Source organism: Pseudomonas sp. PICF6 (assembly GCF_009831705.1).
Lineage (GTDB): Bacteria > Pseudomonadota > Gammaproteobacteria > Pseudomonadales > Pseudomonadaceae > Aquipseudomonas > Aquipseudomonas rhizophila.
The window spans coordinates 116,106-172,949 of sequence record NZ_WUUD01000020.1; the positions used below are offsets into that span (position 1 = coordinate 116,106).

Annotated in this window: 53 protein-coding genes, 1 tRNA gene and 1 pseudogene (1 of these 55 cut by a window edge); 19 read left to right on the forward strand and 36 right to left on the reverse strand. The window is 59.2% G+C overall.

The window, feature by feature from the left end; genetic code table 11:
* The first annotated feature begins 384 nt into the window (after nucleotides 1-384).
* Complete coding sequence (locus tag GSM73_RS13745) at nucleotides 385-3,195, forward strand: winged helix-turn-helix domain-containing protein (RefSeq protein ID WP_160892947.1); 2,811 nt, start codon at nucleotides 385-387, stop codon at nucleotides 3,193-3,195.
* Here the strand turns inward: GSM73_RS13745 and GSM73_RS13750 are convergent.
* Nucleotides 3,142-4,620, reverse strand: a complete 1,479-nt coding sequence (locus GSM73_RS13750) for a winged helix-turn-helix domain-containing protein (protein WP_160892949.1) — start codon at nucleotides 4,618-4,620, stop codon at nucleotides 3,142-3,144. The two genes, GSM73_RS13745 and GSM73_RS13750, sit on opposite strands and share 54 nt — an antisense overlap.
* Before the next feature lie 183 nt (nucleotides 4,621-4,803).
* Nucleotides 4,804-5,754, reverse strand: coding sequence for a GlxA family transcriptional regulator (locus GSM73_RS13755; protein WP_160892951.1), 951 nt, complete (start codon nucleotides 5,752-5,754; stop codon nucleotides 4,804-4,806).
* Nucleotides 5,755-6,074: 320 nt separating this feature from the next.
* Between GSM73_RS13755 and GSM73_RS13760 the strand changes: the two genes are divergently transcribed.
* Both GSM73_RS13760 and GSM73_RS13765 read left to right on the forward strand, forming a co-directional pair.
* A complete protein-coding gene (locus tag GSM73_RS13760) occupies nucleotides 6,075-6,797 on the forward strand; it encodes a pirin family protein (RefSeq protein WP_047229360.1) in 723 nt (240 codons plus the stop codon).
* Nucleotides 6,798-7,240: 443 nt separating this feature from the next.
* Nucleotides 7,241-7,642 carry a hypothetical protein gene (locus GSM73_RS13765; RefSeq protein WP_160892953.1) on the forward strand — a complete coding sequence of 134 codons (402 nt, stop codon included), beginning with the start codon at nucleotides 7,241-7,243 and terminating at the stop codon, nucleotides 7,640-7,642.
* 19 nt (nucleotides 7,643-7,661) lie between these two features.
* Here the strand turns inward: GSM73_RS13765 and GSM73_RS13770 are convergent, their stop codons facing one another.
* Nucleotides 7,662-8,705, reverse strand: coding sequence for a GlxA family transcriptional regulator (locus tag GSM73_RS13770; RefSeq protein ID WP_160892955.1), 1,044 nt, complete (start codon nucleotides 8,703-8,705; stop codon nucleotides 7,662-7,664).
* 279 nt (nucleotides 8,706-8,984) lie between these two features.
* Here GSM73_RS13770 and GSM73_RS28225 point away from each other — a divergent pair.
* Nucleotides 8,985-10,067 (forward strand): annotated as a pseudogene (locus GSM73_RS28225) (cache domain-containing protein); the annotation flags it as partial.
* A gap of 93 nt (nucleotides 10,068-10,160) precedes the next feature.
* Nucleotides 10,161-10,928, forward strand: a complete 768-nt coding sequence (locus tag GSM73_RS28230) for a methyl-accepting chemotaxis protein (protein WP_372241386.1) — start codon at nucleotides 10,161-10,163, stop codon at nucleotides 10,926-10,928.
* Nucleotides 10,929-11,054: 126 nt separating this feature from the next.
* On the opposite strand, the gene GSM73_RS26430 is transcribed toward GSM73_RS28230, so the two are convergent.
* A complete protein-coding gene (locus GSM73_RS26430; protein ID WP_178129673.1) occupies nucleotides 11,055-11,276 on the reverse strand; it encodes a hypothetical protein in 222 nt (73 codons plus the stop codon).
* Nucleotides 11,277-11,317: 41 nt separating this feature from the next.
* Here GSM73_RS26430 and GSM73_RS13780 point away from each other — a divergent pair, with 41 nt between their 5' ends.
* The 3 genes from GSM73_RS13780 to GSM73_RS13790 all read left to right on the forward strand — a co-directional run bounded on the left by GSM73_RS13780 (nucleotide 11,318) and on the right by GSM73_RS13790 (nucleotide 14,338).
* Complete coding sequence (locus tag GSM73_RS13780) at nucleotides 11,318-11,989, forward strand: bifunctional 2-polyprenyl-6-hydroxyphenol methylase/3-demethylubiquinol 3-O-methyltransferase UbiG (protein ID WP_160892957.1); 672 nt, start codon at nucleotides 11,318-11,320, stop codon at nucleotides 11,987-11,989.
* Between the two features lie 130 nt (nucleotides 11,990-12,119).
* Entirely contained in the window at nucleotides 12,120-12,383 is a 264-nt protein-coding gene (locus GSM73_RS13785; RefSeq protein WP_047229356.1) for a hypothetical protein, read from the forward strand.
* Between the two features lie 377 nt (nucleotides 12,384-12,760).
* Nucleotides 12,761-14,338 carry a lactate dehydrogenase gene (locus GSM73_RS13790; protein ID WP_256676902.1) on the forward strand — a complete coding sequence of 526 codons (1,578 nt, stop codon included), beginning with the start codon at nucleotides 12,761-12,763 and terminating at the stop codon, nucleotides 14,336-14,338.
* Here GSM73_RS13790 and GSM73_RS13795 read toward each other — a convergent pair.
* From GSM73_RS13795 to urtA, 9 genes are all read right to left on the reverse strand, one after another.
* Entirely contained in the window at nucleotides 14,283-15,389 is a 1,107-nt protein-coding gene (locus GSM73_RS13795; RefSeq protein WP_256676903.1) for an AAA family ATPase, read from the reverse strand. The genes GSM73_RS13790 and GSM73_RS13795 overlap by 56 nt on opposite strands.
* Nucleotides 15,390-15,392: 3 nt before the next feature.
* The gene (locus tag GSM73_RS13800; protein WP_047229353.1) at nucleotides 15,393-16,436 is read right to left on the reverse strand and encodes an aliphatic amidase; all 1,044 of its coding nucleotides are present in this window, start codon (nucleotides 16,434-16,436) and stop codon (nucleotides 15,393-15,395) included.
* 14 nt (nucleotides 16,437-16,450) lie between these two features.
* A complete protein-coding gene (locus GSM73_RS13805) occupies nucleotides 16,451-16,798 on the reverse strand; it encodes an FmdB family zinc ribbon protein (protein WP_047229352.1) in 348 nt (115 codons plus the stop codon).
* Between the two features lie 36 nt (nucleotides 16,799-16,834).
* Nucleotides 16,835-18,064, reverse strand: coding sequence for a formamidase (gene fmdA / locus GSM73_RS13810; RefSeq protein ID WP_047229351.1), 1,230 nt, complete (start codon nucleotides 18,062-18,064; stop codon nucleotides 16,835-16,837).
* A 155-nt stretch (nucleotides 18,065-18,219) separates the two neighbouring features.
* The gene (urtE, locus tag GSM73_RS13815) at nucleotides 18,220-18,909 is read right to left on the reverse strand and encodes an urea ABC transporter ATP-binding subunit UrtE (RefSeq protein WP_139050668.1); all 690 of its coding nucleotides are present in this window, start codon (nucleotides 18,907-18,909) and stop codon (nucleotides 18,220-18,222) included.
* A 10-nt stretch (nucleotides 18,910-18,919) separates the two neighbouring features.
* Nucleotides 18,920-19,678, reverse strand: coding sequence for an urea ABC transporter ATP-binding protein UrtD (gene urtD / locus GSM73_RS13820; protein WP_139050669.1), 759 nt, complete (start codon nucleotides 19,676-19,678; stop codon nucleotides 18,920-18,922).
* On the reverse strand, nucleotides 19,675-20,862 hold the full coding sequence (urtC, locus tag GSM73_RS13825) for an urea ABC transporter permease subunit UrtC (protein ID WP_047229348.1): 1,188 nt from the start codon (nucleotides 20,860-20,862) through the stop codon (nucleotides 19,675-19,677). Before urtC ends, urtD begins: the two co-directional genes overlap by 4 nt.
* 10 nt (nucleotides 20,863-20,872) lie before the next feature.
* Nucleotides 20,873-21,790, reverse strand: a complete 918-nt coding sequence (urtB, locus tag GSM73_RS13830) for an urea ABC transporter permease subunit UrtB (protein WP_047229347.1) — start codon at nucleotides 21,788-21,790, stop codon at nucleotides 20,873-20,875.
* Nucleotides 21,791-21,900: 110 nt separating this feature from the next.
* Nucleotides 21,901-23,145 (reverse strand): urea ABC transporter substrate-binding protein, encoded by a 1,245-nt coding sequence (urtA, locus tag GSM73_RS13835; RefSeq protein WP_047229346.1) that lies wholly within the window; start codon nucleotides 23,143-23,145, stop codon nucleotides 21,901-21,903.
* Nucleotides 23,146-23,465: 320 nt separating this feature from the next.
* On the opposite strand from urtA, the gene GSM73_RS13840 reads away from it, so the two are divergent.
* Both GSM73_RS13840 and GSM73_RS13845 read left to right on the forward strand, forming a co-directional pair.
* Entirely contained in the window at nucleotides 23,466-26,858 is a 3,393-nt protein-coding gene (locus GSM73_RS13840; RefSeq protein ID WP_160892959.1) for an ATP-binding protein, read from the forward strand.
* On the forward strand, nucleotides 26,833-27,525 hold the full coding sequence (locus GSM73_RS13845; protein ID WP_047229344.1) for a response regulator: 693 nt from the start codon (nucleotides 26,833-26,835) through the stop codon (nucleotides 27,523-27,525). Before GSM73_RS13840 ends, GSM73_RS13845 begins: the two co-directional genes overlap by 26 nt.
* 145 nt (nucleotides 27,526-27,670) lie before the next feature.
* Here the strand turns inward: GSM73_RS13845 and GSM73_RS13850 are convergent, their stop codons facing one another.
* The 4 genes from GSM73_RS13850 to GSM73_RS13865 all read right to left on the reverse strand — a co-directional run bounded on the left by GSM73_RS13850 (nucleotide 27,671) and on the right by GSM73_RS13865 (nucleotide 33,576).
* On the reverse strand, nucleotides 27,671-29,293 hold the full coding sequence (locus GSM73_RS13850; RefSeq protein ID WP_160892961.1) for an acyl-CoA synthetase: 1,623 nt from the start codon (nucleotides 29,291-29,293) through the stop codon (nucleotides 27,671-27,673).
* 123 nt (nucleotides 29,294-29,416) lie between these two features.
* Nucleotides 29,417-30,973 carry an aminomethyl-transferring glycine dehydrogenase subunit GcvPB gene (gene gcvPB, locus GSM73_RS13855; protein ID WP_076385518.1) on the reverse strand — a complete coding sequence of 519 codons (1,557 nt, stop codon included), beginning with the start codon at nucleotides 30,971-30,973 and terminating at the stop codon, nucleotides 29,417-29,419.
* Nucleotides 30,970-32,373 (reverse strand): aminomethyl-transferring glycine dehydrogenase subunit GcvPA, encoded by a 1,404-nt coding sequence (gcvPA, locus tag GSM73_RS13860; protein ID WP_047229341.1) that lies wholly within the window; start codon nucleotides 32,371-32,373, stop codon nucleotides 30,970-30,972. The genes gcvPB and gcvPA overlap by 4 nt, the downstream gene beginning before the upstream one ends.
* Nucleotides 32,374-32,409: 36 nt before the next feature.
* On the reverse strand, nucleotides 32,410-33,576 hold the full coding sequence (locus GSM73_RS13865) for an ATP-NAD kinase family protein (RefSeq protein ID WP_160892963.1): 1,167 nt from the start codon (nucleotides 33,574-33,576) through the stop codon (nucleotides 32,410-32,412).
* Between the two features lie 161 nt (nucleotides 33,577-33,737).
* On the opposite strand from GSM73_RS13865, the gene GSM73_RS13870 reads away from it, so the two are divergent.
* The 6 genes from GSM73_RS13870 to GSM73_RS13895 all read left to right on the forward strand — a co-directional run bounded on the left by GSM73_RS13870 (nucleotide 33,738) and on the right by GSM73_RS13895 (nucleotide 39,232).
* The gene (locus GSM73_RS13870) at nucleotides 33,738-34,343 is read left to right on the forward strand and encodes a TetR/AcrR family transcriptional regulator (RefSeq protein ID WP_160892965.1); all 606 of its coding nucleotides are present in this window, start codon (nucleotides 33,738-33,740) and stop codon (nucleotides 34,341-34,343) included.
* A gap of 198 nt (nucleotides 34,344-34,541) precedes the next feature.
* Nucleotides 34,542-34,781, forward strand: a complete 240-nt coding sequence (locus GSM73_RS13875; RefSeq protein WP_047229338.1) for a hypothetical protein — start codon at nucleotides 34,542-34,544, stop codon at nucleotides 34,779-34,781.
* 418 nt (nucleotides 34,782-35,199) lie between these two features.
* Complete coding sequence (locus GSM73_RS13880; protein WP_047229337.1) at nucleotides 35,200-36,306, forward strand: hypothetical protein; 1,107 nt, start codon at nucleotides 35,200-35,202, stop codon at nucleotides 36,304-36,306.
* 91 nt (nucleotides 36,307-36,397) lie between these two features.
* Nucleotides 36,398-38,089, forward strand: coding sequence for a triacylglycerol lipase (locus GSM73_RS13885; protein ID WP_218575704.1), 1,692 nt, complete (start codon nucleotides 36,398-36,400; stop codon nucleotides 38,087-38,089).
* 225 nt (nucleotides 38,090-38,314) lie between these two features.
* A complete protein-coding gene (locus tag GSM73_RS13890; protein ID WP_047229335.1) occupies nucleotides 38,315-38,650 on the forward strand; it encodes a hypothetical protein in 336 nt (111 codons plus the stop codon).
* Between the two features lie 45 nt (nucleotides 38,651-38,695).
* Nucleotides 38,696-39,232 carry a hypothetical protein gene (locus tag GSM73_RS13895; RefSeq protein ID WP_047229334.1) on the forward strand — a complete coding sequence of 179 codons (537 nt, stop codon included), beginning with the start codon at nucleotides 38,696-38,698 and terminating at the stop codon, nucleotides 39,230-39,232.
* A 539-nt stretch (nucleotides 39,233-39,771) separates the two neighbouring features.
* Here the strand turns inward: GSM73_RS13895 and GSM73_RS13900 are convergent.
* The 9 genes from GSM73_RS13900 to thrS form a co-directional block, all read right to left on the reverse strand.
* A tRNA-Pro gene (locus GSM73_RS13900) sits at nucleotides 39,772-39,848 on the reverse strand.
* 89 nt (nucleotides 39,849-39,937) lie between these two features.
* Nucleotides 39,938-40,294, reverse strand: coding sequence for a MerR family transcriptional regulator (locus tag GSM73_RS13905; RefSeq protein WP_003179985.1), 357 nt, complete (start codon nucleotides 40,292-40,294; stop codon nucleotides 39,938-39,940).
* Nucleotides 40,275-40,577 (reverse strand): integration host factor subunit alpha, encoded by a 303-nt coding sequence (gene ihfA / locus GSM73_RS13910; protein ID WP_002553164.1) that lies wholly within the window; start codon nucleotides 40,575-40,577, stop codon nucleotides 40,275-40,277. Before ihfA ends, GSM73_RS13905 begins: the two co-directional genes overlap by 20 nt.
* Before the next feature lie 3 nt (nucleotides 40,578-40,580).
* A complete protein-coding gene (gene pheT, locus GSM73_RS13915) occupies nucleotides 40,581-42,959 on the reverse strand; it encodes a phenylalanine--tRNA ligase subunit beta (protein ID WP_160892969.1) in 2,379 nt (792 codons plus the stop codon).
* A 36-nt stretch (nucleotides 42,960-42,995) separates the two neighbouring features.
* Nucleotides 42,996-44,012, reverse strand: a complete 1,017-nt coding sequence (pheS, locus tag GSM73_RS13920; RefSeq protein ID WP_047229332.1) for a phenylalanine--tRNA ligase subunit alpha — start codon at nucleotides 44,010-44,012, stop codon at nucleotides 42,996-42,998.
* A gap of 109 nt (nucleotides 44,013-44,121) precedes the next feature.
* A complete protein-coding gene (gene rplT / locus GSM73_RS13925) occupies nucleotides 44,122-44,478 on the reverse strand; it encodes a 50S ribosomal protein L20 (protein ID WP_002553161.1) in 357 nt (118 codons plus the stop codon).
* Nucleotides 44,479-44,508: 30 nt separating this feature from the next.
* Nucleotides 44,509-44,703 carry a 50S ribosomal protein L35 gene (gene rpmI, locus GSM73_RS13930; protein WP_002553160.1) on the reverse strand — a complete coding sequence of 65 codons (195 nt, stop codon included), beginning with the start codon at nucleotides 44,701-44,703 and terminating at the stop codon, nucleotides 44,509-44,511.
* A gap of 60 nt (nucleotides 44,704-44,763) precedes the next feature.
* Entirely contained in the window at nucleotides 44,764-45,315 is a 552-nt protein-coding gene (gene infC, locus GSM73_RS13935) for a translation initiation factor IF-3 (RefSeq protein WP_169432615.1), read from the reverse strand.
* Nucleotides 45,315-47,237, reverse strand: coding sequence for a threonine--tRNA ligase (thrS, locus tag GSM73_RS13940; protein WP_003203626.1), 1,923 nt, complete (start codon nucleotides 47,235-47,237; stop codon nucleotides 45,315-45,317). The genes infC and thrS overlap by 1 nt, the downstream gene beginning before the upstream one ends.
* Nucleotides 47,238-47,610: 373 nt before the next feature.
* Between thrS and GSM73_RS13945 the strand changes: the two genes are divergently transcribed.
* Together GSM73_RS13945 and GSM73_RS13950 are read left to right on the forward strand one after the other, a co-directional pair.
* The gene (locus GSM73_RS13945; RefSeq protein ID WP_047229331.1) at nucleotides 47,611-47,913 is read left to right on the forward strand and encodes a hypothetical protein; all 303 of its coding nucleotides are present in this window, start codon (nucleotides 47,611-47,613) and stop codon (nucleotides 47,911-47,913) included.
* Between the two features lie 289 nt (nucleotides 47,914-48,202).
* Complete coding sequence (locus GSM73_RS13950) at nucleotides 48,203-48,415, forward strand: cold-shock protein (RefSeq protein ID WP_047229330.1); 213 nt, start codon at nucleotides 48,203-48,205, stop codon at nucleotides 48,413-48,415.
* Nucleotides 48,416-48,481: 66 nt separating this feature from the next.
* On the opposite strand, the gene GSM73_RS13955 is transcribed toward GSM73_RS13950, so the two are convergent.
* Both GSM73_RS13955 and GSM73_RS13960 read right to left on the reverse strand, forming a co-directional pair.
* Nucleotides 48,482-48,796 (reverse strand): I78 family peptidase inhibitor, encoded by a 315-nt coding sequence (locus GSM73_RS13955; RefSeq protein ID WP_047229329.1) that lies wholly within the window; start codon nucleotides 48,794-48,796, stop codon nucleotides 48,482-48,484.
* 163 nt (nucleotides 48,797-48,959) lie between these two features.
* Nucleotides 48,960-49,265: a hypothetical protein gene (locus tag GSM73_RS13960; protein WP_139050680.1), complete on the reverse strand. Its 306-nt coding sequence runs from the start codon at nucleotides 49,263-49,265 to the stop codon at nucleotides 48,960-48,962.
* A 131-nt stretch (nucleotides 49,266-49,396) separates the two neighbouring features.
* On the opposite strand from GSM73_RS13960, the gene GSM73_RS13965 reads away from it, so the two are divergent.
* Nucleotides 49,397-49,594, forward strand: a complete 198-nt coding sequence (locus GSM73_RS13965) for a hypothetical protein (protein ID WP_047229327.1) — start codon at nucleotides 49,397-49,399, stop codon at nucleotides 49,592-49,594.
* Between the two features lie 44 nt (nucleotides 49,595-49,638).
* Here the strand turns inward: GSM73_RS13965 and GSM73_RS13970 are convergent, their stop codons facing one another.
* The 8 genes from GSM73_RS13970 to GSM73_RS14005 all read right to left on the reverse strand — a co-directional run.
* Complete coding sequence (locus GSM73_RS13970) at nucleotides 49,639-50,667, reverse strand: nucleoside hydrolase (protein WP_076385524.1); 1,029 nt, start codon at nucleotides 50,665-50,667, stop codon at nucleotides 49,639-49,641.
* A 29-nt stretch (nucleotides 50,668-50,696) separates the two neighbouring features.
* A complete protein-coding gene (rbsD, locus tag GSM73_RS13975) occupies nucleotides 50,697-51,101 on the reverse strand; it encodes a D-ribose pyranase (RefSeq protein ID WP_076385526.1) in 405 nt (134 codons plus the stop codon).
* Complete coding sequence (rbsK, locus tag GSM73_RS13980) at nucleotides 51,098-52,012, reverse strand: ribokinase (protein WP_047229324.1); 915 nt, start codon at nucleotides 52,010-52,012, stop codon at nucleotides 51,098-51,100. The genes rbsD and rbsK overlap by 4 nt, the downstream gene beginning before the upstream one ends.
* Nucleotides 52,013-52,035: 23 nt before the next feature.
* Entirely contained in the window at nucleotides 52,036-53,055 is a 1,020-nt protein-coding gene (locus tag GSM73_RS13985) for a LacI family DNA-binding transcriptional regulator (RefSeq protein WP_076385530.1), read from the reverse strand.
* A 3-nt stretch (nucleotides 53,056-53,058) separates the two neighbouring features.
* A complete protein-coding gene (locus GSM73_RS13990; RefSeq protein ID WP_047229322.1) occupies nucleotides 53,059-54,036 on the reverse strand; it encodes an ABC transporter permease in 978 nt (325 codons plus the stop codon).
* Entirely contained in the window at nucleotides 54,033-55,586 is a 1,554-nt protein-coding gene (locus GSM73_RS13995; RefSeq protein WP_139050683.1) for a sugar ABC transporter ATP-binding protein, read from the reverse strand. The genes GSM73_RS13990 and GSM73_RS13995 overlap by 4 nt, the downstream gene beginning before the upstream one ends.
* 58 nt (nucleotides 55,587-55,644) lie before the next feature.
* Nucleotides 55,645-56,601, reverse strand: coding sequence for a sugar ABC transporter substrate-binding protein (locus GSM73_RS14000; protein ID WP_160892971.1), 957 nt, complete (start codon nucleotides 56,599-56,601; stop codon nucleotides 55,645-55,647).
* A 168-nt stretch (nucleotides 56,602-56,769) separates the two neighbouring features.
* Nucleotides 56,770-56,844, reverse strand: partial view of a hypothetical protein gene (locus tag GSM73_RS14005; protein WP_047229319.1) — the end only. It continues 372 nt past the right edge of the window; 75 of the gene's 447 nt are visible here — the last part of the coding sequence; its start codon lies off the right edge, out of view; its stop codon occupies nucleotides 56,770-56,772.

Here is a 56,844-nt window from a genome sequence, read left to right on the forward strand (position 1 = left end):
TCATGACGTGACTCCTTGAGGTGGGTGGATTGCTCAATGGTCCGGTCAGAGGGGGCATTTGCGTGAGTTAAACGTTGTTAATTTTTTGGAACCGGCGTGTTAAGCCGCGATGAAGACGGCTTTTTTGTGGCGAGGGGATTTATCCCCGCTGGACTGCAAAGCAGTCCCGAGACTGACACCTGGGTGTGTCAGATTCATGGGGGGTTGGGCTTTTGGGGCCGCTTCGCGACCCAACGGGGATAAATCCCCTCGCCACCAGGTTCTAGCAACCAGAGGGTTGTGTGTTTGCCAGTGAGAAGGCTCTTCACCGTTGCGCTTGAAACAAAACCTGAGGAATATGCTCGGGAAAAGCCCTTGCACCGGGACCAGAACATTGAGAGCAACATGAGCCAATACCTCAACCTGCCTGTCGAACAGACGGTGCATTTCGGCCCTTACCGCGTCCATCCTCGCCAGCGTCTGGTGCTGGAGGCCGGGCAGCCGTTGCGCCTGGGACGCCGGGCAGTGGAGATCCTGCTGGTATTGCTCGAACACGCTGGAAACGTGGTGAGCAAGCACGAACTGATGGCCCGTGTCTGGCCCAAGAGCGTGGTGGAAGACACCAACCTGCGGGTGCACGTGGCGGCGCTGCGCAAGGCCCTGGGAGACGGCCAGTCCGGGCAGCGTTACATCATCACTGTGGCGCAGCGCGGTTACAGTTTCGTCGCACCGGTGTCCCTGGAGCCGGTCGAGCAACTGGCGCGCATCCCGCACCCTTCCCTGGCCCACAACCTGCCGCCGCGCCGCACCCGGCTGATCGGACGCCAGGGCCTGGTGGAAAACCTGGTGGCCCAGCTACCGAGAAAACGTTTCATCACCCTGGTGGGGGCCGGCGGGATCGGCAAGACCACCGTCGCCTTGCGTGTCGCTGAGCGGTTGATCGGTCACTACCGCGACGGTGCCTACCTGCTGGACCTGGCGTCGCTCAACGATCCGTGCATGATTGCCCCAAACCTGTGTGCGCTGCTGGACCTGCCACTGCATGAAGGCGACCCGCTGGATGCCATCACCCGGCGACTCAAAGAGCGACACCTGCTGCTGGTCATCGATAACTGCGAGCACCTGATCGATGCCATCGCCCAGCTCAGTGAAACCCTGCTGCGCGGTGCGCCTCACTTGCACATCCTGGCCACCAGCCGCGAAGGCCTGCGGGCCGAAGGTGAGCACGTGCAGCATCTGGATTCCCTGGCGTTCCCACCCCGGGAGATGCCCATCAAGGGGTATCCGGCCCTGGAGTTCCCGGCGCTGCAGTTGTTCGCCGAACGGGCAATGGCCAGTCATGACAGCTTCGAGCTGACGGATCAGGACATACCGCTGGTGGTCGACATCTGCCGTCGGCTGGACGGTATCCCCCTGGCCATCGAACTGGCCGCCGGTCAGATCGGGGTATTCGGACTGGAGGCCCTTCACCGGCAACTGCAAGACAGCGTCGCCCTGCTCCACAACGACACCAATGTCGCCGCACCACGCCAGCAAACCCTGCGGGCCACGCTGGACTGGAGTTTTGCGCTGCTTACCGACTGCGAGCAAACCTGCCTGCGACGGCTGGCGGTGTTCATGGGCAGCTTCAATCTGGCGTCGGCCGCAGCGGTGATCGTGGGTCAACATATCGCGCCGGACCAGGTGCTGATGTCGGTCAGCCAACTGGTCGCCAAATCGCTGCTCAACGTCGAGGTCGGCGATGAAGAGGTGCGTTATCGCCTGCTGGACACGACCCGCAGCTATGCCCTGGAAAAACTGACTGAAGCCGGGGAACTGGCTGCCAGCCACCAGCGTCACGCCGAGCGCTGCCTGACGCTGATGGAGCATGCCGAAAAAGACTGGGAAACGACCCCCACGCGGCAGTGGATCGCCCGCTACGCCCTCTATCGCGACGACATCCGTGCCGCGCTCGACCGGGGGCTGGGCCCGCAGGGATCGCATGCGGTAGCGATCAGCCTGACTGCCCGCACCCTGCCCCTCTGGCAGGAGTTGTCGCTGCTCAGGGAGCACGGGCTTTACGTGAGCAAGGCGCGGGCGTTATTGCGCCAAAGCCCCGTGCCGTGCCCACGACTGACCCTGGCCCTGGAACTGGCCCATGCCAGTTTCAATTACCATACCCAAGGCGGCACGCCTGCCACTGTCGAAGCCTTCACCACGGCCCGGGGCCTGGCGCAACAATGCCAGGACCTGGCTGGCGAGCTGCGAGCCGTGTCGGGGCTCATGACCGTCAACCTCAGCTGCGGCAACTACCAAGAGGCCTTGGAGCAAAGCCTGGATTTCGACCGACTGGGCATGCACGGCGACCCGACCCTGTCCTTGAGCACCCAACGCCTGCGGGTGCTGGCGCAGCATTTCACCGGCGACCAGACGGCCGCCCGGCGTGATGCCGAACAAGTGATCCAGCGCCTGGCCCAGAGCGGCCACCTCAGCCGTTTCTCCCACGGCTTCGGCGTGCAATACGATCAGAGCGTGGCGACACTGACCGTGCTGGCGCGCATTCTCTGGCTGCAAGGCTTTGCCGAAAAAGCCCGGCGCACCGCCGACCTTGCGCTGCAGATTGCCTTGCAGATCAACCACGGCATCTCGATCTGCTACACCCTGGCGCTGAGCGGTTGTGTGATTGCGCACTACAACGGCGATCATTCACGCGCCCGGGAAAGGCTCGAACTGTTGAAGCACCAGGCGAAAAAACATTCGGTCATGTTGTTCCATGACTGGGCCAGCCACTATGCCCGCGCTTTCGATGACGAAACCCTGGAAGCGAGTTCGACCCACGCCGGACTGATCCAGGACATCGTTGTCACCCTGCGCATCGATTGCGTCAACCAGGCACAGGTCGAGCGCGCCCGCAACGGTGCGGCAGGCTGGTGTTCGGCGGAGATCCTGCGGGCCGATGCCGAAGCCCTGCTGGCGCAAAACGACCCCGCCCTTGAGCGCTGCGCCAAAGAGCAACTGCTGAGCGCCCTGACGGTGGCCCGGCGGCAAAATGCCTTGGCTTGGGAATTGCGCAGCGCCATGTCCCTGGCCCGGCTGTGGCAACGCCGGGGCATGGACCGTGCCGCCCAGGATCTGCTCGGGCCGGTCTATCGTCGTTTCAGCGAAGGGTTCGACACCCCCGACCTACAGCAAGCTGGCGCGCTCCTGCAAAAACTGGCCCGACGGCTGGGGCCTTGAACGACGCACCTCCCAAGCTTCTTGCAACGCGTGGCGCCGACTGAAAACAGCCCACTGACCACTGCGGCGCAATTTTTCCAGGGCATAGGCGCGCGTGGTGTGGAGCAAGTGGAACCGAACCCCGTCCACGCGCTGCTCGACCATGACCAGCGATTGGTTCGCCAGCCGTGACAGCAGACCAGGCAATTGCCCGGCTTCCAGCTCGGCACAACTGATGACGGCCAGCGCAGCCTTGAGCGTAAACGGCCCATCGAACACGGCCAGACGCTGGAACACCGCTTGCTCATCGTCACTCAAACGCTCGAAACTCCAATCCAGCATGGCCTCCAGGCTTCGATGGCGCGCCACAGCCGTGCGGCGCCCATGGTTCAAGAGTGACAGCCCACAATCCAACTGTTCCAAGACCCCCGCCACGCCCAACACACCCACCTGGGCCGCTGCCAGTTCCAGCGCCAGCGGTAACCCGTCCAGGCGTTGGCATATCTGGACAATGACCGCCAGCTCGCGGTCATTGGGCTCGAAACCCTGCTGCCGGGCAGCGACCTGATCGATCAACAACTGCACGGCCGGACACGCCAATATCTGGTGCGCCGGCTCACCGGGCGAGGCCACTGTCAGCCCCGGCAATTGTACGACGCGCTCATCCGTCAGACTCAAGGGCTCGCGGCTGCTGAACAACAGCGAGACCTGCGGGGCCGATGCGCCCAACGCCCGGGCCAGGTCCCGGCAGGCGTCGAGCAGATGGTCGCCGCCATCGAGCACCAGCAAAACCCGCCAGGATTTCAGTTGCTGGCCCAAGGCGCCATGTCCCAGGCCCAGGGTGCGGGAAACCTGCCTCGTCACCTGCGACGGGTCGCTGATGGCGGACAGGTCCACAAACCAGGCACCGTGGTCAAAGTGTTCCAGCAACAGTTCGGCCACCCGCAGCACCACGGTGGTCTTGCCGACCCCACCCGGTCCGGTCACGGTGGTCAGGCGCTGACGGGGCACCTCGCTGAGCAACCGGCCCAGCACTTTATCGCGACCGATCACCGGGCTCAGGCGCGCGGGCAGGTTGTGGCGCTCGATCGGCTGCTCGACGTCAGCATCCACGACCACGGGCGCGGCAAAGCAATAGCCCTGCCGGGGATGATTGAGGATGTAGCGCGCCCCCTGCGCCGCGTCACCGAAAGCCCGCCGCAGCGCCGCGATGTGCACCCGCAGGTTGATGTCTTCCACCACGCTGTCAGGCCAGACGCGCGCGATAAGCGCTTGCTTGCTGACGAAGTGACCGGCGTTCTCCAGCAACACTTGAAGAATGTCCAGGGCGCGACCGCCCAATACCAGAGGCTCGCCGTCACGCGTGACAAGTCGCTGCTGGCGATAAAAGCTAAACGGGCCGAAGCACACCGCCGGCTCGGTGTCGGGTCTGGCGAAACTGTTCATGGGCGATCCAGCGCCGGATAACCATCGCGGGCATGACACTACGGCAATCCGAACGCGTCTGCCCTGGCTCCTGCGCATCCTTTCCAGAGGGTTCGCGGTTATCTTGGCAGCCATCGCCCAGAGGACAATGCTGGCACAGGGCGCATCACGGACATTGCGGTGCCCTGGACGGACACCGACGGCTCAACTGAACTGCTGGCGGTATTGCACGGGGGTCAGGCCAAGCTTTTCGCTGAACAGCGAGCGCATGTGCCGCACACTGCCGAAGCCACTGCGAAACGCCACGGTCTTGAGGGGCAAATCCGTGGATTCCAGCAACTGGCGGGCGCGGTCGATGCGCGCACCTTGCAGGAACTCCATGGGCGTCATCTTCACTTCGCGAACGAACATCCGGGCGAAATGGCGCGAACTCATGGCGGCGATCGCGGCCATGCGTTCGATGGTGAACGGTTCCTCCAGGTGCTCCATCACATGATGCTGCACCCGGGTAATAGCAGACTCTTGAGCCGCCACCGCCGCCACCAGCGGGCTGAACTGCGCCTGGCCGCCCTGGCGCTTCATCACCACCAGCAACACCTTGGCCACATCCAGCGCGACTTTACGACCGTGGTCCTGAGCGACGATGGACAGCGCCAGGTCGATACCGGCGGTCACACCACCGGAGGTAAACAAGCGTCGATCCTGCAGGAAGATTTTGTCGGTCTCCACCCGTGCCTTGGGGAAACGCTGGATCAGACGTTCGGTGTAGTGCCAATGGGTGGTGACGCGATAGCCGTCAAGCAGCCCCGCCTCTCCCAGCACAAATACGCCGGTGCAAATGGAGCCGTAGCGCGTGGCCCGCGGCGCTGCCGCGCGCAACCAGGTGTGCAATCCCGGATGCTGGTCGTTATAGGCGCCCGGGCCACCCGGCACCAGCAACACGTCATAGGCCGCCCAAGCCTGGTCGATGTGGATATCGGCCTCTACCGCCACGCCATTGGACGCTCGCAACGCGCCGCGCTCGGTTCCCAGGGTCAGCAATTGATAACGAAGATCGGGTTCAAGGTAACGATTGGCGATGGAAAACACTTCAAGAGGCCCGGCCATGTCGAGCAATAAAAAATCCGGGAACAGCACCATTGCAACGGTTTTCATCGAAAATACGCCAAAATATTCAGGACCTGCAGATGCCACTTGTGGGAGCGAGCCAGCTCACGATAGCGCACTGGCAACCAACAAAGGGCCAAGCTGAAGCGGCTCTACGCACACAGGTTCGCTCCCACAGGGTTGTGTAGCCTGCAAAACCAACATTATGTCGAAGCCACGTGCCTGCGGGTAGGCACTGCTTATTGTCCACTTAAAACGGACAGTATTTCGTTTTCCACCTGCTTATTGAACAATTCAATAACCATTAACCTTCTTCTGAACCTGGCGAACGCCCAACGCCGCCGCCCATACACATCAGGAGAGCTACCATGCTGACCCTTCGCAAAGCTTCAGACCGCGGCATCGCCCGCCACGGTTGGCTGACCTCGTTCCATACCTTTTCCTTTGCCAGCTACCGCAACGTCAATGAACAAGGCTTCTCCGACCTGCTGGTCATCAACGACGACCGGGTCGCAGCGGCCAAGGGCTTCGGCCAGCATCCTCATCGGGACATGGAGATTTTTTCCTATGTACTTGAAGGCGCGCTGGAGCATAAGGACACCTTGGGTACCGGCTCCGTCATTCGCCCCGGTGATGTGCAACTGATGAGCGCCGGCAGCGGCGTGGCCCATAGCGAGTTCAACCACAGCGCCGAGGAGCTGGTGCACTTCCTGCAGATCTGGATCGTGCCCAACGTCAGTGGCGCCACACCGCGCTATCAACAGGAGCACTTCAGCGCCGAACAGAAACGGGGTCGCCTGCAATTGATCATTTCCCCGGACGGCGCCAACGGCTCGCTCCAGGTGCGCCAGGACGCACGGGTCTATGCCGGGCTGTTCGACGGCAAGGAAAACGCTACCTTGACATTGGCGCCTGATCGTTATGCCTACGTGCATGTGGCCCGCGGCAGCATCGAGCTCAATGGGGTGCCGTTACAGGAAGGTGATGGCGTACGGGTGCGCGAGGAACAGCTGCTGACGTTGAGCAACGGTCAGGATGCCGAGGTCCTGGTGTTTGATCTGCGGCCACAGGAATTGCCGCAGATGCCATGAGGGCAGGTCCTGTTCGCGATAGCGGTTTCCCATCCAGCATTCTTGTTGAATGGAACACCTATATCGCGGGCAGGTTCTCCTTCCGCCGCTTCTCATTGCCCACCGCCATACCACCTCAGTAGCTCCATTCATATAGGGCCGCAGGCTCAGTTTGAAATGTTTAATCAAAACATTGATGAGCCACATAACGATGAAACAAGTACCGAAGCGTTGCGACATATCATTTGGCCATCTTTCATGCTGCTCAGGGGTATATAGCGAAAGCATCTTTAGAAAATTAAACTGCATGAGCTGAGTGAAACAAATAGTGCGAAGCGACAGTTCTTTCCGACCGGTGGTGCACTGTCCTTATTAAAACTACAATATCGTCTTAACGTTACTGGCTATCGAAATGATTTCAATTGGCCATCAATTATCCTCACTCAGTTAATCATGGAAGAAGTATGAAAACGGTTATGTCTCTCGCTGTGCTTTCCGTTGCCTGCTACGCAACAGCAGACGTTCAAAAAATTCAATATGCCTACGACGATTCGAAGGCCGAATACTCCATCGTCTCGTTTACCGAGAGCGGTTCGACCCTCCAGGTTACCGTCCAAAGAGCGGGTCCCTACTTCACCAACTACACAAAACTGGCACTCGACTGCGTTGACCACAATGTTCGGCACATGGGCATGTACAACAGCCTCGAAAGGCTGGAAAAAGCTCAGTTCGACCCGATGCAGGAGCGCATCGTCGCAGGCTCGATCGCCGATGAAGTGCGCAAAGTACTTTGCCGCGGCACAAGCATGACCGCCTCACAGGCCGACGAAGTACCTGCCAAGGTAAAAGCTGACGATAAAATCTGATCTTAACGTCGCTAGCCTGCTATCCCCGAACGCCCTGTTTTCGCTCAAACGTTGAACGATAACTGCCGGGCGGAACGCCGAAGAAATCCCGAAAACGACGCTGAAAGTGCGGCGAGCTGACAAAGCCCGTCGCCACGGCGATTTCTGTGACGGATCGATTGGTCTGCTGGATAAGTTGGCGCGCACGGGTCAGGCGCAGTTCCAGGTAATAACGTGTCGGGGTTGCGCCGAGGAAACTGCAGAAGCGCCGTTCCAACTGCCGCTTGGAAATCTTCACGCAGGCCGCCAGCTCATCGATGGTCAACGGCTCCTCGATGTTTTGCCACATCAACTCCAACGCCAGCTTGAGACTTTCTGGCAGCGTCGGATCGGTTTCGACGAAGACCGGCGGCAGATCCGACGCGTCGCCCGACTCATCACACCGCAGGATCTCCTCGATCGCCCCCACCAGTGCCTCGCCTCCCGTCTGGCGGATCAACTGAAGCATCATGCGCAGCGAGCTGTTGGCACCTGCGCAACTGACCCGCTGCCGGTCCACCACATAAGCGCGGCTGGAAACTTTCACATGGGGATAAACCTCCGCCATCATGGCGCGACTTTCCGGGTGAACCGCGCACTCGAAACCATCGAGCAAACTGGCATCGGCGACGAAAAAAACGCCGTTCCACAACCCGCCCAGTATTGCCCCGGACGCGGCGTTGGCGCGCAGCTTGCGTCGCAGCAGCGGCATGCCCTGCAACTTCACGCGAAAGCCACCGGCGACGATCAGGACGTCCTGGTTTTCCGGCAACTGCGCCAACTCGATATCGGCAGAGATGACGATCCCCAAGTCACTGGTCACCTGACTCCCCGAGGCCCCAACCGTCAGCACCTCATACAGAGGCCTGTCGCTCATCAGGTTGGCCGTCACCAGCGCATCCACCGCACCGGTAAAGGACATCATCGAGAAGTTGTCCATCAATACGAACGCGACACGAACCGGAGCCTGGTCAGCACCTGAGGATCCGAGCGGCCGGTAAGCCATGTTTTTGTTTTTAAGTACGCTCTCGAATGCGCTTGGCATAGGGCCTCGTCAATACATGAAGGCATCAGGACTTGCATCACGCTCGCGCTTTAAGCAGCAGAGCAATTGGCACATCTTCCAGATTAACCACGACGGCTGCAATCGACTCGCGACACCGCAGGGTCATCGCCCCCTCCTCGACCTCAAGTACCGTCGATTCTGGTCGATATCGTGTAGGTACGCATGGGCGCTTCCCCCGTTCCAGAAACTCGCAACGCGCACCGCTACTGTTTCCTGTTTCCGCCGTTTCAACACCTATAAATATCCGCGGGAGAAGTCATGAATATCAAACAGAAGCTGACATGGGCGTTCGCGGCCATCGCCTGCCTGCCAGTTATCCTGGTGGCGGTGCTGGTCGTGTTGAACCTGCGCGACGCCGCACAAACCAACTTCCTGGACAGCAGCGGCCGTGAAATCCGCCAGATCGACAACGGCATGAAGCAGTTCTTCGATGGCATCAGCCAGAACGTCGAGTTCTTCGCCAAGGACCCACGGATTATCGCGGCCAAAGATCTGAAAAATTATTCCGGTGCCGACGCTGCACAAATTCCGCTGCCTGAGAACAACAAACAGCTGCTGGACATATTCGACAGATTCGCCAAAAGCCATCCGACCACCGCCTATCTTTCTCTGGGGCTGGCCGACGGCGGTTACGCCAGCTGGCCTGACGACCCCAAAATTTCCAATTACGACCCCCGCGTACGCCCCTGGTACAAGGCCGCCATCGCTTCGCCGGGCACCACCGTGCGCACAGACGCCTATTACTGGGCACCGGACGACGTGTCGCTGATCGGCATCGTCCATACGGTCTCCGACGCCGCCGGCAAGCTGGTGGGTGTGGTGGGCCTGGATGTGTCGCTCAAGCAACTGACCGAACTGGTCAAGAACATCAAGCTGGGCGACAGCGGTTACCTGATGCTGGTCGAAGCCAATGGCAACGTCCTGGTCGACCCCAGCGATGCCAAGCACAACTTCAAGCCCATGGCAGAAATTGGCCCCAACTATGCCGAACTGGCCAAAAGCGGTGATGGCGTGACTCAGATCGAGATCGATGGCGTGCCCTACATGGCCAACGTCGTCAGTTCCAAAGGCCTGGGCTGGCGCTTCATCGGCCTGATCAAACGCGACGAAGTCATGGCCGAAGCCGCGAGCCTGACCTGGTTGATCGCCATCATCGCCGCCGCGCTGGCAGTGGTGTTCGCCATCGTCGGCGCCAGTTTCGCCAGCGTGATCGTGCGACCGATTCGCGGTGTCGCCAATGGCCTGCAGGAAATCGCCGAAGGTGAAGGCGACCTCACCCGCAAGCTCTCGGTGCAAGGCAAGGACGAAACCGCCACCCTGGCCAGTTGGTTCAACCAGTTCCTGGGCATGATCGCCCAACTGGTGCAGCGCATCGGCAGCGCCTCCTCCGACCTGCAAAGCGCCGCCGCCGATACCAGCGAAGTGGCGCAAAACATGAACGAAGCCGCCGGACGTCAACGCCAGGCCGTTGAACTGGTAAGCACCGCGTTCAACGAAATGGTCGCCACCGCCAATGAGGTCGCCCGCTCTTGCAGCCAGGCGGCCTCCAGCGCGGACGAAGGTTATCGCGACGTGCACGACGGCCAGCATCACATCGGCGAAGCCACGGGCAGCGTGCTGAAACTGAGCGAGGATCTGCAAAAGTCGACCCAGACCATGCAGGCGCTGGAGCAGGACAGCAAGAACATCAACACCATCCTCGACACCATTCGCTCGATTGCCGAACAGACTAACCTGCTGGCCCTCAACGCCGCCATCGAGGCCGCGCGGGCCGGCGATCAAGGTCGTGGGTTCGCCGTGGTGGCCGATGAAGTCCGCGCCCTGGCCCGACGTACCGCCGACTCCACCGGCGAGATCGACAGCCTGCTGGGCAACCTCGCGCGCCGGACCCAGGAAGTCACCCTGCAGATGCAAGGCAGTCTGCAGGGCTCCAAAACCAGCGTTGAACGCATCCAGCAGGCCCGCGACAGCTTCGACAAGATCCGTATCTCGGTGGACTCGATTCGCGACCAGAACACCCAGATCGCCACGGCGGCCGAGGAACAGCACCAGGTGGCCGAGGACATCAACCGGCACATCTCGCAAATCCATACCGATGCACAACTGGTGGAAGAATATGCCCACTCGGCGCAGACGGGCTCGGGGCGCTTGACGGATATTTCCGGGCAGCTCAAAGGGTTGGTGGGGCGGTTCAAGTTCTAGTTGTAGAGCCTGAGACAGCCCCCCAAATGTGGGAGCGAGCCTGCTCGCGATGGCGGTGGCTCAGCTTGCATTGATGTTGAATGCACTGACGCTATCGCGAGCAGGTTCGCTCCCACACTTGCTGTGTCACCGAGTCATTGCGGCCCTGTTGTCACCGATGCGGTTTGCCCGCCAAACATAGCCCAGGCGCTTGGCCAGCGGCATGACCCGAACAGCATGGATGCCCGACTCCTTCAGGGCCTCGTAGGCCGCTTCCAGCCACCCCTCCGGTGAACCCCGCCAGCCTGCGTCCTGAGCCTTGCCACGTACCTGACCGGTATCTCTGGCAGGCAAAGCCTCCATTAGCATTTGTCCTATCCTTGCATTAACCACCCACCCGGAGAGTCGAAATGCCCACCTGCGAATCCGCCCTCCTCCAAAGCTGGCACCACAACGCCCAATCCTGGATCGAAGCCATCCGCACTGGCACCCTCGAAAGCCGTCTCAAGGTCACCAACCAGGCCATCATACTGGCGGTGCTAGGCCGCCAACCCGAGCGTGTGCTCGACCTGGGTTGCGGTGAGGGTTGGTTGTTGCGTGCCCTGACTGAACGAGGTATCGAGGCGGTCGGTGTGGATGGCGATGCGACGCTGGTTGAGGCCGCGCGGGCCGCCGGTTCTTCGCGGGTATATTTGGCCAGCTACGAAGAGCTGGCGCAGGCCAAGGTGGACATCGGCAGCGACTACAACGTGATCTGCGCCAACTTCGCTCTGCTGCATCAAGACATCGTCCCTTTGCTCGCAGCCATGAACGCCCTGCTCGCCCCTGGCGGTACGCTGGTGATTCAGACGCTGCACCCGTGGGTCATGGCAGCGGACGACTACCAGGATGGTTGGCGGGAAGAGACTTTCACCGGTTTCAAGGGACAGTGGCAACCCATGCCGTGGTACTTGCGAACCTTATCCAGTTGGCTCAACGCACTGGACATGGCCGGCTTTCGGCTCGCCGGCCTACAGGAGCCACAGCACCCGCAAAGTGCGATGCCGCAGTCGTTACTGTTAGTAGCCGAGCGGCGAGACTAAGGGCGTTTGCTACGGGGCAGACTTCAACCGCACGCCACTCATCAATAAACCTCAACAACACAAAAAAACTGCCGATACCCAAGGTAAGACCCCAGTGACTGGGTTTCAGGATTGAACGGCGGACCAGGTAATGACAGAGATTTATCTGCTGATAGCACACGGCACGGATCAGGGCGAAGCGTACGTCCTGGGTTGGTTCGATGACAGGACCAAAGCCAGGGAAGTGGCCGAGCAGAAAGAATGGGAAGCCTACCGGGCGAGCCTGAAGGCGGAGCATCCATGGTCAACCCACAAACCCCTGGCGCCGGACCAGACCGACTATCGGCGCTACTGGATCAAGACCGTTTCGAAGTTTGATCAGGTGCCTGTTCCGAGGTCTTGGGCGGTTCATTGATCACTGTGGGTGAAATTCAACGAAACGAGCGTTGTCGAGGGTGGTCTAGAAAATTAAGCCCATCCGATGAGAGCATCATTATGTTGAAATTTCTTGGCGGCACCGTAGGTATCATTTTCATAATCGGCCTGATCGTGGTCATCGCCCTGTTCAAGCTGGTCTTCTGACGGCGACAGTGTCGACCACAGGCCTGGGAACGCCGTTTCTCAAGGCGTGAAAAAAGCCCAATCTTTGCAGATTGGGCTGAACCGCTCCGAGAATTCGCTAACGGGCAAATGCATAATAGCTCTTTGCCATTTATTTCACCCACCCCGCTTTCAATCGGGTGGTGTATTCACTACATTGAGTGTAACTCTGCTCTGTTGACACGGACTGTCATGACTACCCTATCCTCGATCACTTCCGCCATTCCCCTCCAGACTCGCTCCGCTGTCGCGGCATCGCCTGCAACAGCGATAGACAGTGCTGATGTCTTCCCGGCTCGACCGTCGGCAATCGTCAGCCTGGGCAGCCCGGTGGTCGATGTTGAATCACAGACCTATTCCCGCCTCGGGCAACTGCCTGGCCAGGAGAATGTTCGTGTTTGGGAAAAGGAAGGTCAGGACGCTATCACCAACATCATGGGAACCAACCCCAGATCGCTGTCGATAGCCAACCGTTTTCACCGCCTGGGTGCGGTCTTGGTGGAGCAGTTCGCCAAGAATGGTTCGAGCATTTCCCAGTCAGTGCTCCATACCACCACGGACAGGGCTTACGACGTCGCCGGGATAAAATCCGAACAGACGCTACTGCACAATAAAGCCGACAACCTGATCAGTCTCAGCATCAAGACCGCCAGCGGCAAGACGGTCACCTTCAGCCTGACAAGCCAGGACGATGGTCTTGGCGTCCAGGCTACCGTGAATGGTGGCCCGCTGAGCGAGGAGGAACTCAAGGCGATTGGCGCTCTGAGCAGTGCCTTTCAGGCAGCTGTCGACGGGTTGACCGCCGAGCCGCCCAAGCTCGACCTGGGCAAGCTGACGCAGTTTGACTCCAGCGTATTGGCATCCATTGACCTGAACGCCAAGCTTAAGGGCGTGGACGGTGAAGATCTGACCCTCGCCTTTAGCGCCGACAACCAACGCCGCACCACGCAAATGAGCGGTCCGGAGGGCAAACTGAACCTGAGCGTTGACCTGAAGAACAGCGCAATCCTGGGCGATGCCAAGCAACAGGCCAACGCACTGAACAGCTACCTTGCCCAGTTTGACCGAGTGCAGGAGCGTGGCAACGCCAAGGCGGCCCTGATGGAGATGTTCAAGGATGCGTTCAGCGCCATGAACAGCCACTACCCAGAGGGCATTACCCTACCTGACCGATTGACCCGTAATGCGGCGGACAAAGGCCTGTTGACCGGACTGGCAGACTTCGAGGCGTCCATCACTCAGACTAACAAGGCGTCCAACCCGATGCACCTGTCTGAACTTGATAGCTTTGCCTATACCCTCTCGCAAAAGACTGTCGTCGCAGGCTCCATCATGCGTGACCGCAAGATCGATCAAACCCAGCAATCGAGTCTATCGGCCAGCTTTCACAAAAGCCTGAAGGGCGGGAAAGCACCTGCGCTGGGCAAAGATTACGAATCGCAGAACTATCTCTACGTACAAGTGAATGACAAGGCCAGCAGCTCGGCCAGCCTCGCCTACAAGGATGGCCGACTGACCAAAGCCTCCGTCACGCAACACGCCAGCCAGGACACACGGACACAGAAGTACGTCACGGGCAAACTGATTGAAGAGACCGTGGTGCCGAAGGAAGCTTCAGCCAGCCGCAGTCACTTGGTATTGCTGGAGTACGCCGCCAAGGAGAGCAAGAAATCCAAGGATGCGCAGGAGCAATCCTTACTCAAGGAAGCACTGGCTACCCTCCACAGTTCGGTGATGTTGCAGGAAAATCCTTTGGCGTTGATGCGTTGAACACAGTGCTTTGCGCTGGAACAACCGTGAGCCGGTTTGATTCGACCGTCGCAGTCATCTGCATTGCCTGCGGATGAGCCAGCATACACTCAGCGATCGCAGGCTCCAGCTCAACCCGCACTCGCCTTGTCAGAGCCCGAGCACCAAAGCGTGGGTCATGCTTTCGGCACAGCCAGTCGCTTGCCGCAACGTCCAGGACCAGCGTACGACGATGCTGACCGAGACGTTGGTTGAGTTTGTTCAGTTCGATCTTCAACAACGCTTCCAGCCATTGGGTTTCGATGCGCTGGAAAACCAGGATGCGATCAATACGGTTTAGAAATTCCGGTTCGAACCAGGCGTGCAGCGCTTGCTCCAACATAGCCTGCTCACCTTGTGGGGCGATGCCGAGCCAGCGCCGCCAGCCGCGTGAAAAACGTTCCCTGTAGGTGGTCGCTTGCCGGGCTCCAATGTTGCTGGTCATGAAGATCAGGCTATTGCGAAAATCCAGCGTTCGGCTACCGCCCGCCAAGGTCAGTTGGCCGTTCTCAAGAATGCCCAACAAGCTGCGCACCACTTCCTTGCTGGCCTTTTCCAGTTCATCGAACAGCACGATGCCTGGGCGACTGTAGGTACCTTGAATCAATTCGCTATTGAACAGACTGACGCCCTCTTTACTCCCCACATAACCAGGTGGCGCTCCGGTGAGCGCCGCCGAGTAATGCTCCTGGGCCAGGGTGTGCATGTCGATGCGACAAAAAGCATCGGAGCGACCGTGTATGGCCAGTGCCAGCATACGGACGATTTCGGTCTTGCCGACACCGGTTGGCCCCATGAACAGGTTCACCGTCAACGGCCTCTCACGTTCACCAATATCGACCTTAACCACGTTTAGCAACGCCTCGACCGCGCTCATGGCTTGTTCTTGGCCGACAATTCGACTGCGCAACAACGCCATGACCTGGGCGGGATTGAAGACGAAGCGTGAGGTCAACAACTCTGCTGCCGGTGATACGTTGGTCAGGCTAGGCTGTGGGTGGTTTGGGTCGGTGCGATCATTCACGAAAGGCATGGTTTAGCCTGCGTGTTTTTCTTTACCGTCGTGGGGAATCTCTCCCACCGGGCAATGAGCCACGCCGACGGTGCGACGGGTAAGTTTTTCGACGTTTTCCTGGGCTTTCTGCGCATCCAGTACCCAGGTGCGGTAAAAGTCGAACGGGCAGTCAGCCACTCCCTTGTCGCCGTCCCCGGAGTTATAGACCCCGGTGTAACCGCGATGCAGCAGCTTGAACAAATGATTCTGTGATTGGTCGTTCGCTCGCGCATCGCGGATTTGCGAAACGGATAATTGTGCGTACTGAATGCCCATTTCCTCTTCACCGCATTCGCCCAGAGTGCGACCGTCGAAGCCAATGATCGCCGAGTGACCAAAGTAGGAGTAAACCCCATCGAAGCCGGCGGCATTGGCCACTGCCACATAACAATTATTGGCCCAGGCCATGCTTTTGGACATCATCACCTGCTGCTCTTTGGCCGGGTACATATAGCCCTGGCACCGGACGATCAACTCCGCCCCTTTCATTGCACAGTCGCGCCAGATCTCCGGGTAGTTACCGTCATCACAAATGATCAAGCTGATCTGCAAGCCCTTCGGCCCCTCGCAGACATAGGTCCGATCACCCGGATACCAGCCTTCTATGGGGCACCAGGGAATGCACTTGCGGTACTTCTGGACGATTTCGCCCTGGTTATTGATCAACACCAACGTGTTGTACGGGGCTTTGTGAGGGTGTTCCTCATGCCGCTCACCGGTCAGTGAAAACACCCCCCACGTGTCTGCCGCACGGCACGCGGCGGAAAAGATCGCAGTCTCTTCGCCTGGAATGCTGGCGGCAGTCGCCATCATCTCATCGTGGTCGTACATGATGCCCATGGTGCTGTATTCAGGAAACACCACCAAGTCCATACCGGGGAGACCGCTTTTCATACCAGTGATGATGTCGGCAATCTTGCGGGCGTTTTCAATGACCTCGGCTTTTGTATGCAGCCGCGGCATTTTGTAATTGACGACCGCGACACCCACGGTATCCGGGCTGCTGGAAATATCACCATGACGCATGAAATTTACCTCTGTTAATGGCTGATCATCCAAGGTCTGGAGCCGGTTTTACTCTTGAGCCCCTGAGGATTGGCTTTGGTCGGGGCCAGCGGTTTGCTCGGTGCGCAACAACTGCACCCACTGGGGTGACGACGGTTCTGCTGGTACTCACCAAGGGTCTGCGGTGAGTGGGCACTTCGCTCGTTGGTCGCCATGGCCTGGCGTTGACTGCTCGACAACGTCGTCAGCGCCGGCGCAGACAACAGCAACGGCCCTCCTGGGCCCGCGCAAAACGGGCACTGGCACGGCTCGTGCCGTTGGGCCATAGGCCGCAACATTGTGAAACAGCCACAGGTTTGGCATTCGTACTCATAGGTCGGCATGGCGCTCTCCGGACATTGATCGGGCTCGGGCGTGTCTCACAGGTCCGGGGCGATCGGCAGATCGATACTGCCGTCGAGGTGTTTGATGGGGCCGTTGGCGTTGGGGTTGATGTCGAACTCGAAGATTTCGGTGGGTAACCAGAGCGTCGCGCAGGCGTTGGGGATGTCGACCACGCCGCTGATATGCCCTTGCACCGGCGCAGAACCCAACAGTGCATAGCCCTGGGCGGGCGAATAACCAAACTTGGTCAAATAGTTGATCGCATTCAGGCAGGCCTGGCGGTACGCGATATTGACGTCCAGGTAGTGCTGCTTGCCGGCTTCATCCACCGAGATACCTTCAAAGATCAGGTAGTTCTGGTAGGTCGGGATAATCGGGCTGGGTTTGAACACCGGGTTCTTGATTGCGTACTTGGCCATGCCGCCCTTGATCAGCTCGACTTTCATATGCACCCAGCCGGCCATCTCGATTGCGCCGCAAAAAGTGATCTCGCCGTCGCCCTGACTGAAGTGCAGGTCTCCCACCGACAACCCGGCGCCGTTGACGTAGACCGGGAAGAAAATCTTCGAGCCCCGGGACAGGTCCTTGATATCGCAGTTACCACCATGTTCACGCGGTGGCACGGTGCGTGCGCCGGTGGCCGCGGCATCATCCCGGGCCTGGCCTTTGAGCTTGCCCATGTGCGCGGTGGCGGCCAGCGGGGCGTTGGCCAAGGGCGGCACGCGGGTCGGGTTGGTATCGATCAGCTCCTGCTCACGGCGGTTCCAGTCGGCGAGCATTACCGGGTCGGGCAGGCAACCGATCAATCCGGGGTGGATCAGGCCGGCAAAGTTGACCCCGGGAATGTGCCGCGAGCTGGTGAACATGCCTTTGAAATCCCAGATGGCTTTCTGTGCGCTGGGAAAGTGATCCGTGAGGAATCCGCCGCCGTTCTGCCGCGAGAAGAAACCGTTGAAGCCCCACATGGATTCGGCCTTGGCACCGATGTCCAACAGGTCGACCACCAGCAGATCCCCCGGCTCGGCGCCATGCACGCCCACTGGACCGGACAGGTAGTGCACGGTGGACAGGTCGACGTCACGCACATCCGAGGCGTCGTCGTTGTTCTTGATCGCGCCGGCGGTCCAGTCGTAAGTCTCAAGAATAAAGTCATCCCCTGGCTTGACCCAGCAAGCCATGGGAATGTCCGGATGCCAGCGGTTATGGATCTGTTCGTTCTCGGTGGCGGGCTGGTTGAGGTCGACTTTGATCAAGGTATCGGTCATGGCGAAGCTCCTGAACATTGGGGATGTACCGCGTTGGAACCAGTCTCGAATGGCGGCCCGAATCGGCCAATACGTTGGATGACGTACCCCTGTAGGAGCTGGCTTGCCAGCTGCTACAAAGGGGGCCGATAAACCATCGCGCCGCCCGGCCGCACCTACACAGAGAGGTAGCGACTGATGGTGGCTTCGTCGACCTTGTCCCGGGTCTCTTCAATCACGAAGCGGCCCTTCTCGATCACCAGGAAGCGGTCGGCGATTTCCAGGGTGAATGACAGCACCTGCTCGGAGACCACAATGGTCAGGTCGCGCAGGTTGCGGATCTCTTTCAAAGTGCGGGCGATGTCCTTGATGATCGACGGCTGGATGCCTTCGGTAGGTTCATCGAGCAACAACACCTTGGGATTGGTCGCCAGCGCCCGGGCAATGGCCAGTTGCTGCTGTTGCCCGCCCGAGAGATTGCCGCCCTTGCGCGACCGCATGTCGTGAAGCACCGGAAACAACGCATAAAGATCTTCGGGGACCTGGCCCCGGGCCGATGCTGGCAGGCCGGTCTGAATATTTTCCAACACCGTCATGCTGGGGAAAATCATCCTCCCCTGGGGCACATAGGCGATGCCGAGTTCCACCCGCTCGTGGGTTTCCAGGTTCGAGACCTCCTGGCCATCGACGCTGACCTGCCCCCGCCACTGCGGAAGGATGCCCATCAAACTCTTGAACAGCGTGGTCTTGCCCATACCGTTGCGTCCCATCACGGCGACGATTTCGCGTTTGGCCACGGCCAGGTCGAGGTCGTGGAGGATCTGGCTCTGGCCGTAACCACAGGACAGCTTGTCTACGTTGAACATGCCTGCTTCCTCAATGGCCTAAATAGACTTCGATGACTTTCGGGTTGTTCTGCACCGACTCCATGCTGCCCTCGGCCAGGACCTTGCCCTGGTGCAGCACCGTGACCTTATGGGCGATGCTCTTGACGAATTCCATGTCGTGTTCGATCACCAGCACCGAGCGTCCCTGGCTGATGCGCTTGAGCAGTTCTGCGGTCTGGACGCGTTCGTTGACGCTCATCCCGGCGACGGGTTCATCGAGCATCAACAGGTCAGGGTTCTGCATCAGCAGCATGCCGATCTCCAGCCACTGCTTCTGGCCGTGGGACAGCAGGTCGGCCTGTTGCTGCAACAGCTCACCGAGAAAGATCTCCCGCGCCACCTCTTCAACCCGGGCAATCACTGCGGCACTGCGTTTGAAGAACAATGCGCCCAACACCTTGCGCCCCGCCGGGTAGGACATCTCCAGGTTCTCGAACACCGTGAGGTTTTCGTAGATCGACGGGTTCTGGAATTTGCGCCCGACACCGGCACGGACAATGTTGTACTCGCGCATCTTGGTCAGCTCCTGACCATCGAACTGAATGCTGCCGCTGGTGGCGCGGGTCTTGCCGCAGATCAGGTCGAGCACCGTGGTCTTGCCTGCGCCGTTGGGCCCGATCACCACCCGCACTTCATTGCGGTCGATGTACAGGTTGAGGTTGTCCACGGCCTTGAAACCGTCGAAGGACACCGTCAGCCCCTCGATAACCAGCACCGGCTTGTTCATTTGAAATCCCACGGCGGTCATGGCTGCGTCTCCAGCGAAGGACGTTCAGGAGCCGAGGCTGGCGGCGCGGTGCGCGGCGCCTCTGGCAGGGGTTCGGCAACGGCAGCTTGCTGCGAGGGACGCCGCAATAAACGGCCAAGGGTCTGGCGGCCATGGCTGTCCCAGAGTCCGGCCAAGCCATTGGGGAAGTACATGACCACGGCAATGAACAGCCCACCCATCAGGTACAGCCATAATTCGGGGAACGACTCGGAGAAATAGGTCTTGCCGTAGTTCACCAGCAAGGCCCCATACACCGCGCCGAGCAGCGACATGCGCCCGCCGACAGCGGCAAAGATCACCATCTCGATGGACGGCACGATGCCGACGAACGAAGGCGACATGAAGCCCACCTGCAAGGCGAACATGGCGCCGCCAATGGCCGAGAAGGCGGCGGCGATGCAGAACACGAAAATCTTGAAACTGGCTACGTCATAACCGGAGAAGCGCACCCGTTCCTCTCTATCGCGCATCGCCATCAGCAGCCGCCCGAGCTTCGACGCGAGGACGAAACGGCCGATGAAAATGCAGCCGAACAACAAGGCCGCGTTGATGAAGTACAGCAGCAGCTTGGCGCTGTCGCTGCGCAGGTCCCAGCCGAGCAGAGTCTTGAGATCGGTGATGCCGTTGACCCCGCCGGTCAGGCCCTGCTGGCCGACGATCAGCACCGTGAGAATCAGCGCGATGGCCTGGCTGACGATAGAGAAATAAACATCCCCCACCCGCCGCTTGAACAGCGCCATGCCAATGATGAAGGCCAGCACCACCGGCACCAGGATCACCGCTAGCAGGGTGAAGCTGAAACTGTGGAACGGCACCCAGAGCCACGGCAGTTCGGTGATCTGGTTCCAGTCCATGAAATCCGGAATGCCCGGCGTCGACTGGATTTTGGTGCTCTGCGGGTCGGAGGCTTCGAGCTTGAGAAACATCGCCATGCAGTAGCCGCCGACGCCGAAGAACACTCCCTGCCCGAGGCTGAGAATGCCGCCATAGCCCCAACACAACACCAGGCCGACAGCGACGAAGGCATAGGTCAGGTACTTGCCCACCATGTTCAGGCGAAAGGCATCCAGGGTCAGCGGGAAGACCACGAAGATCAGCAGCGCCAACAGGGCCACGCCCAACAGGTTCTGCTTGCCCGCCAGCATCTTGTCTAAAAGCTTCATTGGCTCGCCTCTACTTGCGCACTTTGATGGAGAACAACCCTTGAGGGCGCAACATCAGGATCAGAATCACCCCGGACAGGGTCAGCACCTTGGCCATCGAACCACTGAGGAAAAACTCCGAAATCGATTGGGTCTGGGCAATGACGAACGCCGACGCAATGGTGCCGAACAGGCTTTGTGCGCCGCCGAAGACCACCACCAGGAAGGTGTCGACGATGTACTGCGAGCCTGCGGTGGGACCGGTGGAGCCGATGGTGGTAAAGGCCGCGCCGGCCACCCCCGCGACACCACAACCGAGGGCAAAGGTCATTCGGTCGACCTTGCGTGTATTGATGCCCACGGCACGGCTCATCAGTCGGTTTTGCACCGTGGCCCGCACTTGCAGGCCCCAGCGTGAGCGGTAGAGCAAGAGAAAAATGGCCCCGGTGAGCAGCAGGGTCAGGGCCATCATGAACAGACCGTTGCGCGGGATCTCGATGGACTCAGTGAAGTTGAACGAGCCCATCAGCCACTCCGGCGGCGTCGCGCTGACTTCACGGGCGCCGAACACCGAACGGAAGGTCTGCTGCATCACCAGGGACAGCCCCCAGGTCGCCAGCAATGTGTCCAGTGGACGCTTGTAGAGCCGACTGATCATCGCCCACTCCACCAGCCAGCCGATGGCCCCGGCCATCAGGAACGACAGGGCGATGGCGATGAAAAAATAATAGGGTTGAAACCACGGGGCGAAATGACTGGTCAGGCTCGAGCAGACATAGGTGGTGTAGGCGCCGATCGTGAGGAACTCGCCGTGGGCCATGTTGATGACCCCCATCTGGCCGAAAATGATCGCCAACCCCAATGCCATCAACAGCAGCACGCAGAACACGGACAAGCCGTTGAACCCCTGCATCGCCGCGATGGCACCAAATTCCGATAGCCATTCCATGATGATGGACTCCTGCTTGGAGGGAGGATGTGGAAAACGATGGACTTCCATCGCCGGCAAGCCAGCTCCTACAAAGTGTTGGAGTCGGCTTGCCGCGATAGGCCCGGACCTTACTGATAGCCTTTAGGAAACGGATTCGGTTCGATCAGATCGGACTCGTACACCACTTTGAACTGGCCATCGGGTTGCACTTCACCGATGCGGGTCTTGCTCCACAGGTGATGGTTCTCATGCACTTTGACGTAGCCTTCAGGCGCGGTTTTCAACTCGATGCCCGGCGAGGCTGCAACCACTTTGTCGATATCGAAGCTGCCGGCTTTCTCCACCGCAGCCTTCCACAGCCATGGGCCCAGATACGCAGCCTGGGTCACGTCGCCGATCACCGAATCCTTGCCGTACTTGGCCTTGAAAGCGTCGACGAAGGCTTTGTTGTTGGGGTTGTCCAGGCTCTGGAAGTACTTCATCGAGGCGTAGAAGCCGGCCATGTTTTCGCCGCCGATGCCCAGCAATTCATCCTCGGTCACCGACAGGGTGAGCAAGGTCTGCTTGGCCGAATTGACGCCCGCCGCATTGAGTTGTTTGTAGAAGGCCACGTTGGAGCCACCTACCACGGCGGCGAACACAACGTCGGGCTTCTTCAGCTTGACTTTGTTGATCAGCGAGCCGAACTGGGTGTTGCCCAGCGGGTAGTAGTCTTCGCCGACCACGGTGCCGTGCAGCACGTTTTCAATGTGTTTGCGCGCAATCTTCATCGAGGTGCGTGGCCAGATATAGTCCGACCCCACCAGGTAGAAGGTTTTGGCGCCTTTGGTCTTGGCGATCCAGTCGAGGCTGGCGAGGATTTGCTGGGTGGCTTCCTGGCCGGTGTAGATCACGTTCTTCGACTGCTCCAGCCCCTCGTAGAAAGTCGGGTAGTAGAGCAGGCCATTTTCTTTCTCGAAAATCGGCAGCACAGCCTTGCGCGAGGCCGAGGTCCAGCAACCGAACACCGTTGCCACCTTGTCGTTGACCAAAAGCTTCTTGGCCTTCTCGGCGAAGGTCGGCCAGTCGGAGGCGCCGTCTTCCTGGATCACCTTGATCTGCCGACCGAGGATGCCGCCTGAAGCGTTGATCTGCTCGATGGCCAGGCGTTCGGCCTGGATCGAGCCGGTCTCGGAAATCGCCATGGTGCCGGTGGCCGAGTGCAACTGGCCGACCGTGACTTCAGTGGCGGTCACCGCCAGGCCGGTGCTGTTGGCCTCGTCCGCCCATACACCCTGGCTGAACACACTGGCAGCCAATAACGACAGGGCCGCCGCCCCCAGAGCCAGGCGGCGCGGCAACAGGCCTTTAGTGCGGATCAATCGTGGTTCCATGCTGCTACTCCTCTGCGGTGACGCTGACAGCTCGCCTTGGGGCGGCCGGCAACGGTGGTGGCATCAGCATGGCGGCGCGGATCGGTGACGGGTATACGCAGCCTGACGTAAGCGCATACGTCATTTGACGTAGGGAAAAATGCACCAAGGCGGCGCAGGCTATCGCCCCAGGCCCCGCCTGAACGGCACTGCGCGGACGCGCGCGCAGGCAACAGCTGGCGCGGCAAGACGGCGTGGTGCAGGGCATGAAAATTGCTCGGCTATCCGCCACGGGCACACCCGACAGGCACGGAGCGCCTTGACCCCAGGAGTCTTTCGCCGTGCTTCCACCTGGCACCCAGCGCATCGCCAAGATCCGTCGCGACTACAACAGTTGGGTCGCCGACGAAACCATGGAAGACTACGCCCTGCGTTACACACCAAAGTCCTTCCGCAAGTGGTCGGAGCTGCGCATTGCCAACACCGCCCTGGGCGCGGTGTCGTTCCTGGCCCTGGAGGCGATTGGCGGGGTATTGGCCCTGAGCTACGGCTTCACCAACACCTTCTGGGCGATCCTCGCCGTGAGCCTGATCATCTTCCTCACCGGCCTGCCCGTCAGCTACTACGCCGCCCGCTACGGCGTCGATATGGACCTGTTGACCCGCGGTGCCGGCTTCGGCTACATCGGCTCGACCATCACCTCGCTGATCTACGCCAGCTTCACCTTTCTGTTCTTCGCCCTGGAAGCAGCGATCATGGCCCTGGCCTTGGAGCTGTACTTCCATATCCCATTGGCCTTTGCCTATGTGATCTGCTCTGTGCTGGTGATCCCCCTGGTGGCCTATGGGGTGACCCTGATCAGCCGCCTGCAACTCTGGACCCAGCCACTGTGGCTGGTGCTGCTGGTGCTGCCCTATCTGTTTGTGCTGCTGAAAAACCCCGAGGCCTTCAGCGACTGGACCAGTTTCCGGGGCCGTGATGCCAGCGGCGACTTCAATCTGCTGGCGTTTTGCGCAGCCTGTACCGTGGCCCTATCCCTGGTGACGCAGATCGGCGAACAGGTCGACTACCTGCGCTTCCTGCCGGAAAAAACCGCGGCCAACCGCAAGCGCTGGTGGGCCGCCCTGCTCTGCGCCGGCCCCGGCTGGATCCTGCCCGGCGCCCTGAAAATGTTCGCTGGCGCCTTCCTGGCGTTTCTCGCTCTGCAACACGAGATCCCCATCGAGCGCGCTACGGAACCGACCCAGATGTACCTGGTGGCCTTCGGTTATGTGTTCGCCTCGCCGGAATGGGCCCTGGCGGCCATGGTGCTGTTCGTCTTCGTCTCGCAGATGAAGATCAACCTGACCAACGCCTACGCCGGCTCCCTGGCTTGGTCGAACTTTTTCGCCCGGGTCACCCACAGTCACCCCGGCCGCGTAGTTTGGCTGGTGTTCAATGTGGCCATTGCCCTGATGCTGATGGAGTTGGGGGTATTCGACGTCATCGACCAGGTGCTCGGTCTCTACGCCAACATCGCCATCGCCTGGATCGGCTCGGTGGTCGCCGACCTGGTGATCAACAAACCCTTGGGGTTGTCACCGAAGTACATCGAGTTCAAGCGCGCTCACCTCTACGACATCAACCCGGTGGGCGTCGGCTCCATGCTGATCGCCTCGCTGCTGTCGGTCCTCGCCCACTTCGGTCTATTTGGTGCACTGGCCCAGGCCGCTCCGCCCTTCGTCGCCCTCGGCACCTCGCTGGTCATGACCCCGCTGCTGGCCTGGGCCACCCGTAGCCGCTATTACATCGCCCGCACCAGCGATCCGTTACTGCTGCAACCGGTAGCTGCGAGCACGCAGATCACCTGCGGCCTGTGCAGCAACCCATTCGAAACCGCCGACATGGCTTTCTGTCCGGCCTACAGCACGCCCATCTGCTCACTTTGCTGTTCGCTGGACGCGCGTTGCGGCGATCGCTGCAAACCCCACGGGCGTCTGTCGGCGCAATTCGAAGCGCTGTTGCATTGGTTGTTGCCCAATGCCACGGTGCCACGCCTGCACACCCGGCTAGTCCATTACCTGGGCCTGCTGCTCGCGCTGATCCTGATGCTCAGCGGCGCTCTGGCGCTGATCTATGGCCAGGCCTCCCAGGGGCTGCCCCACTCGCCGCAAGCCCAGGCGACGCTGTACCAGGCATTTTTCCAGGCCTTCCTGACGCTCTCGGTACTGGCGGCCATCCTCGCCTGGTGGGTGGTTCTGACGCGGGAAAGCCGCCGCGTGGCCCAGGAAGAATCGGACCGCCAGACCCTGCTGCTGATGCAGGAAATCGAAGCCCACCGCTTGACCGACCAGGCCCTGCAAGATGCCAAGGAGGCTTCCGAGGCGGCCAACGCGGCCAAGAGTCGCTACGTCACCGGACTGTCCCACGAACTGCGTACGCCGTTGAACAGCATCCTCGGTTTTACCCAGATCCTGCAGCGCGATGCGGCCATGCCGGAGCAGCATCAGGATGCCCTGGCGACCATCCTGCGCAGCGGCTCGCACCTGCTGTCGCTGATCGACGGCCTGCTCGATGTGGCCAAGATCGAGGCCGGCAAATTGCGCCTGGAACCGACGGAAATCCCCTTCCCGGAACTGATCCACGATCTGGAGCTGATGTTCACCCCACAAGCCCGGGACAAAGGGCTGCGCTTTCGCCTGGAGCTGGTCGGCAAGATACCGGCAGTAGTGCGGGGCGACGAAAAGCGCGTCCGGCAGATCCTCATTAACTTGTTGGGCAATGCGGTCAACTTCACCGACAGCGGCGAGGTCTGCCTGCGGGTCAGTTACATGCGCGAGACGGCAACCTTCGACATCATCGACACGGGTATCGGCATCGACCCCGAGCACATCGAGCGAATCTTCCAGCCTTTCGAGCGCGGTGATCTGATGCGCCAGGACAAGGGCGTTGGCCTGGGCCTGACCATTACCCGCATGCTCACCTCGCTGATGGGCGGCGAGTTGCAGGTCAAGAGTCAGCAGGACAAGGGCACCTGTTTCCAGGTGCGCCTGTTTCTCTCGCAAGTACGGGTGCCGCAAGCGGTAATCCATGTCGAACACGACATCATCGGCTACCAGGGGCCGCGGCGTCTGGTGCTGGTAGTGGACGACCATGTGGACCATCGCAAGGTCCTCAGCGGCATGCTTACGCCCCTGGGCTTTGAAGTGATCCAGGCCAGCAACGGCCAGGAAGCAATTCGCCAGGTCGCCCTGCGGGGGCCGGACCTGATCCTCATGGACCTGTCGATGCCGACGATGGATGGCTGGGAAACCAGCCGGCTGATCCGCCGCAATGCGTTGTCCACAGCACCGATCATCGTGATATCGGCCAATGCCTTTAACGACGAGCGCGAGCGCAGCCTGGCCAGTGCCTGCAACGACTACCTTGCCAAGCCGGTACACACCCCGGAGCTGCTCGAACGGATCCAGCAGCAACTCGACCTGCACTGGCTGCGCCGCGAAAAACCAGCCCCTGCGACATTCCCCGAACCGGGGGTATTGCCCTCACAGCCTGACCTCATCGCCCTCGGCGAACTCAGCGCCATTGGCTACGTACGCGGTCTGCACGAAAAACTTGACGCCATCCAGGCCGAGACGCCAGCCACCGCCCCTTTCATCAGTTCGCTACGCAAGCTGCTGAAAAACTTTCGCCTGGACGAAATCAACCGCGCCCTCAAGGAGGCAGAAGATGAATGTATTGACCACAGTCGCTGAACCCGGTGTCGTGCTGATTGTGGACGACACCCCGGACAACCTCGCCATGCTCTCCGACGCCCTCAACGATGCCGGCTACATGGTCCTGGTGGCCCTCGACGGGCTCAGCGCCCTGAACCGCATCGAACGCCGGCGTCCGGACCTGATCCTGCTGGATGCGATGATGCCGGGCCTGGACGGTTTCGAGACCTGCCGGCGGATCAAGGAGCAACCGGCCAACGCCGATATTCCGGTGCTGTTCATGACCGCGCTGACGGAAAGCAGGCATGTGGTCCAGGGCTTTGAAGTCGGTGGCAGCGACTACGTGACCAAGCCGATCCAGACCGACGAAGTGCTGGCACGGGTCGCCGCACACCTGCGCACCTCGCGCATCCTGCTGTCGGCCCGAGCGGCGTCACAGCCAGCCGCGCCGAGCCTGGACGACGAGCCGGCGCAGAGGGTGCTGTCGGCACGCTTTCAGCTCACCGGTCGGGAAGTCGAGGTTCTGCGCTGGGTGGCCTGCGGCAAGACCAACCGCGACATCGGCACCATTCTTGATCTGAGCCCACGCACCGTGAACAAACATCTGGAGCATGTGTATGTGAAGTTAGGTGTAGAAACGCGCACAGCAGCGACCTCCGTGGCCTTGTCGGCCATGACCGATTCACGCAACAGTGTTTCAAGGTAAGCCGCGATAACCAGACGTATTGCTGGATGAGCACTAGCTGGTGGATGAAGCAGGAACGTTGGAAACGGCTCTCGCCAAATTACGTTTGTATCGCGGCAATGTCTTTGATGATGTGCCGACGGCTTATCGGTCAAGCGGGTTCCTTTCAGAGTGCCTTGGCCCAGCCGCGCAGTACGTACTTCTGGATTTTGCCCGTCGAAGTTTTCGGCAACTCGCTGAACACGACGGTTTTCGGGAGTTTGAACCCTGCCAGATGCTCACGACAGAAGCGAATGATCTCGGCTTCCCGAGTGTCCTGGCAGTCAGCTTTGAGAGTGATGAAGGCACACGGAGTTTCACCCCATTTTTCGTCCGGACGGGCGACCACCGCAGCTTCCAGTACCGCCGGGTGACGATACAAAACGTCCTCAACCTCGATGGTGGAAATGTTCTCTCCTCCCGAGATGATTATGTCCTTGAGCCGATCCTTGATTTCGACATAGCCGTCCGGGTGACGAACCGCCAAGTCGCCGGTGTGAAACCAGCCGCCCCTGAACGCCTCACGGGTGGCATCGGGGTTCTTCAGATAGCCTTTCATCACTGTGTTGCCGCGCATGAAGATTTCGCCAACGCTGATCCCATCGCAAGGCACCGGCTCCATGGTCTGCGGATCGGCAACCATCAGGCCCTCCAGGGTCGGGTAGCGCACGCCTTGGCGTGACTTGATCTTCGCCCGTTCGTCGAGCGGGCGCTCATCCCATTGCGCGTGCCAGGCACAAACAGTCACAGGACCGTAAACCTCGGTCAATCCATAGACGTGAGTGACCTTGATGCCCATCTCCTCGACCGCACCGATGACCTTGGCCGGCGGCGCGGCGCCCGCCACCATGGCGTTGACCGGGTGATCGAAAACGACCTTGGCCGAGTCTGGCAGGTTGACCAGCGCGTTGAGCACAATGGGCGCACCGCACAGGTGGCTGACCTGATGCTGGTTGATCAGGGTGAGAATTTTTTCCGGGTCCACGCGGCGCAAAAACACATGAGTACCGGCCAATGCGGTGACGGTCCACGGGAAGCACCAGCCATTGCAATGGAACATCGGCAGAGTCCAGAGGTACACCGGATGGTTGCCCATCGTCCAGGTCATCTGATTGCCCAGTGAATTGAGATAGGCACCACGGTGGTGGTAAATCACGCCTTTCGGGTTGCCAGTAGTGCCGGACGTGTAGTTGAGGGCGATGGCTTGCCACTCGTCCTCAGGCCATTGCCAGGCGAATTGCGGGTCGCCTTCAGCGAGGAAGGCTTCATAGTCCAGATTGCTGAGCGCTTGGCCTTCGCCATACTCCGGGTCGTCCACATCGACCACCAGGGGAGGATTGGACAGCAGGCTCAAGGCTTCACAGATCACCCGGTGGAATTCACGGTCGGTGATCAACACCCTGGCTTCACCGTGTTCCAGCATGAAGGCAATGGCTGGCGCATCCAGCCGTACATTGAGGGTGTTGAGGACTGCACCAATCATTGGCACAGCGAAGTGCGCTTCGAGCATGGCCGGGATGTTGGGCAGCATCACCGCGACCGTATCGCCCTTGCCGATACCCCGCCCGTTGAGCGCGCCGGCCAGGCGTCGGCAGCGCTCATAAGTCTGTTGCCAGTTGCGCCGTACCGCGCCGTGGATCACCGCCGGATACTCACCGTAGACCGAGGCCGTGCGCTCAATGAAGCTCAGTGGCGAGAGCGCGACATAGTTGACTGGCGAGGGCGCCAGGCCCGTTTCGAAAATCGACATAAGATATTCCTGTGAGGAAGTTCCCAGCCGCGTAGCACGGCTGGATACTTCCAATGGCTGATTGTTGGCTCTGCTCAGGTGTACATCACGCCCCTGGGACGCTGCATCAGTGCAACCGCTGGTTCAAACCGTGCGCTTATCGTTTTTGCGCACGTACGAGCGCCATGTCATGGCCCACTGCTGCGGGTCTTCCAACTGCGCGCTCTTGAGCCGGTGGATCGCCTGGTTATGCGGCGAGGTTTTGACAATCTCGGGATTAGAGTAGGCCTCGTCAGAGATCCGCGCGAGCACCTGGATCCAGGTGTCCAGCGCTTCCTTGCCATACATTTCGCCCGGCTCTGGGGTGAACGGCTCAGGTATCAGCCAAGGGTGGTGGCTGCTCCACATCGGATCAATACCGAAATCGCTCATGCGGTTCTGCACGTCGTGGACATCGACCCCGGTGTCCTCCTTGAGTTGCTCAAGGCTGTAGCGGGTCATCTCCATTCGCGCACTTGTGGCCTCGGGATGGGAACGGGTGACACCGCGAATGGCCAGCAGGCCTTTTTCCATGTAGTTGTTGGCCAGCACGGAAATATCCGAAGCCTCAGACATGCCCGCTGCACCCATGGCGCGGGACCAGGCGTAGGCCTTGAGAATCACTGGGACATTGCCCCAGAACTCGCGAATCTTGCCGCAGCTCTGTGGACGGTCGTGATCGAGGCGGTAGCGCTCACCGTCAAAGGCGACCACTGGCGCGGGCAAGAACGGCGCAAGTTCCGCCGAGCAGCCATACGCTCCAACAGCGGGCCCGCCGACACCACTCTTGGGCGCGCCGAAGGTCTTGTGCAGCATAAACATGCAGGCATCAAAACCGAGTTCGCGTGCACGGATTTTGGTCATCACGCCATTGAAGTTGGCGTGATCGTAGAAGCACAGGCCGCCGGCCTCGTGCACCACGCGCACCCATTCGCGGATCTCGGGATTGTAGACGCCCATGTCGTCGGGGTTGTTCACCATCAATGCGGCGGTGCGGTTGGACACGGCAGCCTTGAGCGACTCGAGCGACGGATAGCCATTCTCCTCAATCATCAGGGTGATGACTTTGAACCCCGCCGCAGCGGCCGTCGCGGCACTGCTGGGGTGTGTCTGGATGGTGGTGATGATCTCATCACGCTGGGCCAGTTCACCACGGGACGCATGGTAGGCGCGGGTCACGGCGCAACTGGTATAGGCCGCGTCGGCACCACCGCCCGCCTGGAAGATGAACTGATCCATCCCGGACAATTCACGCAAGATCGTGTCCATGCCGTGTACCACTTCCAGCGCACCTTGCAGGGTGTCTTCGTCCTGATACGGATGTACGTGGGTGATTTCCGGGCGCCAGGCCATGGCCTCGTTGATCTGCGCGTTGTACTTCATGGTGCAGGTGCCGAACAGGCTGATGTTCATCATGCCCAGGGTCTGCTGCGACAAACGCAGGTAGTGGTACAGCACCTCGGGCTCGGACATTTGCGGCAACGCCGGTTTGCGCGAGCGGCGCATAGTCGCGGGAATCAAATCAGCGGCGCTGCCGACAGCTGTTTGAACGTCGGCTTCGACATCGGAAAAAATCACTCCGCGACGGCCGGGATAGCCCATTTCCAAAATGACAGGTTCGCTCCAGACGGGGGCGTGGTATTCCCTGAGTGTGGTGCTCATTGTGCGATTACCTTTTTGAGTGCAGCGGTCAGACGCTCAAGGTCTGCCTGGGTGTGAATCTCGGTGACGCAATACAGGGCACTGGCGCCCAGCTCCGGGAAGTCCTGCGTCAGGTCTTTGCCTCCGAAGATCCCGAGTACGAGCAACTGCTTGTTGATGTCTTTCACACTGAGCCCGGTGGCGTCGAAATTGACCACGAACTCTTTGAAAAAACCGGACGCAAATGTCACGCCTACCCCTGGAATTTCAGCCAACAGCTTCGCGGCGTAGTGAGCCCGTTGCAGAATGACCTTGCCGACGTCTTCAAAACCTTGCGGCCCCATCATGGCCATGTACACGGCGTTGGCGATGGCCCACATGTACACCGAGTGGCCGGTCCAGTCGTTACCCTTGTCACGCAAGCCATAGGACGATTGCTCGAACAGGCTCAGGCCAAAACCGTATTCGCCGGGCTTGATGGTCTCACCGATACTGATGAACAACGTCGGGTACTGGTGGGCGTAGAGTTCTTCATCGCGGGTTGCAATGAAGCCACTGACACCGCCGCCACAATTCATGTGCACACCGAGCGGCTGAGTGGTACCGACCACGATGTCCGCGCCGAAATCGATGGGCGCGGCCAGCACGCCCAGGGAGATAGGGTCGACACCGACGATCACTTCGGCACCCGCCGCGTGGGCAATCGCCGCAATCTCGGCGCCTTGCTGTTCAATCACCCCGAAGTAGGACGGGGTTTCGAAATACACGGCAGCGGTTTGTGCACCGATTGAGGCGCGTAGGTGATCGAGGTCGAGCAAACCGGTGTTCGGGTCATAGTCGACGAGGCGCACGACGATGTGGCTCGGCATGTCGACCGGTTCGCAGTAGTTGCGAATAATCGACAGCCGCTCCGGGTCGATGGCGCGGACCACCGCCACTTCGTGACGCCCGGTGATGCGTGTGGCCATACGGATGGCGTGGCCGGCGGCGCAACCCCAACTGCGCACAGGCAAGCCGACCAGGTCCATATTCAGTAGCTCGCCGAGCTGGCTGCAGAATTCGAACCAGGCCTGGTTGCGCCCGTGATCGGAACTCGGTTCGCCGAACACCGACGTCAGCCATTCGTTGCGCCGTACCACCTCGTCGCAGGCCGCCGGGACGTGATGCTGCCAACAGCCGGCGCCGAGGAAGTTGAGGTTCTGCTCGCAGGTCTTGTTCTTCGACAGCGTACTGACCAGGTGTCGGCGCAGCTCACTCTCGTTCAGTGCCGGCGGCAGGTTGATCGGCCGCTGCAGGCGATGTTCCTCGGGGATTTGCTGGAACAGTGCCTCGATGCTGTCAACACCAATCGAGTCCAGCATCTCCTGCTTGAGGGCGGGGACGGAGTTCGCCATGTAGGGGTGGGCGACATGATTGCTCATGGGGTTATCCTCGGTTCTTTCGGATGGAACAGATGGTCAGGATCGAACCCTGAAAAAGACGGACCGGTCAGGTCCTGTGTGCACGCGTATATGGCCGCTGAGCGCGGCGTCGACTTGGGCGTCGCCGGTGTCGACGCGCAAGCAACCGGCGTCGAGGGAGAGCAGCTTGTCCATCGAGGCGATCACGATGAGGTGCTCGCGTCCTACCCGACGGATGACCTCGGCGCTGATCTGCTGATTGCCACGGCCGAACAAGCTGCCATGCCCGCCAAGAACGCCGACGATGATGCGGGTCTCATAGCCCTCCATCAGCCGGATCAACTGGTGTTCGTTGAGGTCAGAGCCCACCAGCGCGCCGTTCAGTACGGCATCGACACCCAGCAGCGTCGATGGCAGGCCGAGTTCGGTCATCACGCGCCGCGTGGTGGTGCCGGGCCCCAACAGGTACAGGCAGCCTGGCTGCATCTCTCGAACGACCTGCCGACAGGCGGCGTCCAGCGCCAAGCTGTCACTGGCGACAGAGCTGGACTTGGCGTTTTGTACGAGGTGACGTTCATAAGGGCTGCGTGCGTAGCCATAGAGTTGCGCCGACACTTGGTCACTTCGCGTGGCGGCTTCATCGATGTCCATCACCTCGGCCTCGCGAAAGCGCACTGAAGGCTCGCCAGCAATAAAGCGTGCGGCGAGGCTTCCGGCGTTTTCGGGATTGGTACCGAAGACGGCGGAATACATTTTCACGCCCGTTGGGATACCGAGGATCGGCACCCGGTCGCTGACCATTCCCAGCACATCCCGCGCCGTGCCATCACCGCCGGCGAAAAGCAGTAGATCAACGTTGGCGTACGCCATGACAATCGCCGCGCTTCGCGTGTCATCAGCTTCGCTCGATTCGGATGTTGAGCGGTAGACGACGATAGGGTCGAGACCGGCGGCGCGTGCAACGTCTTCGCCCAACGCGCCAGAGCCGGTGAGCAAGCGAAAAGGCATGGACGAGGCAGCCAGGCGTTTGAGCGCAAGCACGGCGCGCTCGCTGGAGACCGGCCGCGCACCACGGCGTCGCGCCTCTAGCAGGACATCGGGGCCATCGGTGCCCTTCAAACCCACCGGGCCGCCCATGCCCGCCACAGGATTGACGATCAGCCCGAGGGTTTTGCCCTGGCCGACGCTGGTGACTGAACTCTCGGGATCGCGCTGCTCACACATTGCTCGGTATCCTGTGCTGAAGAGCGGCGTCACCGGCACTGAAGAAACAGATCTCCATGCCGATTGCATACGCCGCGTATGTGAGCAACAATACGACATACGCAGCGTATGTCAACTGACATACGCCATGCATGTTGAATTTTTGATGAGGAAAACGATCGATGGCGCAGAAGCGTGCGGACATGATTTCGGAGACCCGCGGCAAGCTGATCAAGGCAGCACGGGAAGCCTTCGCGACGAAAGGCTATGCGGACAGTTCGATGGACGATCTGACCGCGCAAGCGGGGCTCACCAGGGGCGCGCTATACCATCACTTCGGTGACAAGAAAGGGTTGCTGCAGGCAGTCATCACCCAGATCGACGAAGAAATGATGGCGCGCCTGTCCGTCATCATCGATGAGGCGGCCACGATCTGGGACGGCTTCATTGATGAATCCATCGCGTACATCAAGATGTCCCTGGAACCTGAAATCCAACGCATCGTGTTCCTCGACGGGCCATCGGTGCTGGGCGATCCTTCGCAATGGCCCAGCCAGAACGCCTGTATCCGCAGCACCCAACGCAGCATCCAACGCCTGATTGATGAAGGGACGATTCGTAAGGTCAACACCGAAGCGACGGCGCGCCTGATCATGGGCGCCCTGCTCGGCGCGTCCTTGTGGATCGCCAACGCCGATGATCCGCACACAGCGTCCGAGCAAGTGGTGGAGAGTTTTGTCGCATTGGCGTCGGGATTGTTGCTGGTGTCTGAGGCTGAAAATCGGTAGCGGTCAGGGGTTGCAGGATGAGAGGCAACCGCAAGGCCGTCATGGAACGTTCTGCCAAGTGAGTCAGCTCGGTGCCGCCAGCGTGCTGCTCTTTCCGCTGTACCGTCAAGAGGCTGTGGTCTTAGAGGGGGAAAACCGAAGCAAACAAAAAAGGCACCTGCTATAGCTATATTTCCAGGAAAACGAAGAGAGTAAGTTATGAACACTAATTTTGGTGTGAACGCATGGGGAATCAGCACGGTTGTACTTGCGATTGCGGCGCTCTTAGTTGTTATATTGGACGGTGCCTTTCTAGGGCTTGACGGAAAGTTTGTGGAGGGAACACCTAGGTGGATCTCGTCGCTCCAGCAGTGCGGAAATATAGTGGCGGGGATCTTAGGATTCAGTGGATTGGCGTGGTCGAATTTCTACAAGGCTTTTACCGGTGCTAAAAACTAGTCGGATCAAGGTCTGAATAGACCAGGCAACGAAAAAAAGCCCGGCGCTAGACCGGGCTCTGTTCACTGTTACGTCAGCAAGTCCTCTTCTCTGGTCTGCCACATGACCTAATGCAAAAAGTTGACGCCAATAATAAATCGACACTTACACTGAACAAACCTTCCACCACTTGAGCTTGCTTATTTGTTTAGGTAGCTATGCAATTTAATAGCGCTTATTGGTTTCTGAAATTTTTTCTATAAAAAACTTGCGCTCAGAAAAAACCGAGCTAATTTCTACATCACTCTTCTAGCACTCCTTTGGCTGTCGGCATTCTTAGGTAACGAGTCTGCATCTCGTAAACAGATGAGCGCGTGTGTAACTGATTTCGGTCCACTTGTACCAATTGGTTCTCACCTGACTTCAGGAGATGCACATAATGTCCAACTGTTTTCATTACCTCGCGTCAGTGGCTTTTGGGACTATCCTGGCAGGCTGTTCGCAGAACCTTCAACACAACGAAGGTGCAGTTCAGATCGCTCACTCCACTGACGGCATCCACGTCGTAAGCGTATTCCTCCTTCCCTCGCAAAAAGCCCCCGCGCCGATCACAAAAGGCGAAGCGATCTCAGTGAAACTCACTGCTGCCTATATCTGCGATTTCCGCGAGCGCCTTACCCCTCGAGACTGGTTCTCCAGCAGCAATACCGGGGCCGTGCCATGCAACGGAGGCGACGGGAATGCCAGTGGCTTGGGGTCGGCGCAGAACACCAGAGGTGAAATAGCCATTCTGGCGAACGTCGCAGAGCGCACCACGACCACGGGGCTCACCTTTAACCCCGCCGATATCCAACGCAACGGCCGCGTTGTTTATTACAACGAAGACGTTCGCGAAAGCGGACAGTTGATCAATGCCCTGAATATCCCCCTCTATGGCCCCAAAACCTACGAGGGCGGCACGTTCTTCATGGATGTAGCAATCATGGAGCTGGACAATGACGAAAACGAACAAGGTCGCCATTTGCTTCAGGAACTTGCAAAAGTCGGCAGCGCCGCCTATGCGCCTGGTACCCCCGTACTTAACTTGCTCAATACTTTGGGCGGCGCACTGTTAGGGGCTAATGGCGACGACGTTGAGCTTCGCTATCAAATGGAGTTCGACCCCACCTACACCGGCAAGACCCTCGCCTCGTCCCAGACTGTACTAGCGCCACGAACCAGCCGCGCGCCCCTACAGGAAGGCTATTACGCAATCATCAGGATGGAGCGCCGAGACGAACTTCCCGACTTTGCGTCTATGAGAATCACCGAGGGCAGCCATAGCCCCTATATCAGCGATCCCACCGGTACCTTATTCAAAGGCGGCTCTTGGCTGCTGATCAGAGTCGCCCGAGAAGACCATATCCAAGCGGCGCCTCAAGACTTCGCCACCAAATTGACCGACGTCCTCAATCCATCGGGCAAGACCGAAGCCACCCGCAGTGCGGAGTTAGAGGCCATCGTAAAGGCTGTCGAGGGTGTCCATACAGCGCCCGACAAAAAGTAGGAACTGGTAGCGACTTCGTCGTCAATGTCGAAATTACGCCGTTGCTGAGTGCACCTGTTGCCGTCGGACGTGAACAAAAATGGAGCCCATCGTGAACAAACATCACCCTTACCACCCGATCATATACGTGCGCGGGTTTGCTGCCACTAACGATGAAATAGAAGAAACCGTCGCCGATCCCTACATGGGTTTTAACATCGGCTCATCCAAGTCACGTCAGCTGTGGAACGGCAAGGTTCAGAAATTTTTCTTTGAGTCGCCCATGGTTCGCCTCAAAGATGAGATCGTCTGGCTCAACCAAGGCACACAACAAAGTGATCGCCGCTACGATGATATTTACGTCAACGGCCAGGACCTCACCGATCCCGACCCGGAGAATCCGACACAACCATTGCTGCGCGGTATCGCACTGCCCTATCAATCGATCATTATCTTCCGTTACTACGACGAAGCTTCCGAGACTTTCGGGAGCGGCAACACTCCACCCATTCAGCATTTTGCCCAAGGCCTGAGCGATCTGATTCTCAGGGTACGCGCGCTCGTATGTCGCAAAGGTGATGATCCCATTACCGGCAAACCGTTAGATAATGGCGTTTCCGAAAAAGACTTTCGCTGCTATCTGGTCGCTCACTCCATGGGCGGCCTGGTTGCCCGAGCGTTTCTGCAAAATCCGAAGTTAGGGAGCCCCGAGGCTCGCCAGGCCGTCGATAAACTCTTCACCTATGCCACCCCTCACAACGGCATCGATCTGCGAATCGTACGCAACGTTCCGGCATGGGCCACTTTTGGAGACGCCAACAACTTCAATCGCCAGCGTATGGCTGACTACTTTGCCATTCCTCCGTCACAGTTAATCCCCTCCAGTGACCCAGACGTTTGTGTACTCACCAACTTCCCCGCCGAACGGGTGTTCAACCTCGTGGGCACCAACCCCAGCGACTACACCGTTATGAAGGGTATGAGTGCATGGGCCGTGGGCGATGCAAGTGATGGTTTGGTCAGAATCGACAACGCCACTACTTTCTCGCACAACGGCAACCAGGTTATTCGTTCACCTGCTGCCTTTGCCCATCGTAGTCATTCGGGACACTACGGCGTCGTCAACTCCGAGGAGGGATACCAGAACCTGACACGTTTCCTGTTCGGGAGTCTGCGCATTGACGGGATACTGGATATCCACAGCCTGACTTTACCCGCTGACATTCAAGTTGAAAAAGACAAGGGCAAACAGATCCGGGGTTCTTATCAATTCGAAATCGTCGCCAGCGTACGAGGAAGCCAATGGCAAATACATCGTCGGGTCGTACGCGAAAACTCAGCAATCCATCGGATGTACGACGAACTCTTTCCACTTGTCAACGGCGCAGCCACTCCGGACAGGAGCGCCAGCCCTCAACTGTTCTCAGTGTTCCTTGATGAAACCAAAAGTGTCAGTCAAGCCAAGTCTGTCGCGTTCGCGTTCGATCTGGCAGTGTTGGTACCTGACTATATGGTTGAGAACACGTTCTGGCCAAACCAGCATTACGAAGGCAGCTACATCTACAGAGAGCTGATCCTGGTGGAAGCCATTCCTGATGCCGCGGAGCCCATTGGGTACAAAATATTACATGGCTACCAAAGCAAGACACCTAACTTGGCAACGACTCCGTGCGTAACGCAGGACCTACCAGGTGGAGCGGGAGTGAGTTTCGATATCCCGGTAAAGACCGAAGACGGCATCCGGCCTGGCATTTCGGCGACCTTGCGTATAGAGGTTCGTCTGTGGAACCGGGTCACTGTATAGAGGCCGCCTCATAGAGCGGGCAGTAACTTCATGTGCGGCCACCCGGCCTCATTTTTCCGCGCCCCGAATTTTAGATCAGCACGCTGGACATTCGCTAGTGCCCAATAAATAGCGCAAACGAAAAGAGTGCCGATTTCCCCCGTGCTGCTTCTGGAGCAGCTTGGGGCAGATCATAAAACTGCACATTGTTCAATGATAGATAGATCGCCACGATGGAGTGTCACGATGAGCCTGCACAGAACCACCGTCCTACTAGCCGTGCTGCTTGCGTCCTTCGAGACGTACTCTGCAGAAATTACTGGTTTGGCAGTTTCGCCTACCGCCGACGTTAATAGCCCAATTGGCGTAGGCCCCAAAAAACCCCGCCGCTGCTGTATCACTTGGAAGCCAAGTCCAGATGAGAACCCTGAAGAGTACCGTTTGCGTTTAGAGGAACAGCGCAAGGGCGTCGAAATATTACGGCGCTCGGATGAACTGAAGCCTGGGAACGGGCAACCGTCCTATCAAGATTTAATCGAAGGGTATAAAGGCGGTATTGAATCGTACAAAGGAATGCAATAAGCGCAGCCCGTCGCGACACTCAACTGTCATTAATTGGAAAACTGCATGGAAAGTCTTAATCCACTGCTGCACTCCCTCACCTATATGGCAGGTCCGTCGCTTGCCGCCATAATATTGAATATCGCCATGTGCTTGGCGATATTAAAGCTATCCCGGCATAAGCTTGAGCCGGGACACACACCACTCATAATAGCGTTGTGCTTTCTCGGAACGATTTTGGGCGTGATCGCAGGCGGCAGTGCAACTCCGCTTGGACAGTCATTAGTCACAGGGATCCTAGGCATCGTTGCCACCCTCCTCACTTACTTGCTTAGTAAAGAGTCAGCAGCCGATTGGCGCAACCTGATGCCTTTTGCGATGATAGCGCTATTGGTCGCGGCGTTCGCCGGCCTAATGATCGGCGGCAACTATAAAGCAGTACGGCAAAGTAACGAAGAGTCTATGGCGCAATGGCAAAAATACTACGAAGTCGTCATGCTACCCATTTGCACCAAGGAGCTGGAGCTACTCCTTAATCACAAAGCACTTCCCGAAAACTATATCAGTCAGTGTGATCAAGCGAAGTCAATCATTGAACAATAACCCCCCAATAATTAAATAAAAAATCGTCATACCTAACCATCCAATCACACTAATGGGAGGGGTACACCGATAGCTACCCTGTGCCATCTTGTCAGACATCCATTCATGGTCGCTCACGCATCAGCTGCGACGAGACAAAAACGGGGGAAAAATTTCAATTTCTTCTGCCTGCTGGAACCGTGCTAAAGCCCAGTCGAAATGTTTTCGGAGAGAACGATCTTCACTGTACTTACAGGCTTCAGGTTTAGCACGCTTTGCGGCGAGACTCAGCATCAACCGCCACCACCAGCACCAAGCACGGCATCAATTACTACCTTCGCCCGAAGGTTGCCTCGCGAACTGTTCAATCGGCAACCTTTTAGCAAGCATCTTCCCGCCGTCGGGCTCTTGCACTGATACGTGTTGCCGGGGGAACGAAGGTCGAACGCCTATCGGATGGCAAAGCTACCGAGATCCAAGATATTTGTGGGAGTAAACGTGGCGTTTCCAGACATGAAAAAGCCCAACCTTTTCAGATTGGGCTAAGTCATTGAATAATATGGTCGGGACGGAGTGATTCGAACACTCGACCCCTAGCACCCCATGCTAGTGCGCTACCGGACTGCGCTACGCCCCGACTAGGCGTGAATCTTGTTCCGTCTCTCAACGGAACGCTCAGGAATATATCGCAAGCTTTTGAAAACTGGAAGATTTAAAAGCAGAAATTTATTTCTTGAGCACCACCAGCACATCTTCAAGCTCGGCGATCATCTGGCGGATCATCTGTTTGTACTGGGTTGTATCGTCTTTGGCCTCATCACCGGAGAGGCGCAAGCGCGCTCCGCCGATGGTGAACCCCTGGTCGTACAGCAGCGCGCGGATCTGCCGGATCATCAGCACGTCTTGTCGCTGATAGTACCGGCGGTTACCGCGGCGCTTGACCGGGTTGAGTTGAGGAAACTCCTGCTCCCAATAGCGCAGCACATGCGGTTTTACCGCACACAGCTCGCTGACTTCACCAATGGTGAAGTAGCGTTTGCCTGGGATGACGGGTAGCTCGTCGTTATGACTTGGTTCCAGCATAAGCCTCAACTCGGGCCTTCAACTTCTGCCCTGGACGAAAGGTGACCACACGGCGAGCCGTGATCGGGATTTCTTCACCCGTTTTCGGATTGCGGCCAGGCCGCTGGCGTTTGTCCCGCAGGTCGAAATTGCCGAAACCGGACAATTTGACCTGTTCGTTGTCTTCCAGAGCGTGCCTGATTTCTTCGAAAAACAGTTCGACCAATTCTTTGGCCTCCCGTTTATTCAGGCCCAGCTCCTCATACAGACGTTCCGCCATCTCAGCTTTCGTCAGAGCCCCCATACGTCACTTCCTTAACGTGGCGTTCAACCTGTTTTCGAGCGAGGTGAGGATATTCTGCGTTGCGGTATTCACCTCATCGTCATTAAGAGTGCGCGATGGATGCTGCCAGGTCAAGCCGACTGCAAGGCTTTTTCTATGCGGATCAATGCCTTTACCCTGATACACGTCAAATAGCCTGAGGTCCGTGAGCCATTCGCCTGCATTTTCACGGATTACATCCAGTACGGCGCTGGATGCAACGTCGCGATCGGCCAGCAGCGCAAGGTCACGCCGCACTTCAGGAAAGCGCGATAACTCCTGGAATTTCGGCATTTTCCCCAGTACCACTTCGCCCAGAACCAGCTCGAAAACAAACACAGGACGATCAAGACCCAGGGTCTTGGACAATTCAGGGTGAATCGCCCCGACATAGCCGACTTCTCGCCCGTCACGCTCAATGCGTGCTGTCTGCCCCGGATGCAGCGCCGGATGCTTGCCCGGCACGAAGGTGAACGCGTCGAGCGCACCGGCGAAGCCCAGCACCGCTTCCACGTCAGCCTTGACGTCGAAGAAGTCGACGACATCACGACCTTGCGCCCAGCCTTCCGGCAAACGACTGCCGCAAACGACACCGGCCAGCATTGGCTCTTGCTTCAAGCCTTCCAGCTGACCAACGAAACGCAGACCGCTTTCGAACAGACGTACGCGGTCTTGTTGGCGGTTCAGGTTGTGCTGGAGCGACTTGACCAGGCCCGGCCACAGGGACGAGCGCATGGCGGCCATGTCGTTGGAAATCGGGTTGGCCAGCAACAGCGGCTCGACACCCGGATTGAACAGCTCGAACTGGCGTGGATCGATGAAGCTGTAGGTGATCGCTTCCTGATACCCACGAGCCACCAACAGACGGCGCAGTTCCGGCAGGTCGCTACGGGCTTCGGCCTTGGCCTGTGGGGCCAGGCGCGCCTGCGGGTAGCGAATCGGCAAACGGTTGTAGCCGTACAGACGGGCCAGCTCTTCGATCAGGTCGACTTCCAGGCTGATATCGAAGCGATGGCTTGGCACTTCGACACGCCACTGCCCTGCCCCGTCGGCGCTGATGTTCAGGCCCAGGGCGCTGAGCAGGCGTTCGACTTCAGCCGGGTCCATTTCCATACCGAGCATCTGCGTGATGCGCTGGGCACGCAGGGTGACCGGTGCGATTTGGGGCAGGTGCTGTTCGCTGACGGTTTCGATGATCGGGCCAGCTTCGCCGCCAGTGATTTCCAGCAGCAGGCCAGTGGCGCGCTCCATGGCTTCACGGGCCAGTTGCCAGTCCACGCCGCGCTCGTAACGGTGCGAGGCATCGGTGTGCAGGCCATAGGAACGGGCCTTGCCAGCCACCGCAATCTGGTCGAAGAACGCACTTTCAAGGAACACATCACGGGTCGTCGCGGAGACGCCGCTGTGCTCGCCCCCCATCACGCCGGCAATCGCCAGGGCACGGGAGTGGTCGGCGATGACCAGCGTATCGCTGCGCAGGGTCACTTCCTGGCCATCGAGCAGTACCAGCTTCTCGCCTTCCTCAGCCATGCGCACGCGGATGCCGCCGTTGATTTCGGCAAGGTCGAACGCGTGCAGCGGCTGACCCAGCTCCAGCATCACGTAGTTGGTGATGTCGACGGCAGCGTCGATGCTGCGCACGTCGGCGCGACGCAGGCGCTCGACCATCCACAGCGGGGTCGGCTTGGACAGGTCGACATTCCGGATAACGCGCCCCAGGTAACGTGGGCATGCCGCCGGCGCCAGCACCTCAACCGAGCGCACTTCATCATGCACCGCGGCAACGGTCGCGACCGCTGGACGTGCCACTGGGGCGGCATACAACGCACCCACTTCACGAGCCAGACCGGCCAGGGACAGGCAGTCGCCACGGTTCGGGGTCAGGTCGACCTCGATGCTCGCATCGTCCAGGCTCAGGTACTCACGGATGTCCTGGCCGACCGGTGCGTCAGCTGGAAGCTCCATCAGGCCATCGTTGCCTTCGCCAATCTGCAGTTCAGCCTGGGAGCACAACATGCCGTTGGACTCGACGCCACGCAGCTTGGCTTTCTTGATCTTGAAGTCGCCCGGCAGTTCGGCACCGATCATGGCGAACGGGATCTTCAGGCCCGGGCGCACATTTGGCGCGCCGCAGACCACCTGGAAGGTTTCCGCGCCATTGCTGACCTGGCACACCCGCAGCTTGTCGGCGTCCGGGTGCTGCTCGGTGCTCAGCACCTCGCCCACCACCACACCACTGAATTCACCGGCGGCCGGCGTCACGCTATCGACCTCAAGACCGGCCATCGACAGACGAGCAACCAGCTCGTCCCGGCTTACCTGCGGGCTTACCCAGCCGCGCAGCCATTGTTCACTGAATTTCATCCTGCTCTCCTATTAGATTCGTTACGGGTCTGCGGCTTAGCGAAATTGCGCAAGGAACCGCAAGTCGTTGTCGAAGAACAGGCGCAAGTCATTTACACCGTAACGCAGCATGGCCAGACGCTCGACGCCCATGCCGAAAGCAAAACCCGAGAACTCTTCCGGATCGATCCCGGACATACGCAGCACGTTCGGGTGAACCATGCCGCAGCCCATGACCTCCAGCCAGCCGGTCTGCTTGCAGACGCGGCAGCCTTTACCGCTGCACATCACGCATTCCATATCGACTTCAGCGGATGGCTCGGTGAACGGGAAGTACGAAGGACGGAAACGCACCGCCAGTTCTTTCTCGAAGAACACCCGCAGGAACTCTTCGATAGTCCCTTTCAGGTCGGCGAAGTTGATGTCGCGATCAACCAGCAGGCCTTCGACCTGGTGGAACATCGGCGAGTGGGTGATATCGGAATCGCTACGGTACACACGGCCTGGGCAGACGATGCGGATCGGCGGCTGCTGCGATTCCATGGTGCGGACCTGTACCGGCGAGGTATGGGTGCGCAACAGCATGTTCGCGTTGAAATAGAAGGTGTCATGCATCGACCGGGCCGGGTGATGGCCTGGGATGTTGAGCGCCTCGAAGTTGTGATAGTCGTCTTCGACCTCAGGGCCTTCGGCAATGCCGTAGCCGATGTGGGTGAAGAACTGCTCGATACGTTCCAGGGTCCGGGTAACCGGATGCAGACCACCGGAAGTCTGGCCGCGGCCAGGCAGGGTCACGTCGATGGATTCGGCGGCGAGCTTGGCAGCCAGATCCGCTTCCTCGAACAAGGCCTTGCGCGCATTAAGGACTTCTGTAACACGCTCCTTGGCAACGTTGATCAGCGCACCGACCTGCGGACGCTCTTCGGCCGGCAGGTTCCCCAGGGTCTTCATCACCTGAGTCAACTCGCCCTTCTTGCCAAGGTAGTGAACCCGGATTTGCTCCAGGGCATTGATATCTTCAGCGCTTTGCACAGCCTCTAGTGCTTGAGAGACCAGCGCGTCCAGGTTTTCCATGTACAGACTCCAGATACAAAATAGGGGAAGAGCTTGAAGGCTCTTCCCCTATTTATGACGTTTAACACCTGGCCCCACAGAGGTGAGGCCGGGTGACTGTCGGGGGTACTTAAGCCAAGGTGGCTTTAGCTTTCTCGACAATCGCAGCAAACGCCGCTTTTTCGTTCACTGCCAGATCAGCCAGAACCTTACGGTCGATCTCGATGGACGCTTTCTTCAGGCCGGCAATGAAACGGCTGTAGGACAGACCGTTAACACGAGCACCAGCGTTGATACGAGCGATCCACAGAGCGCGGAACTGACGTTTTTTCTGACGACGGTCACGGTAGGCGTATTGGCCTGCCTTGATTACCGCTTGCTTGGCAACACGGAATACGCGGGAACGCGCGCCGTAGTAGCCTTTAGCAAGTTTCAGAATTTTTTTGTGACGCTTACGGGCAATGACGCCACGCTTTACACGAGCCATGAGTTACTTCCTCTATTCTTGATCCAAAAATTAACGAAGGCGCAGCATGCGCTCGACTTTTGCCACGTCAGACGGATGCAGCAAGCTGCTACCGCGCAGTTGACGCTTACGCTTGGTCGACATTTTGGTCAGGATGTGGCTCTTGAAAGCGTGCTTGTGCTTGATACCGTTAGCAGTTTTCAGAAACCGCTTAGCAGCACCACTTTTAGTTTTCATCTTTGGCATGTTCGGATACTCCGCATTCAGTTGATAAACATAATCGCAAGGCCTGCCGTGCCCTGTTGATTACTTCTTCTTTTTCGGGGCGATGACCATGATCAGCTGGCGTCCTTCCATCTTAGGATGCTGTTCGACCGAACCGTACTCGAGCAGGTCTTGTTCAACCCGCTTGAGGAGTTCCATCCCCAGCTCCTGGTGGGCCATCTCACGGCCGCGGAATCGCAAGGATACCTTGGCCCTGTCCCCGTCACTCAGGAAACGTACCAGGTTGCGCAGTTTTACCTGGTAATCCCCTTCCTCCGTCCCTGGACGAAACTTGATTTCTTTTACCTGAATCTGCTTCTGGTTTTTCTTCGCCGCGGCAATCTGCTTCTTCTTTTCGAAGATCGACTTGCCGTAGTCCATCACCCGGCAAACCGGCGGGACTGCGTCTGCGGAAATTTCTACCAGATCAAGCTTGGCTTCTTCAGCAATACGAAGCGCTTCATCAATCGAGACGATGCCAATCTGCTCGCCGTCAGCGCCAATTAACCGAACCTCGCGTGCCGAGATATTCTCGTTGATCGGGGCTTTCGGTGCAGCTCGTTTATCTTGTCTCATTTCACGCTTAATAATAATTACTCCAAATCTGGGCGACCACGCCGGGAAACCGCTTGCGCGAGGAACTCAGCGAATTCGGCGACGGGCATCGAGCCCAGGTCAGCACCCTCACGAGTACGCACAGCGACAGTCTGCATCTCGACCTCCCGATCTCCAATAACCAAGAGAAAGGGAACCTTGAGCAAAGTATGCTCGCGGATTTTAAAGCCGATCTTTTCATTTCTCAAGTCGGACTTGGCACGAAATCCGCTTTGGTTGAGAGTTTTTTCGACCTCGGCGGCAAAATCTGCCTGTTTATCAGTGATATTCATGATCACTGCCTGGGTCGGCGCCAACCACGCGGGGAACGCGCCCTCGTAGTGTTCGATCAGAATCCCGACGAAGCGCTCGAACGAACCGAGGATCGCGCGGTGAAGCATGACCGGGTGCTTGCGGCTGTTGTCTTCGGACACGTATTCGGCGCCCAGACGGATCGGCAGGTTAAAATCGAGCTGCAGGGTACCACACTGCCACACGCGACCAAGGCAATCTTTGAGCGAGAACTCGATCTTCGGCCCGTAGAAAGCCCCTTCGCCCGGTTGCAGATCGTACGCAAGGCCCGCGCTATCGAGTGCGGCGGCCAGCGCTGCTTCGGCGCGATCCCACAACTCATCGGAACCAACGCGTTTTTCCGGACGAGTGGACAGCTTCATCTCGACTTCGGTAAAGCCGAAGTCCCGGTAGACGTCCATGGTCAGCTTGATGAAGGCAGCGGATTCGGCCTGCATCTGCTCTTCGGTGCAGAAGATATGCGCATCGTCCTGGGTGAAGGCACGCACGCGCATGATGCCGTGCAGCGCACCCGATGGCTCGTTACGGTGGCAGGCACCGAACTCAGCCAGGCGCATCGGCAGCTCGCGGTAGCTTTTCAGGCCCTGGTTGAACACCTGCACGTGGCAAGGGCAGTTCATCGGCTTGATGGCGTAGTCGCGGTTTTCCGACTGGGTAGTGAACATGTTGTCGGCGTAGTTGGCCCAGTGCCCGGATTTCTCCCACAGGCTACGGTCAACCACTTGCGGCGTCTTGATCTCCAGGTAGCCGTTTTCACGCTGGACCTGGCGCATGTACTGCTCGAGCACCTGGTACAGGGTCCAACCGTTCGGATGCCAGAACACCATGCCCGGGGATTCTTCCTGGGTGTGGAACAGGCCCAGGCGCTTGCCGATCTTGCGATGGTCACGCTTCTCGGCTTCCTCGATACGCTGGATGTAAGCCGCCAGTTGCTTCTTGTCGGCCCAGGCAGTGCCGTAGACGCGCTGCAACTGCTCGTTCTTCGCATCGCCACGCCAATAGGCGCCGGACAGCTTGGTCAGCTTGAAAGACTTCAGGAAGCGGGTGTTCGGCACATGCGGGCCACGGCACATGTCGACGTATTCTTCGTGGTAGTACAGGCCCATGGCCTGCTCGTCCGGCATGTCTTCCACCAGACGCAGCTTGTAATCCTCGCCACGCGCCTTGAACACTTCGATGACTTCGGCACGCGGGGTCACTTTCTTGATGACGTCGTAATCTTTCTCGATCAGCTGCTGCATGCGCTGTTCGATGGCCGCCATGTCTTCCGGCGTGAAAGGACGCTCAAAGGCGATGTCGTAATAGAAGCCTTCGTCGATGACAGGCCCGATGACCATCTTCGCGCTCGGGTACAGCTGCTTGACCGCGTGGCCCACCAGATGCGCGCAAGAGTGGCGAATGATCTCCAGCCCCTCTTCATCCTTTGGCGTGATGATTTGCAGCGTGGCGTCGCTGTCGATGACATCGCTGGCATCGACCAGTTTGCCGTTGACCTTGCCAGCCAGGGTGGCCTTGGCCAGGCCCGCGCCGATGGATGCTGCAACCTCGGCTACGGAAACCGGGTGATCGAATGAACGTTGACTGCCGTCGGGAAGAGTAATAGTTGGCATGGCGCCTCCTCTCCTAGTGGTGACCCCTACCAAAGGTCACGTGGGTTGGGATGAGCCAGTACAAGATCCAGTCCAGGCCATTCAATGACGAACGCCTGCCTTACAGCGGCAGGAGCCTTGCGGCCAACCGGGAAAACCGAACCAGAGTGACTGGGATTCAAATCAGGGTTAATCGAACATTTGCCGCAGCCGGGACCTGTTGTCCTCCGGAGCCTGAAAATACCCGAGCCCGGCATGCTAGCACAGATGAACGGTCATCGCCGCGCCCGGATTGAAGCGGACGTAAATCCTCGGTTTTTATGCCAGAGTGCTGAACTGTACCGCCCGCTACGCCTCAGATAACAAGACATCGACCCGAAAGGAGCATCTTCGCATGCGTCTGAACACATTATTTGCAGTAGTCGCCCCCCTCGCCCTGCTGCTCCCGCTGACCGCCCACGCCGAATGGCCCAAGGGGGAACGTGAGAAATACATGGCCCAGTGCACCGAGGCGGCCACGCCACAGATCGGCGCGGCAGCGGCCAAATCCCATTGCGCCTGTGGCGCCGATGCGATCAAGTCCTACCCGGCAGCCGACATTCAAGCCTTGATGGATAATAAGGCGACCCCGCAGCTGCAGCAAAAAGCACTGGGGCAGATTGCAAAATGCAAGGCCGATAACAAGGCCAAAAAGTAAGAAAACAGGTCTTTGCACGGAGCCGTGCATCGATAAAAAACGCTGATTTCGGGCCTTTTTGACCGATTTATTCAGGTTTTACAGCTTTTTTTATCGTCTTTACGTTCGGCTGAAAGCCTTTAAAACCGGGCCTTTCAGCCGGATCAGGCAGTAAAGAAAACACGACTGATTGGCAAACAGCGCGTGCGGGGGGCTCCCAAATCGAACATTTCGACTATGATACCCCGGTGTGCCCAGTTGGCCTGAGCAGCACAGTACACTGAAAATATATGTTTCTTGGAGATACACCATGTCTAATCGCCAAACCGGCACCGTTAAATGGTTCAACGATGAAAAAGGCTTCGGCTTCATCACTCCTACAGGTGGCGGTGACGACCTGTTCGTACACTTCAAAGCTATCGAAAGCGACGGTTTCAAAAGCCTGAAAGAAGGCCAGACCGTTTCCTTCGTGGCTGAGAAAGGCCAAAAGGGTATGCAAGCTGCACAGGTTCGCCCAGAGTAATTACTCGGCGAGCACAAAAAACCCCGTCCATGTGACGGGGTTTTTTATGGGCGATTGAAAAATCAATCAGCCGCAGTTCACCCGGTTGATGATCAGATTGGCATCAGTGTTGAGATTCAGGCGATCCGAGCGGTACTCAAGTGTCACCATATCGTTGGGCTTGAGGATCCGCGCATACTGCGCACCGGCGCGGGTGCGGGCTTGTTCCAGCAGTTGCGGCGAGGCCTTCTTGCCGATGGCGAACTCGGCAGCTGTTGCTTCGCAGCGGCTGTAGCCTGTTTCTGTTGCTACCGGATCAGGGGTCGATTCAGAGGTGCTGCTGCAACCGCTCAAGAGCGCGACTGCCAGCAAAGTACCCAATGACGCGAGCTTCCAAGGCATGAAGCCTCCTTTTGTTGATGATTAAACAGAGAGCGTGCGACAGCCCAAACGAAGCTTGGTTTCAACCCAAGGGCTATCATGGTGCCCTCATCAGGAAAACAGGCAGTTTGCCTGAGCCGACATCCCGCTTCAGGCGTGAATCGTGACTGAATATGAATGGTGCTCAGTAAACGTCGATGTAGTCAAAGGGCGGATTGGGCCAGTTGTCCTTCAACGCATTGTAGATCTGCATGACCCAGACCTCGTCACTGGCGGCGACCAGCCCGACGTAGCCTGAACCTTTTGCCCACGTTTCCAGCCGAAACGATAGCCCGTCGATGTCCACACCGCCCACCACGCCCGAAGACAAATAGGCGATACCCGCCTTGGTCACGCGCAGTTGGGTGTGCTCGTCATCACTGGCCGAAGCCAGCAACTGACGAACCGCGTCGAGGGTCAACCCGTCAGGAGCGTTCAAATCGATCTGCACGGCGGGGGCCTCTTCAGAAAGTCAAAAAGCAAGTGTCGCACAGCCCTTCCCTGATGCCTAAGTCGCAGTGCAAAACCCCAGGCAAAAATGGTTAACTCACCCTACAGACCTCCCAACTCGCGAGCCCGACCATGAGCACCGTCAGCATCGAAGCCACCATCAATGCCAAATGGTCGGAGGGCCACAGCTCCTACAGCCCTGGCAGCCCCGAAGAACTGGCAATCATCGGTATAGAACTGTTGGTCAAGGAGCTGGGAACGAAGGCGGCCCTGAACTTTATCCAGCAAGCGTTCGAACGATACCCCAGCAGCATTGAAGCGGTGGATTGAAACACACCCGCAAGCCCTGACCTGCGGGTGTTCGACAAGACCGATTACTTCAGACGCGCCAGGCGCTCGGTCAGCAGGTCAAAAAATCCCTGAGCATCGCCATCCTGCACCCAGTAGGCATTTTTGGGTGCCTTCAGGCCGTCGTACCAGTCAACGATGGTCTGGCCAAAGGTAGGCCCTTCCCGGCTGTCCACCACGACGTTGACCGAACGCCCGGTAAACAACTCTGGCTTGAGCAGGTAGGCAACCACCGTGGCATCGTGCACCGGCCCGCCCGTCATGCCGTAATGCTCCATATCACCTTTGACGTATTCGTTGAGAATGTCGCCGACAATCTTGCTGGCCTTGTTGTCCACGGCAGCGATCTGCTTCAGGCGTGCTTCGCTGGTGAGGATCTTGTGGGTCACATCCAGCGGCAGGTAAGTGAGCTTCACACCGCTCTTGAGCACCACTTCTGCGGCCTGTGGATCAGCGTACAGGTTGAACTCGGCCACCGGAGTGATGTTGCCGCCATTGAAGTGCGCACCGCCCATGATCACCACTTCCTTGATGCCCTGGACAATTTCGGGCTCCTGTATCAATGCCAGGGCCAGGTTGGTCTGCGGGCCAAGCATGGCAATGGTGATGCTATGGGGCTTGGCAGCCTTGAGGGTATCGATCAGGTAGTTGACGGCGTTGCCCTTGGCCAGCCCCTTCTTCGGCTCATACACCTCGACACCCGACAGGCCTTCCTTGCCATGGATGTTTTCCGCGTAGATGGGCGTGCGCATCATCGGCTTCGGCGCACCGGCATACACCGGCACGTCTTCGCGCCCCGCCCATTCCCGGGCCAGGCGAGCGTTGCGCGATGTCTTGTCCAGACGCACGTTGCCAGCGACGGTGGTCAACGCGCGGATATTCAGCTCTTCGGGCGAAGCCAGGGCAAACAACAGGGCAACCACATCGTCGGCCCCCGGATCAGTGTCGATGATCAGGTCGATTTTTTCCGCCGCCTGGGCGCTCGTAGCAGTGATCAGTGACAAAAGCAGCAGACTCCGGAACAGTTGACGCATTTTCTGAGCATAGCGGTGCATAGCGCATTCCTTGTGCAGGGTTGAGAAGGTTAGAACGTTACTCCGGCAATCAACACGATGTTGCAATACGGGGAGCATTCTCCCGTGCGAATAATCGCCCGAGCTTGCCTGCTGACCGCCTTGAATTGTTCATGGCTGACCAGCTCCCGCGCCCCCAGCGCGCCATCGGCATGCAGTGCCTCCAATGTTGCCAGGGCCGCAGGTTGTTTATCGAAAATCTCTTCAGCGAGTATGTGGCTCTCCACCTGCATTTCGCTGAGCAGCACTTTCAGGGTGCTGACAAAATCCGGGATGCCGTGGGTCAGGGCCAGGTCGATCAACTCGACCTGTGGGGGCACCGGCAAACCCGCATCACCGATGACCACCTTGTCGCCGTGGCCAAGGGAAGCGATCAGTCGCGACAGCGCGATATTCAACAACGGCGTCTTTTTCATGATTTGAAAGCCTGTACTTCCAGCAAGGTGGGAATGGAGGGCTGCGCCCCCGCACGGGTGACCGACAACGCGGCAGCGACCTGACCAAAACGAATCGCCTCGACCTCGCTTTTGCCGTCAGCCAAGGCTGCGGCGAAGCCGCCGACAAAAGTGTCTCCGGCCGCCGTGGTGTCAACCGCCTTGACCAACGGCGCCGGGAAGTGCTGGAAACTCGCGCCGTTGGCGAACATCAGACCCTGGGCGCCCAGGGTCACGATCACCTTGCCGGCACCAGCGGCGAGCAATTGCGTCGCGGCCGCTTCGGCGGTTTCCAGAGAGTCCACCGCCAGCCCGCTCAGCACGGCGGCTTCGCTCTCATTGGGAATCAGATAGTCGATACAGGCGTACCAGTCGGCCGGCAAGGGCCGGGAGGCCGGCGCCGGGTTCAGGATGACGGTCTTGCCCAGTTCCCGACCGCGCTTGAGTGCATGCCCGACGGTCGCGTCCGGCACCTCGAGCTGGCAGATAATGACGTCGGCGCTACGCAGCACCTCATCGAACCGGTCCAGGACATCAGGGGTAAGCACGCCGTTGGCCCCGGCGACGATAACGATCGCATTCTGGCTGTTGTCGTCGACAACGATCAGCGCTACTCCGCTGGAGCCGGCCACGACACTGACCGACTGGCAATCGATGCCCTCGGCCAGCAGCGCCCCGCGCAATTGCTGGCCATAGGCATCACTGCCCACGCAACCGACCATGGACACCTTCGCTCCCAGGCGCGCCGCGGCCACAGCCTGATTGGCGCCCTTCCCGCCCGGGATGGTGCAGAACGATTCACCAATCAGCGTTTCACCGCCCCTGGGAAGACGGGGTGCACGGGTCACCAGGTCCATGTTCAGGCTGCCTACTACCACTACTTTTGCTGGCATACGTCTTCACTCATCAATTCGGTTCAGCGGTATTGGGCGAATGTACCTGACAGCGGTGCAGTCGACTCTCGCAAGACAATGCTGGGTGTCACGATGCGCTGATCGGTGGCCAGCCCCGGCGTTGCGATCCGCCGCAACAGCACTTCAGCGGCCATCTCACCGAGCTGCAGGATCGACTGCCCCACCGTGGTCAGCGCCGGATAGACATAACGGCTCATCTGAATGTCATCGAAACCAATGACCGACAGTTCACTGGGCACGCGCACGTTGCGCTCGGCGGCGGCGCGCAGCACACCGATTCCGATCATGTCGTTGGCCGCAAAAATCGCACTGGGCGGCCGTTGTTCGAGCAGCCTGGCCGCCGCCTGATAACCACCGGTGCTGGTGAAATCGCTTTCGAGCATGCGTTCGACGGGCAGCTCGACCCCGGCTTCTTTCAGGGCGCGGCAGTAACCGGCCAGACGCATCTGCGCCACGCTGGTGTCCGCCGGGCCACCGATAAAGGCGATATCACGGTGGCCAAGCTCCAGCAGGTGCCGGGTGGCCAGGTAGGCGCCGTGCTCATGGTCGATGCGCACCAGGTCCGCGTCGACACCGTCGAGCCCACGGTCGACGATGACCATGGGCGTACGCACGCTGGTCAGCCCCTGGGCGAGACCGGCATCGCCGCCGGCGGAAGCGACGATCAGACCGTCGATGCGTTTTTCCAGCAGCACCCGCAGATAACTGCGCTGCTTGTCCGGGTTGTCGTCGGAGTTGCACAGGATCACGCAGTAGCCGTTGCGCTCACAGTAATCCTCGATCCCCCGGGCCAGTTCGGCAAAGTAGGGGTTGAGGCTGTTGGGCACCAGCAAGCCGATGGTTGCAGTGGTCTTGGCCTTGAGCGAGCGGGCCACCGCGCTGGGCACGTAATCGAGCTGCTCGATGGCGGCCTCGACCTTGCGCCGCACCTCTTCGCTGACCGGTCGCGTCTTGTTCACTACGTGGGAGACAGTCGTGTAGGAAATTCCCGCGAGCGCCGCCACATCCTTGATAGTCGCCATGGTTCAGGCCCGCCGACTGGCGCGCTGACTGCGGTAAGTGTCGAGCACCACCGCAACCACAATCACCGCGCCGGTAATGATGCGCTTGGTCGGTTCGGTGGCGCCAATCTGCGCCAGGCCCGCGGCCAGCACGGAGATGATCAGCACGCCAAAGAAGGTGCTGATGACCGAACCGCGCCCGCCCATCAGGCTCGTGCCGCCGATGACCACAGCAGCGATGACCTGCAGCTCGAGCCCCGAACCGGCGTTCGGGTCGGCCGCTTCCAGACGGGAAATCTGGAACAGCGCGGCCAGACCGGCCAACAACCCCATCAGGCTGAACACCAGAATCTTGTAAGGTTTTGGATTGATACCCGCCAATCGCACGGCTTCTTCATTGGTGCCGATACCGATCAGATAACGGCCAAACACGGTGCGGGTCAGCACAGCCTGGGCGATGAAGATCACCAGCAAGGCAATGATGAATGACGGTGAAATACCGAAGGCGATCGGATTGGACAGCCAGGCGAAGGAATCCCCGATGTAGGCCGTCCGCGAGCCGGTCATCTGATACGCCAGGCCTCGGGCCATTTCCAGCACGCCGAGGGAAACGATGAACGATGGGATCCGCCACGCCACGGTAATCGAACCGGTAACGGTGCCGGCCAGGGCCGCCACGGCCATGCCCAACAACGCCGCCGGCCAGACGCTCCAGCCCCAGCCCAGCACCGCCACGCTCACCGTCGATGCGGCCAGGGCCAGCACCGACCCGACCGATAGATCGATACCGCCGATGATCAGGATGAAGGTCATGCCGACCGCCAGCACCATGAGGTCTGGGATCTGGTTGGCCAGGGTGCTGAAGGTGTCATACGAAAGAAAATGGCTGCTCAGGACCGAGAACAACGCGATCATCGCCAACAAGGCCCCGGCCAGTCCCAGGTAGGTGCCCAGGCCATAGAAGTTGCCACTCGGTTTGCCGACGGCCGATACGGTTTTCATGAGAAGTCCCTAGGCGCTGCTTCGTTGAGCAACGCATCACGTTTCTGGTAGCCGGCGAATGCGGCGGCAAGCAAGTCATCCTGGGTCCAGCTGTCGCGCTCGAAGGTGTCAATCAGGCGGCCGGCGGACAGCACGCCGATCCGGTCACAGATCAGCATCAATTCCCGCAGGTCGCTGGACACCACAACCAACGCCTTGCCCTGGCGCGTCAGCTCACCGAGCAGCGCATAGATGTCGAATTTGGCGCCGACGTCGATGCCTCGGGTCGGCTCGTCGAACAGCAATACCGAGCAATCGCGTTCCAGCCAGCGACCGATCACCACCTTCTGTTGATTGCCGCCCGACAGTTCGGACACCAACTGTGTCGGACTGGAGCTGCGGATTCGCATGGCATCGATCTGTCGCTGCGCCAACGCGAACTCTTCGCTGCCATTGACGAAGCCGCCGCTGGAGATTTCCGGCATGTTGCCCAAGGCAATGTTGGCGGCGATGGATTGAGTCAGTAGCAGGCCTTCGCCCTTGCGGTCCTCGGTGATCAGCGCGATGCCGTGGGCCACCGCATCGGACGGCGAGCGAATGCTGACGACATTGGCCGGCGAACCCAGCGCCACCGTGCCGCTGTCGGCCGCATCGGCGCCGAAGATCAACCGCAGCAGCTCGGTGCGCCCTGCCCCGATCAACCCGGAAATACCGAATATCTCGCCGCTGCGCACCTCGAAGGACACATCGCGGACCTTGTCCGAACGGCTCAAGCCGTTGACGGTCAACGCCGGCGCGCCGATCTGGCGCGGGCCCAGGTCGATGTGCTCGCCCAGCTCCCGCCCGACCATCAGCGTCACCAACTGCTCGCTGTTGTAGTTGGCCATCGGCTCGACGCAGACCAGGTTGCCGTCGCGCAGTACCGCAATGCGCTGAGCCACCCGAGCCAGTTCTTCGAGGCGATGGGAAATATAAATGATCGACACGCCCCGCGCCTGCAGACGAGTGATCTGCTCGAAGAGCATCTCCACCTCACGAGCGGTCAGCATCGCAGTCGGCTCGTCGAGAATCAGCACATGGCAATCGCCGATCAGGTTGCGGGCGATTTCGACCATCTGTTGGTGACCGATGCCCAACTCACTGACCAGTGTGTCAGGGTCGATTGCATCGAGCCCCACCTGGGCCATGGCCTCGACCGCCGCTTTGCGCAGTTGCTTGCGACTGATCCAGCCGCCACGACTGGGCAGGTTGTGGAGGAACAGGTTTTCGGCCACGGAAAGTGTCGGCAGCAGGTTGAGCTCCTGCATGACCATGCGCACGCCCAGCTCTTCAGCCTGGGTACGACTACCGGGACGATAATCCTGCCCCTGGAATTGCATCTGCCCGGTGGTCGGCGTCACCAGCCCGCCGATGATCTTGGACAGGGTGCTCTTGCCGGCGCCATTTTCGCCGGTCAGCGCCAGCACTTCGCCGCGCATCAACGTCAGGTCGATGTCGCTCAGTACCGGTTGGGCATAGGTCTTGCCGATGCCGCTGACCGAAAGGACAGCGTTCGGGTCGCGAACGGACATAAAAAACTCTCCAATACGCTCGCCAACAAGGGCGAGCGTCGTTGTGTCGCCAGGATAACTACTGGGTCACCAGCTCGACCGGAGTTTCGATAACGCCGTTAGTGCCGCTGTCGACGGCTTCGCCCTTGAGGATCTTCAGGGCCGTCTCGATGCCGAAAACAGCCTGTTTGGCGGCGAACTGGTCGGCAGTCGCCAGGACGCGACCGTCCTTGAGCATGGGCTTGATGGCGTTGATGTTGTCATAACCGACCACTTTTACCTTGCCCGCCTTGCCCGCAGCGCGGATGGCCGATACCGCGCCGACCGCCATGCTGTCGTTACCGGCCAGCAGTGCCTTGATGTTCGGGTATTCGCTGAGCATCGAGGCGGCAACCTGATTGCCCTTGTTGATTTCCCAGTCGCCCGATTGCAGGGAAACGACCTTGATCTGCGCCGCTTCCATTGCATCCTTGAAGCCGGCGGTGCGTGCCTGGGCATTGGTGGTGGTGGACACGCCTTCAATGATACCGACCTCATCACCAGCCTTGAGCTGCTTGGCCAGGTACTCACCCACCAGGCGCGCGCCCTTGCGGTTGTCCGGGCCTACGAACGGCACAGTGATGTTTTTGCTTTTGACCACCGCCGGATCGAGCTGGTTATCGATGTTGATCACGGTGATGCCGGCGTCGACGGCTTTCTTGATCACCGGCACCATGGCCTTGGAGTCGGCTGGTGCGATGATAAGGGCATCGACCTTGGACACGATCATCTGCTCGACAATGCGGATCTGGTTGGCGGTGTCGGTTTCATCCTTGATCCCGTTGGAGATCAGGTCGAAATCGGCGGAGTGTTCCTTCTGATAGGCCTTGGCGCCATCTTCCATGGTCAGGAAGAACTCGTTGGCCAGGGATTTCATGACCAGGGCAACCTTGGGTTTTTCCGGGGTCTGGGCAAATGCCGAAGAGAAAGGCAGCGCAGCGGATGCGGCGGCGAGCATGGCGACGGCGAGAAGGCGTCCAGCGAATGGCAACTTCATGGGTTCACTCCGATTTTATGATTATTTTGAGCAAAATCGTTGCACGGGAAGTCGTTCCACAGGCCGTCGCCAAGCATCAACGAAGGCTGCGCAAACGTTTGCGTGAAGGGAACTATGGTAAAGCTTCCGGGTTTTGTCAACGTGCGGATTTCACCGCAAGGCTGGGGATCAGACGGTCGTGTTGACCAGCGCACCCGAACCGGAGCCCTTGGCCAACTCTGTGATCAGATGGCCAGTGACTTC

Excerpts from the sequence above, each read along its gene's own strand:
- rbsD (WP_076385526.1), bottom strand. The coding sequence starts at position 51,101 with ATGAAAAAGACGCCGTTGTTGAATATCGCGCTGTCGCGACTGATCGCT.
- urtA (WP_047229346.1), bottom strand. The coding sequence starts at position 23,145 with ATGGAACCACGATTGATCCGCACTAAAGGCCTGTTGCCGCGCCGCCTG.
- urtC (WP_047229348.1), bottom strand. The coding sequence starts at position 20,862 with ATGAAGCTTTTAGACAAGATGCTGGCGGGCAAGCAGAACCTGTTGGGC.
- GSM73_RS13790 (WP_256676902.1), top strand. The coding sequence starts at position 12,761 with ATGACTACCCTATCCTCGATCACTTCCGCCATTCCCCTCCAGACTCGC.
- GSM73_RS13795 (WP_256676903.1), bottom strand. The coding sequence starts at position 15,389 with ATGCCTTTCGTGAATGATCGCACCGACCCAAACCACCCACAGCCTAGC.
- GSM73_RS13760 (WP_047229360.1), top strand. The coding sequence starts at position 6,075 with ATGCTGACCCTTCGCAAAGCTTCAGACCGCGGCATCGCCCGCCACGGT.
- GSM73_RS13780 (WP_160892957.1), top strand. The coding sequence starts at position 11,318 with ATGCCCACCTGCGAATCCGCCCTCCTCCAAAGCTGGCACCACAACGCC.
- GSM73_RS13850 (WP_160892961.1), bottom strand. The coding sequence starts at position 29,293 with ATGTCGATTTTCGAAACGGGCCTGGCGCCCTCGCCAGTCAACTATGTC.
- pheT (WP_160892969.1), bottom strand. The coding sequence starts at position 42,959 with ATGAAATTCAGTGAACAATGGCTGCGCGGCTGGGTAAGCCCGCAGGTA.
- GSM73_RS13770 (WP_160892955.1), bottom strand. The coding sequence starts at position 8,705 with ATGCCAAGCGCATTCGAGAGCGTACTTAAAAACAAAAACATGGCTTAC.
- rbsK (WP_047229324.1), bottom strand. The coding sequence starts at position 52,012 with ATGCCAGCAAAAGTAGTGGTAGTAGGCAGCCTGAACATGGACCTGGTG.
- GSM73_RS13845 (WP_047229344.1), top strand. The coding sequence starts at position 26,833 with ATGAATGTATTGACCACAGTCGCTGAACCCGGTGTCGTGCTGATTGTG.
- rplT (WP_002553161.1), bottom strand. The coding sequence starts at position 44,478 with ATGGCTCGTGTAAAGCGTGGCGTCATTGCCCGTAAGCGTCACAAAAAA.
- GSM73_RS13750 (WP_160892949.1), bottom strand. The coding sequence starts at position 4,620 with ATGAACAGTTTCGCCAGACCCGACACCGAGCCGGCGGTGTGCTTCGGC.
- GSM73_RS13800 (WP_047229353.1), bottom strand. The coding sequence starts at position 16,436 with ATGCGTCATGGTGATATTTCCAGCAGCCCGGATACCGTGGGTGTCGCG.
- GSM73_RS13890 (WP_047229335.1), top strand. The coding sequence starts at position 38,315 with ATGAGCCTGCACAGAACCACCGTCCTACTAGCCGTGCTGCTTGCGTCC.
- GSM73_RS13990 (WP_047229322.1), bottom strand. The coding sequence starts at position 54,036 with ATGAAAACCGTATCGGCCGTCGGCAAACCGAGTGGCAACTTCTATGGC.
- GSM73_RS13785 (WP_047229356.1), top strand. The coding sequence starts at position 12,120 with ATGACAGAGATTTATCTGCTGATAGCACACGGCACGGATCAGGGCGAA.
- GSM73_RS13805 (WP_047229352.1), bottom strand. The coding sequence starts at position 16,798 with ATGCCGACCTATGAGTACGAATGCCAAACCTGTGGCTGTTTCACAATG.
- GSM73_RS13965 (WP_047229327.1), top strand. The coding sequence starts at position 49,397 with ATGAGCACCGTCAGCATCGAAGCCACCATCAATGCCAAATGGTCGGAG.
- GSM73_RS13895 (WP_047229334.1), top strand. The coding sequence starts at position 38,696 with ATGGAAAGTCTTAATCCACTGCTGCACTCCCTCACCTATATGGCAGGT.
- GSM73_RS13985 (WP_076385530.1), bottom strand. The coding sequence starts at position 53,055 with ATGGCGACTATCAAGGATGTGGCGGCGCTCGCGGGAATTTCCTACACG.
- GSM73_RS13755 (WP_160892951.1), bottom strand. The coding sequence starts at position 5,754 with ATGAAAACCGTTGCAATGGTGCTGTTCCCGGATTTTTTATTGCTCGAC.
- fmdA (WP_047229351.1), bottom strand. The coding sequence starts at position 18,064 with ATGACCGATACCTTGATCAAAGTCGACCTCAACCAGCCCGCCACCGAG.
- GSM73_RS13995 (WP_139050683.1), bottom strand. The coding sequence starts at position 55,586 with ATGTCCGTTCGCGACCCGAACGCTGTCCTTTCGGTCAGCGGCATCGGC.
- GSM73_RS13765 (WP_160892953.1), top strand. The coding sequence starts at position 7,241 with ATGAAAACGGTTATGTCTCTCGCTGTGCTTTCCGTTGCCTGCTACGCA.
- GSM73_RS14000 (WP_160892971.1), bottom strand. The coding sequence starts at position 56,601 with ATGAAGTTGCCATTCGCTGGACGCCTTCTCGCCGTCGCCATGCTCGCC.
- GSM73_RS13875 (WP_047229338.1), top strand. The coding sequence starts at position 34,542 with ATGAACACTAATTTTGGTGTGAACGCATGGGGAATCAGCACGGTTGTA.
- GSM73_RS13945 (WP_047229331.1), top strand. The coding sequence starts at position 47,611 with ATGCGTCTGAACACATTATTTGCAGTAGTCGCCCCCCTCGCCCTGCTG.
- rpmI (WP_002553160.1), bottom strand. The coding sequence starts at position 44,703 with ATGCCAAAGATGAAAACTAAAAGTGGTGCTGCTAAGCGGTTTCTGAAA.
- GSM73_RS13870 (WP_160892965.1), top strand. The coding sequence starts at position 33,738 with ATGGCGCAGAAGCGTGCGGACATGATTTCGGAGACCCGCGGCAAGCTG.
- GSM73_RS13745 (WP_160892947.1), top strand. The coding sequence starts at position 385 with ATGAGCCAATACCTCAACCTGCCTGTCGAACAGACGGTGCATTTCGGC.
- GSM73_RS26430 (WP_178129673.1), bottom strand. The coding sequence starts at position 11,276 with ATGCTAATGGAGGCTTTGCCTGCCAGAGATACCGGTCAGGTACGTGGC.
- GSM73_RS13970 (WP_076385524.1), bottom strand. The coding sequence starts at position 50,667 with ATGCACCGCTATGCTCAGAAAATGCGTCAACTGTTCCGGAGTCTGCTG.
- urtD (WP_139050669.1), bottom strand. The coding sequence starts at position 19,678 with ATGACCGCCGTGGGATTTCAAATGAACAAGCCGGTGCTGGTTATCGAG.
- ihfA (WP_002553164.1), bottom strand. The coding sequence starts at position 40,577 with ATGGGGGCTCTGACGAAAGCTGAGATGGCGGAACGTCTGTATGAGGAG.
- GSM73_RS13950 (WP_047229330.1), top strand. The coding sequence starts at position 48,203 with ATGTCTAATCGCCAAACCGGCACCGTTAAATGGTTCAACGATGAAAAA.
- gcvPA (WP_047229341.1), bottom strand. The coding sequence starts at position 32,373 with ATGAGCAATCATGTCGCCCACCCCTACATGGCGAACTCCGTCCCCGCC.
- urtB (WP_047229347.1), bottom strand. The coding sequence starts at position 21,790 with ATGGAATGGCTATCGGAATTTGGTGCCATCGCGGCGATGCAGGGGTTC.
- GSM73_RS28230 (WP_372241386.1), top strand. The coding sequence starts at position 10,161 with ATGAACGAAGCCGCCGGACGTCAACGCCAGGCCGTTGAACTGGTAAGC.
- urtE (WP_139050668.1), bottom strand. The coding sequence starts at position 18,909 with ATGTTCAACGTAGACAAGCTGTCCTGTGGTTACGGCCAGAGCCAGATC.
- pheS (WP_047229332.1), bottom strand. The coding sequence starts at position 44,012 with ATGGAAAACCTGGACGCGCTGGTCTCTCAAGCACTAGAGGCTGTGCAA.
- GSM73_RS13880 (WP_047229337.1), top strand. The coding sequence starts at position 35,200 with ATGTCCAACTGTTTTCATTACCTCGCGTCAGTGGCTTTTGGGACTATC.
- GSM73_RS13955 (WP_047229329.1), bottom strand. The coding sequence starts at position 48,796 with ATGCCTTGGAAGCTCGCGTCATTGGGTACTTTGCTGGCAGTCGCGCTC.
- GSM73_RS13865 (WP_160892963.1), bottom strand. The coding sequence starts at position 33,576 with ATGTGTGAGCAGCGCGATCCCGAGAGTTCAGTCACCAGCGTCGGCCAG.
- thrS (WP_003203626.1), bottom strand. The coding sequence starts at position 47,237 with ATGCCAACTATTACTCTTCCCGACGGCAGTCAACGTTCATTCGATCAC.
- gcvPB (WP_076385518.1), bottom strand. The coding sequence starts at position 30,973 with ATGAGCACCACACTCAGGGAATACCACGCCCCCGTCTGGAGCGAACCT.
- GSM73_RS13905 (WP_003179985.1), bottom strand. The coding sequence starts at position 40,294 with ATGCTGGAACCAAGTCATAACGACGAGCTACCCGTCATCCCAGGCAAA.